52 protein-coding genes and 1 tRNA gene (1 of these 53 running past the window's edge) are annotated in these 57,671 nt (G+C 45.2%); 34 read left to right on the forward strand and 19 right to left on the reverse strand.

Translation table 11 applies throughout. The annotated features are described in order from the left end of the window. Nucleotides 1-218 precede the first annotated feature (218 nt). The 8 genes from H735_RS03010 to cobA all read left to right on the forward strand — a co-directional run bounded on the left by H735_RS03010 (nucleotide 219) and on the right by cobA (nucleotide 9,368). A tRNA-Cys gene (locus tag H735_RS03010) sits at nucleotides 219-292 on the forward strand. 427 nt (nucleotides 293-719) lie between these two features. After that, nucleotides 720-1,166, forward strand: a complete 447-nt coding sequence (locus H735_RS03015; protein WP_005440991.1) for a hypothetical protein — start codon at nucleotides 720-722, stop codon at nucleotides 1,164-1,166. Nucleotides 1,167-1,292: 126 nt separating this feature from the next. Further along, nucleotides 1,293-2,645, forward strand: coding sequence for a sensor domain-containing diguanylate cyclase (locus H735_RS03020; protein ID WP_080641609.1), 1,353 nt, complete (start codon nucleotides 1,293-1,295; stop codon nucleotides 2,643-2,645). Nucleotides 2,646-2,713: 68 nt separating this feature from the next. Next, nucleotides 2,714-4,195 carry a nucleoside hydrolase gene (locus H735_RS03025; RefSeq protein WP_020196840.1) on the forward strand — a complete coding sequence of 494 codons (1,482 nt, stop codon included), beginning with the start codon at nucleotides 2,714-2,716 and terminating at the stop codon, nucleotides 4,193-4,195. Nucleotides 4,196-4,475: 280 nt separating this feature from the next. After that, nucleotides 4,476-7,040: a nitrite reductase large subunit NirB gene (gene nirB / locus H735_RS03030; protein WP_020196841.1), complete on the forward strand. Its 2,565-nt coding sequence runs from the start codon at nucleotides 4,476-4,478 to the stop codon at nucleotides 7,038-7,040. A 13-nt stretch (nucleotides 7,041-7,053) separates the two neighbouring features. After that, the gene (gene nirD, locus H735_RS03035; RefSeq protein ID WP_005387969.1) at nucleotides 7,054-7,377 is read left to right on the forward strand and encodes a nitrite reductase small subunit NirD; all 324 of its coding nucleotides are present in this window, start codon (nucleotides 7,054-7,056) and stop codon (nucleotides 7,375-7,377) included. A 177-nt stretch (nucleotides 7,378-7,554) separates the two neighbouring features. Further along, nucleotides 7,555-8,403, forward strand: coding sequence for a formate/nitrite transporter family protein (locus H735_RS03040; protein WP_005427050.1), 849 nt, complete (start codon nucleotides 7,555-7,557; stop codon nucleotides 8,401-8,403). 206 nt (nucleotides 8,404-8,609) lie between these two features. Further along, nucleotides 8,610-9,368, forward strand: a complete 759-nt coding sequence (cobA, locus tag H735_RS03045; RefSeq protein ID WP_020196842.1) for a uroporphyrinogen-III C-methyltransferase — start codon at nucleotides 8,610-8,612, stop codon at nucleotides 9,366-9,368. Between the two features lie 21 nt (nucleotides 9,369-9,389). Here cobA and H735_RS03050 read toward each other — a convergent pair whose 3' ends face one another. Then, a complete protein-coding gene (locus H735_RS03050) occupies nucleotides 9,390-9,830 on the reverse strand; it encodes a DUF4174 domain-containing protein (protein ID WP_005440978.1) in 441 nt (146 codons plus the stop codon). Between the two features lie 120 nt (nucleotides 9,831-9,950). On the opposite strand from H735_RS03050, the gene H735_RS03055 reads away from it, so the two are divergent. Then, the gene (locus H735_RS03055) at nucleotides 9,951-10,442 is read left to right on the forward strand and encodes a LabA-like NYN domain-containing protein (RefSeq protein WP_020196843.1); all 492 of its coding nucleotides are present in this window, start codon (nucleotides 9,951-9,953) and stop codon (nucleotides 10,440-10,442) included. Between the two features lie 99 nt (nucleotides 10,443-10,541). Here the strand turns inward: H735_RS03055 and H735_RS03060 are convergent, their stop codons facing one another. Continuing rightward, on the reverse strand, nucleotides 10,542-11,873 hold the full coding sequence (locus tag H735_RS03060) for an anaerobic C4-dicarboxylate transporter (RefSeq protein ID WP_009705346.1): 1,332 nt from the start codon (nucleotides 11,871-11,873) through the stop codon (nucleotides 10,542-10,544). Between the two features lie 349 nt (nucleotides 11,874-12,222). After that, nucleotides 12,223-12,411, reverse strand: coding sequence for a DUF2986 domain-containing protein (locus tag H735_RS03065; RefSeq protein ID WP_020196844.1), 189 nt, complete (start codon nucleotides 12,409-12,411; stop codon nucleotides 12,223-12,225). A gap of 72 nt (nucleotides 12,412-12,483) precedes the next feature. Between H735_RS03065 and H735_RS03070 the strand changes: the two genes are divergently transcribed. Both H735_RS03070 and H735_RS03075 read left to right on the forward strand, forming a co-directional pair. Beyond that, a complete protein-coding gene (locus H735_RS03070) occupies nucleotides 12,484-12,993 on the forward strand; it encodes a GNAT family N-acetyltransferase (protein ID WP_020196845.1) in 510 nt (169 codons plus the stop codon). A gap of 84 nt (nucleotides 12,994-13,077) precedes the next feature. After that, complete coding sequence (locus H735_RS03075) at nucleotides 13,078-13,473, forward strand: nitrous oxide-stimulated promoter family protein (RefSeq protein WP_020196846.1); 396 nt, start codon at nucleotides 13,078-13,080, stop codon at nucleotides 13,471-13,473. Nucleotides 13,474-13,485: 12 nt separating this feature from the next. On the opposite strand, the gene H735_RS03080 is transcribed toward H735_RS03075, so the two are convergent. Further along, nucleotides 13,486-14,871 (reverse strand): MATE family efflux transporter, encoded by a 1,386-nt coding sequence (locus H735_RS03080; protein ID WP_020196847.1) that lies wholly within the window; start codon nucleotides 14,869-14,871, stop codon nucleotides 13,486-13,488. 52 nt (nucleotides 14,872-14,923) lie between these two features. Here H735_RS03080 and H735_RS03085 point away from each other — a divergent pair, with 52 nt between their 5' ends. Continuing rightward, on the forward strand, nucleotides 14,924-15,823 hold the full coding sequence (locus H735_RS03085; RefSeq protein WP_020196848.1) for a helix-turn-helix transcriptional regulator: 900 nt from the start codon (nucleotides 14,924-14,926) through the stop codon (nucleotides 15,821-15,823). 111 nt (nucleotides 15,824-15,934) lie between these two features. On the opposite strand, the gene H735_RS03090 is transcribed toward H735_RS03085, so the two are convergent. Together H735_RS03090 and trxC are read right to left on the reverse strand one after the other, a co-directional pair. Then, complete coding sequence (locus tag H735_RS03090; protein WP_009705352.1) at nucleotides 15,935-17,095, reverse strand: MFS transporter; 1,161 nt, start codon at nucleotides 17,093-17,095, stop codon at nucleotides 15,935-15,937. A 176-nt stretch (nucleotides 17,096-17,271) separates the two neighbouring features. Continuing rightward, entirely contained in the window at nucleotides 17,272-17,706 is a 435-nt protein-coding gene (gene trxC / locus H735_RS03095) for a thioredoxin TrxC (RefSeq protein ID WP_020196849.1), read from the reverse strand. Nucleotides 17,707-17,871: 165 nt separating this feature from the next. On the opposite strand from trxC, the gene H735_RS03100 reads away from it, so the two are divergent. Continuing rightward, nucleotides 17,872-18,969, forward strand: a complete 1,098-nt coding sequence (locus H735_RS03100; protein WP_020196850.1) for a ketoacyl-ACP synthase III — start codon at nucleotides 17,872-17,874, stop codon at nucleotides 18,967-18,969. Nucleotides 18,970-19,053: 84 nt separating this feature from the next. Here H735_RS03100 and H735_RS03105 read toward each other — a convergent pair whose 3' ends face one another. Next, a complete protein-coding gene (locus H735_RS03105; protein ID WP_020196851.1) occupies nucleotides 19,054-20,379 on the reverse strand; it encodes a DUF1501 domain-containing protein in 1,326 nt (441 codons plus the stop codon). A gap of 9 nt (nucleotides 20,380-20,388) precedes the next feature. Next, nucleotides 20,389-21,951: a DUF1800 domain-containing protein gene (locus H735_RS03110; protein ID WP_020196852.1), complete on the reverse strand. Its 1,563-nt coding sequence runs from the start codon at nucleotides 21,949-21,951 to the stop codon at nucleotides 20,389-20,391. A gap of 578 nt (nucleotides 21,952-22,529) precedes the next feature. Between H735_RS03110 and H735_RS03115 the strand changes: the two genes are divergently transcribed. Next, the gene (locus tag H735_RS03115; RefSeq protein WP_020196853.1) at nucleotides 22,530-24,998 is read left to right on the forward strand and encodes a hypothetical protein; all 2,469 of its coding nucleotides are present in this window, start codon (nucleotides 22,530-22,532) and stop codon (nucleotides 24,996-24,998) included. 124 nt (nucleotides 24,999-25,122) lie between these two features. Here H735_RS03115 and H735_RS03120 read toward each other — a convergent pair whose 3' ends face one another. After that, nucleotides 25,123-26,385 (reverse strand): hydroxymethylglutaryl-CoA reductase, encoded by a 1,263-nt coding sequence (locus H735_RS03120; RefSeq protein WP_020196854.1) that lies wholly within the window; start codon nucleotides 26,383-26,385, stop codon nucleotides 25,123-25,125. A 541-nt stretch (nucleotides 26,386-26,926) separates the two neighbouring features. Beyond that, nucleotides 26,927-27,940 carry a helix-turn-helix domain-containing protein gene (locus tag H735_RS03125; RefSeq protein WP_020196855.1) on the reverse strand — a complete coding sequence of 338 codons (1,014 nt, stop codon included), beginning with the start codon at nucleotides 27,938-27,940 and terminating at the stop codon, nucleotides 26,927-26,929. Between the two features lie 149 nt (nucleotides 27,941-28,089). On the opposite strand from H735_RS03125, the gene H735_RS03130 reads away from it, so the two are divergent. From H735_RS03130 to H735_RS03145, 4 genes are read left to right on the forward strand one after another with little or no spacing between them, the layout of a single operon-like run. Next, nucleotides 28,090-29,211, forward strand: coding sequence for an HlyD family secretion protein (locus tag H735_RS03130; protein ID WP_020196856.1), 1,122 nt, complete (start codon nucleotides 28,090-28,092; stop codon nucleotides 29,209-29,211). Beyond that, a complete protein-coding gene (locus H735_RS03135) occupies nucleotides 29,201-30,214 on the forward strand; it encodes a DUF2955 domain-containing protein (protein ID WP_020196857.1) in 1,014 nt (337 codons plus the stop codon). Before H735_RS03130 ends, H735_RS03135 begins: the two co-directional genes overlap by 11 nt. Before the next feature lie 29 nt (nucleotides 30,215-30,243). Beyond that, entirely contained in the window at nucleotides 30,244-31,344 is a 1,101-nt protein-coding gene (locus tag H735_RS03140) for an AI-2E family transporter (RefSeq protein ID WP_020196858.1), read from the forward strand. Nucleotides 31,345-31,354: 10 nt separating this feature from the next. Beyond that, a complete protein-coding gene (locus H735_RS03145) occupies nucleotides 31,355-32,014 on the forward strand; it encodes a potassium channel family protein (RefSeq protein WP_009705362.1) in 660 nt (219 codons plus the stop codon). Between the two features lie 67 nt (nucleotides 32,015-32,081). Here the strand turns inward: H735_RS03145 and manA are convergent, their stop codons facing one another. The 5 genes from manA to uhpT all read right to left on the reverse strand — a co-directional run bounded on the left by manA (nucleotide 32,082) and on the right by uhpT (nucleotide 38,411). Then, nucleotides 32,082-33,305 carry a mannose-6-phosphate isomerase, class I gene (gene manA / locus H735_RS03150; protein ID WP_027726759.1) on the reverse strand — a complete coding sequence of 408 codons (1,224 nt, stop codon included), beginning with the start codon at nucleotides 33,303-33,305 and terminating at the stop codon, nucleotides 32,082-32,084. Nucleotides 33,306-33,423: 118 nt separating this feature from the next. Continuing rightward, the gene (gene uhpC / locus H735_RS03155) at nucleotides 33,424-34,764 is read right to left on the reverse strand and encodes an MFS transporter (protein WP_005435249.1); all 1,341 of its coding nucleotides are present in this window, start codon (nucleotides 34,762-34,764) and stop codon (nucleotides 33,424-33,426) included. Nucleotides 34,765-34,769: 5 nt separating this feature from the next. After that, nucleotides 34,770-36,269 carry a signal transduction histidine-protein kinase/phosphatase UhpB gene (gene uhpB / locus H735_RS03160; RefSeq protein ID WP_020196860.1) on the reverse strand — a complete coding sequence of 500 codons (1,500 nt, stop codon included), beginning with the start codon at nucleotides 36,267-36,269 and terminating at the stop codon, nucleotides 34,770-34,772. After that, nucleotides 36,269-36,877 (reverse strand): response regulator transcription factor UhpA, encoded by a 609-nt coding sequence (gene uhpA / locus H735_RS03165; RefSeq protein WP_020196861.1) that lies wholly within the window; start codon nucleotides 36,875-36,877, stop codon nucleotides 36,269-36,271. The genes uhpB and uhpA overlap by 1 nt, the downstream gene beginning before the upstream one ends. A gap of 136 nt (nucleotides 36,878-37,013) precedes the next feature. Further along, a complete protein-coding gene (gene uhpT, locus H735_RS03170) occupies nucleotides 37,014-38,411 on the reverse strand; it encodes a hexose-6-phosphate:phosphate antiporter (protein ID WP_020196862.1) in 1,398 nt (465 codons plus the stop codon). Between the two features lie 647 nt (nucleotides 38,412-39,058). On the opposite strand from uhpT, the gene H735_RS03180 reads away from it, so the two are divergent. The 8 genes from H735_RS03180 (at nucleotide 39,059) to H735_RS03215 (ending at nucleotide 45,568) form a co-directional block, all read left to right on the forward strand. Next, nucleotides 39,059-39,517: a hypothetical protein gene (locus tag H735_RS03180; RefSeq protein WP_020196864.1), complete on the forward strand. Its 459-nt coding sequence runs from the start codon at nucleotides 39,059-39,061 to the stop codon at nucleotides 39,515-39,517. A 2-nt stretch (nucleotides 39,518-39,519) separates the two neighbouring features. Beyond that, complete coding sequence (locus H735_RS03185) at nucleotides 39,520-40,026, forward strand: hypothetical protein (protein WP_020196865.1); 507 nt, start codon at nucleotides 39,520-39,522, stop codon at nucleotides 40,024-40,026. A gap of 38 nt (nucleotides 40,027-40,064) precedes the next feature. Then, a complete protein-coding gene (locus H735_RS03190) occupies nucleotides 40,065-40,529 on the forward strand; it encodes a hypothetical protein (RefSeq protein ID WP_020196866.1) in 465 nt (154 codons plus the stop codon). Nucleotides 40,530-40,592: 63 nt separating this feature from the next. After that, a complete protein-coding gene (locus H735_RS03195; RefSeq protein WP_027726761.1) occupies nucleotides 40,593-41,591 on the forward strand; it encodes an AraC family transcriptional regulator in 999 nt (332 codons plus the stop codon). A gap of 277 nt (nucleotides 41,592-41,868) precedes the next feature. Beyond that, nucleotides 41,869-43,200 carry a metal-dependent hydrolase family protein gene (locus H735_RS03200; RefSeq protein WP_020196868.1) on the forward strand — a complete coding sequence of 444 codons (1,332 nt, stop codon included), beginning with the start codon at nucleotides 41,869-41,871 and terminating at the stop codon, nucleotides 43,198-43,200. A 79-nt stretch (nucleotides 43,201-43,279) separates the two neighbouring features. Further along, the gene (locus tag H735_RS03205) at nucleotides 43,280-43,912 is read left to right on the forward strand and encodes a DUF3299 domain-containing protein (protein WP_009705370.1); all 633 of its coding nucleotides are present in this window, start codon (nucleotides 43,280-43,282) and stop codon (nucleotides 43,910-43,912) included. A gap of 111 nt (nucleotides 43,913-44,023) precedes the next feature. Beyond that, the gene (locus H735_RS03210) at nucleotides 44,024-45,250 is read left to right on the forward strand and encodes a carbohydrate porin (protein ID WP_020196869.1); all 1,227 of its coding nucleotides are present in this window, start codon (nucleotides 44,024-44,026) and stop codon (nucleotides 45,248-45,250) included. 99 nt (nucleotides 45,251-45,349) lie between these two features. Beyond that, nucleotides 45,350-45,568 (forward strand): DUF6500 family protein, encoded by a 219-nt coding sequence (locus H735_RS03215; RefSeq protein ID WP_005446898.1) that lies wholly within the window; start codon nucleotides 45,350-45,352, stop codon nucleotides 45,566-45,568. Between the two features lie 66 nt (nucleotides 45,569-45,634). Here the strand turns inward: H735_RS03215 and H735_RS03220 are convergent, their stop codons facing one another. Beyond that, nucleotides 45,635-47,338 carry an FAD-dependent oxidoreductase gene (locus H735_RS03220; RefSeq protein WP_020196870.1) on the reverse strand — a complete coding sequence of 568 codons (1,704 nt, stop codon included), beginning with the start codon at nucleotides 47,336-47,338 and terminating at the stop codon, nucleotides 45,635-45,637. 151 nt (nucleotides 47,339-47,489) lie between these two features. Here H735_RS03220 and H735_RS03225 point away from each other — a divergent pair, with 151 nt between their 5' ends. Genes H735_RS03225 through H735_RS03235 form a run of 3 tightly spaced genes read left to right on the forward strand, consistent with a single transcriptional unit; the run spans nucleotide 47,490 to nucleotide 48,666 of the window. Further along, complete coding sequence (locus H735_RS03225; RefSeq protein WP_005435229.1) at nucleotides 47,490-47,783, forward strand: ArsR/SmtB family transcription factor; 294 nt, start codon at nucleotides 47,490-47,492, stop codon at nucleotides 47,781-47,783. Nucleotides 47,784-47,809: 26 nt separating this feature from the next. After that, nucleotides 47,810-48,211: a YeeE/YedE family protein gene (locus H735_RS03230; protein WP_020196871.1), complete on the forward strand. Its 402-nt coding sequence runs from the start codon at nucleotides 47,810-47,812 to the stop codon at nucleotides 48,209-48,211. A gap of 14 nt (nucleotides 48,212-48,225) precedes the next feature. Beyond that, nucleotides 48,226-48,666 carry a YeeE/YedE family protein gene (locus tag H735_RS03235; protein ID WP_020196872.1) on the forward strand — a complete coding sequence of 147 codons (441 nt, stop codon included), beginning with the start codon at nucleotides 48,226-48,228 and terminating at the stop codon, nucleotides 48,664-48,666. On the opposite strand, the gene H735_RS03240 is transcribed toward H735_RS03235, so the two are convergent. Next, nucleotides 48,663-49,529, reverse strand: a complete 867-nt coding sequence (locus H735_RS03240) for an endonuclease/exonuclease/phosphatase family protein (RefSeq protein ID WP_020196873.1) — start codon at nucleotides 49,527-49,529, stop codon at nucleotides 48,663-48,665. The genes H735_RS03235 and H735_RS03240 overlap by 4 nt on opposite strands. Nucleotides 49,530-49,837: 308 nt before the next feature. Between H735_RS03240 and nrdD the strand changes: the two genes are divergently transcribed. Both nrdD and nrdG read left to right on the forward strand, forming a co-directional pair. Next, nucleotides 49,838-51,958: an anaerobic ribonucleoside-triphosphate reductase gene (gene nrdD / locus H735_RS03245; protein ID WP_005435223.1), complete on the forward strand. Its 2,121-nt coding sequence runs from the start codon at nucleotides 49,838-49,840 to the stop codon at nucleotides 51,956-51,958. Between the two features lie 85 nt (nucleotides 51,959-52,043). Continuing rightward, nucleotides 52,044-52,514, forward strand: a complete 471-nt coding sequence (nrdG, locus tag H735_RS03250; protein WP_005435220.1) for an anaerobic ribonucleoside-triphosphate reductase-activating protein — start codon at nucleotides 52,044-52,046, stop codon at nucleotides 52,512-52,514. Nucleotides 52,515-52,660: 146 nt separating this feature from the next. On the opposite strand, the gene H735_RS03255 is transcribed toward nrdG, so the two are convergent. Next, nucleotides 52,661-54,046 carry an MATE family efflux transporter gene (locus H735_RS03255; RefSeq protein WP_020196874.1) on the reverse strand — a complete coding sequence of 462 codons (1,386 nt, stop codon included), beginning with the start codon at nucleotides 54,044-54,046 and terminating at the stop codon, nucleotides 52,661-52,663. Between the two features lie 155 nt (nucleotides 54,047-54,201). On the opposite strand from H735_RS03255, the gene H735_RS03260 reads away from it, so the two are divergent. From H735_RS03260 to H735_RS03270, 3 genes are all read left to right on the forward strand, one after another. Further along, complete coding sequence (locus H735_RS03260) at nucleotides 54,202-55,059, forward strand: AraC family transcriptional regulator (protein ID WP_020196875.1); 858 nt, start codon at nucleotides 54,202-54,204, stop codon at nucleotides 55,057-55,059. Between the two features lie 155 nt (nucleotides 55,060-55,214). Further along, nucleotides 55,215-56,402 (forward strand): amino acid aminotransferase, encoded by a 1,188-nt coding sequence (locus H735_RS03265; RefSeq protein ID WP_027726762.1) that lies wholly within the window; start codon nucleotides 55,215-55,217, stop codon nucleotides 56,400-56,402. Nucleotides 56,403-56,414: 12 nt separating this feature from the next. Then, the gene (locus H735_RS03270) at nucleotides 56,415-57,092 is read left to right on the forward strand and encodes a putative ATP-dependent zinc protease (RefSeq protein WP_009705382.1); all 678 of its coding nucleotides are present in this window, start codon (nucleotides 56,415-56,417) and stop codon (nucleotides 57,090-57,092) included. 87 nt (nucleotides 57,093-57,179) lie between these two features. On the opposite strand, the gene H735_RS03275 is transcribed toward H735_RS03270, so the two are convergent. Continuing rightward, nucleotides 57,180-57,671 carry the 3' portion of a hypothetical protein gene (locus H735_RS03275; protein ID WP_005435209.1) on the reverse strand. The gene runs 39 nt beyond the window's last position, so the window shows 492 of its 531 coding nt (coding positions 40-531); its start codon lies beyond the right edge, outside the window; it ends in the stop codon at nucleotides 57,180-57,182.

Here is a 57,671-nt window from a genome sequence, read left to right on the forward strand (position 1 = left end):
ATCCGTGGACCTCGGTTCGACTCCGGGAGGCGCCTCCATTCGATAGAGTGAGTACCATCGCATCTCATTATCGAATGTGCGATTAGGTTGGTGTGATTATTTAAATGATTTGAAGCTGATTTAGCTTCTGGCAAGTTTGAATAGAATCTTTCACAACGACCATCGAAAGGGCAATCCCTTACGAAAACCTCAATGTTTCATCTTAGAAGCAACAAAATGGCGCCTTGGCAGAGTGGCTATGCAGCGGATTGCAAATCCGTGGACCTCGGTTCGATTCCGGGAGGCGCCTCCATTATCTTTCCTCGTAACTCAAACATCTTTGTTCCTAAATCAAACCAGAAGCTTCAATTCAGACCTCTGACCATTCAAGAACTTCAGCAAAACTAACTTCTTAAAATTTCGAAAATAAGTGCATTTCATCGCTATTTACCGACGTAAGTTCGACATAAGCCTCATTTTACACTTCTCATCACTCTCGTTAGTTCCCAAAATGCACATTCAACTCTATTAACAGAACGTTGTTAATTATAAACTGAGTGCATTACTAGAATCTAATTGATAACATCATATATAACGTTTTGTTAATATATAACATTTTGATTTTAGCTCAGGATGAGCCCATTTTGTTTTAGGGAGAAGTACACGTGTTATGTCATTTAAGCAGGCGATTCGTAGCCTTATTGTTGGGTGCTACGTCATTTACTGCTTTTGCCGCATCTATGGCTAGCTATCCGGAAGGGTGGCAGGAATGGCCAGTTGTTAAAGAGTCACAAAACCTACCTGCAGACACGATTCTGCCTCCAGACACCTCATTGTTTATTCAAGAATCCGTTCGTGCTTACAGTTGGATTAATAACGGACAAGGATCACCGCTTACGATCCGTGTGAACCCGAAAAAGATTGAACAGTACAAAACCCATGGTCCATATACAGATGGTCCTACTGCTGTCGCTATTTCTGAGGTCGATGGCATTGTTTGGGTAACAGAACACATCGGTGGTATGGCGATTTATGGAAGTTACGATCGTCAAGGCAAAGATATTAGCCACACACATCCCTCATTAGAGCCTTCATTTTGCCAAAGTTGCCACACTACGTATCAAGACATTTGTATTAATGGTACGTGTGCAGAGCCAGTTTTAGGCGTTTATAAAGATAAGCAGTAGTTTATTGTGAGTAATCGAGTTTTCGGCTGGTTGACGATTAACCAGATGCTATTTGTTTCGCATTTGGTGTTGGTTCTGTCCATCATTCTAGGTCTGTCTTTCACGCGCTTTCAAAGCGAATGGAACATGCGTATTGAGCATGCCGCTACTATGGCGAAAACTCATCTCTCTTCTCAAATGACTTTCCTTTCTGGATCGATTGCGGGTCGCAATTACGCTAACTTGATGATGCCATCGACTAAGGCCAATTTGAGCGCGATAGACGATCTGCTCTTTATCGAAATTTCCGGCGTTTCCGATTACAAAACCCAGACAGTTGCGGTCCGTTACTTGGCGGAGTCCAATCAGGTGTGGCGTATCGATGTGAGCGACCTTGAAGTCAATGTCTTGAAAGACCAAAAGGGCAACTTAGTTCGAATGTTGTCCATGACGCCAGAAAAAGACGAGATCAAGCGTAATAAGCTGCAATATTTGATAAACAAGACCAACGTTGATTTAGAGGCGTTGCAAGCGAGTCAGCTACTCAATCGTAATACTGAACTGCCTTGGAATAAGGACTATCTGCGCCAAACGGATTTTTACTACGATTCGACACTGTCGGTACTTCACGTCTGTTTACCGCTACGCAATATTAATGGCGGCTACATTTGGGCAGTGCTAGACGCAAGTGACCTAGATACTATTAAGGTCACCTTGATTAAAGAGCTGATCAACGAAGCCTTGATTGCCGCGCTTATTTCAATGGTGTTGATCTACATGGTGACAATGTGGATTGTGAGTCCGCTTAAACGCTTGTCTCAATCAATGAAAAAAGACATTGAGAAGATCGATCAATCACACATCCCGGAGATCAAACGCTCGGATGAAATCGGCGAACTGGCTCGTTCATATTCAAGCTTAATTACCAAAATTAAGAACCAATTAAGGGTGCTTCGCCAGCAAACTGATACCGATACCTTGACCGGAATCGGCTCGCGCTATTTGTACAAGCGTAGTGCGCCTGTTTTTGTTCATGAAACCCTGAGTAACATGAAGTACGCCTGTTTCGTCTTGTGTGATATCGATAATTTCAAAAAGTTTAATGATACTTACGGGCACATCGAAGGGGATAACGCCTTATGTGATGTCGCGGAAGTCTTCCGTTCTCATTTAGGTAAAGACCAGCCCTCGTTTCGTTTAGGTGGCGAAGAGTTTGCTTTGCTTGTCTATGGCAATACGTTAGAGGTGTTGAACTCCAAAGTTGAACACTTAAGACAAGCGGTCGAAATCCTCGCCATACCACACATCAAAAACCTACCTTCTGAAGTCGTAACGATTTCGGTTGGAGCGGTTCCACTAACCCGCGCTATGTCTCATCCTAACTTGAACGACTGTGAGAAAGCACTTGAGCGGGCCTTTGAAGTTGCCGATAAGAACCTATACGCAGCAAAAGATAAAGGACGAAACGTTGTCATTATGGCGGAACCCATCACGCTGTAGATTTTAGTTTCATTGCATTTAATTCGGCCACTCGGCCATTTAAGACCAAAGAAGAGAAAGGAGTCTCGATGCACAACATCGGAGAGGATAAGCATACCTGTCGCCCACAAACACGCGTCTGGGTTGATACAGACATCACCATAGGTCACCACGACGGCTTTAAGCTGTGTGATGTTGACGATGGCTACGCGTTAGGGTTATTACTCAGAAGCCAAGAAGTCGACATCGTTGGCGTGAGTTCAACACTTGGTAATTGCGATGACATTAATGTTACTACGGACATCGCTCGCTCTTTTATTAGCAAATTTGGTCCAACTTACCTCAGCGTTTCTCAAGGAAGCGCCACTTACTTTGATTCTGCCAAAGATATTCCACAAGCAGTCCATGATCTGGCTGCTGAGTTAAAGCAAGAACCTCTGACTATTCTCGCTATTGGTGCACTTACCAACATCGCCTTATTGATTCGTCATTTTCCTCAACAGGCCAAAAACATAGAAAAGGTAGTTTGTGTTGCAGGCAGGCGAAGCACCGAGCAGCATTTTGTTGCTGGAAAGCGTCAGCCAAGGCCGTTTCGTGACCTGAACTTCGAAGTGGACCAAACTGCATTTCAAGTACTCCTTGATAGCGATGTTCCGGTGACTTTAGTCCCGTTTGAAGCCTGTGCTCAAGTTTGGGTCGATTTTAAAGAACTTCATAAGATGAGCCATGGCAGTAGTCTTAGTCACTTCTTAGAGTCGCATTCCATTGTATGGTGTACTGAGTGGGAAGTGGTGTTTGGTTCTAAAGATGGGTTTATTCCTTTTGATATGGTGGCCGCGGCCTATGTGGTGAATCCAGGGTGGTTTGTTTCTCACGCTTGGAAGTCCAAGGTGGAGATCGCAGCAAGTGATACGGACAAACACAAAGAGAAAGCTTATCTGGTTTGCAACGAATCAATAGAGCAGGGACGAGAAGTCGACTATGTGGTTGAAGTATCGCCAGATGCTGAACCGGAACTGCTTAAGCGTTTAGCGGAGCGTGATATTGGCGCATTTGTACTTGGTTTATCTCATATAAACGTCATTGTCGACGATGTTGATACCGCGGCTGATTACTACCAGCGAGTACTTGGTTTTGAACGCGCACTTGATGCTCAGGGGCAAAAGATGGATTACCGCGGCGTGAGTATGGCCGAGTTTAACCAAGATGCGGGTTTAGCTGGACAAGACGTTGTCGTTGACGTGCTGTTTGTGAAGCATCCTTATGCGTCGGTTTATCTGGAGCTGATGAAATACCATTCGCCTGTTGGGGCGGCGGCTATACCACCTCAACCGAGAACCTATGATCTTGGTGGTCCTCGCCATATTGCACTCGAAGTTTCCAACTGTGGTGAGGTATTTCGATACTTAAAACAGCAAGAGGGGGTCACTATGATTGATGAGTCCAAAAGTTACCACCCAGAAAAATTGAATGGCTTCCCGATCACCTTTTTCTATTGGATAGACAAATACGGTATTCAATGGGAGATGGAAGAAGGGCGTAGAGTAGGGACATCACGCGGCATTATTTAACGTGACCCTATAAAATCCACTTAAATGTGATTAAAAAGCAAGCGGTTATTCGCTTGCTTTTTCTTTGTTATGAAGAAATGTGACAAATATGTTGAGTTCATTTCGGCTGGATTACATGAATTTTGTTTAAATTACGAAAGCAAAGGTTTAAACGCTGTTTAAAAACTGCTCCTACCCCTTTAGGGTAGTTTAATTCCGTAATTGATTTACATCATGTATTAATTTTCTTTCACAATTAACAATGCGCTCAGTGATAAGAACCTAACCCTTAGGAAGTACAATGAGCAAGTTGAAGCTAGTAGTCATCGGTAACGGCATGGTAGGCCACCGTTACATTGAAGACTTAGTCGAGAAAGCTGATATGTCTAATATGGACATTACGGTTTTCTGTGAAGAACCTCGTGTCGCATACGACCGTGTGCACCTTTCCTCTTACTTTTCTCACCATACTGCAGATGAACTTTCTTTAGTGAAAGAAGGCTTCTACGAGAAACACGGTATTAACATGCTGATCGGCGAACGCGCGATTAACATCAACCGTGAAAACCGCATTGTTTACTCAAGCACTGGTCGCGAAGTTCAATACGACAAGCTGATACTTGCTACTGGCTCATTCCCATTTGTTCCACCTATCAAAGGTCACGAAAGCAAAGACTGTTTTGTTTACCGTACTATCGAAGATCTTAAAGCGATCGAAGCGTGTGCGAAGAAGAGCAAATCAGGCGTTGTTGTCGGTGGTGGTCTGCTAGGTCTTGAAGCAGCAGGCGCATTGAAAGCTCTGGGTGTAGAAACGCACGTTGTAGAGTTCGCGCCAAAGCTAATGGCTGAGCAACTTGACCTTGCTGGTGGTAACCAACTTCGTCAAAAAATCGAGCGTATGGGCGTGAACGTTCACACCAGCAAAAATACGCTTGAGATTGCGGCAGAAGGCACAAACGCACGCAACGTTATGCGTTTTGCTGACGGTTCAGAGTTAGAAACAGACTTCATCGTATTCTCTGCAGGTATTCGTCCACAAGACAAACTAGCACGCCAAATGGAGCTAGAAGTGGCACCTCGTGGCGGTGTTGCTATCAACGACCATTGTCAAACTTCTGATGAGAACATCTACGCGATTGGTGAGTGTGCGTCTTGGAACGGAATGTTCTACGGCCTTGTTGCTCCTGGCTACAAGATGGCGACAGTTGCTGTTGATCACCTACTAGGTAACACAGAAAGCAAATTCGAAGGCGCTGACATGTCTGCGAAGCTGAAACTGTTGGGCGTGAAAGTAGGTTCAATTGGTGACGCGAACGGTCGTACTGAAGGCTGTAAGAGTTACGTTTACCAAAACGAAGAGCAAGAAGTTTACAAACGTCTTATCGTTTCTGAAGACAACAAGAAACTGCTTGGCGCGGTTATGGTTGGCGATACGTCTGACTACGGCGACCTGCTTCAACTTATGTTGAACGAAATCGACCTACCAGAACACCCAGATGCGTTGATCCTTCCTGCACACGCAGGCGCTGAGAAACCAGCACTAGGTGCAGACGCTCTACCAGAAAGCGCAGTGATTTGTTCATGTTTCGACGTGACAAAAGGCAAGATCGCACAAGCGGTTGCTGATGGTCACCACACATTGGGCGACATCAAAGCAGTGACTGGCGCAGGTACAGGCTGTGGTGGTTGTATTCCTCTAGTGACGTCTGTTCTAAATGCTGAGCTTGCTAAATCGGGTATCGAAGTGAAGAACGACGTGTGTGAGCACTTTGCATACTCACGCCAAGAGTTGTTCCACCTAATCCGCATTGAAGAGATCAAAACGTTTGATGAGCTTCTAGAGAAATACGGTAAAGGTTACGGCTGTGAAGTTTGTAAACCACTGGCTGGTTCTATCCTGGCTTCTTGCTGGGGTGAGCACATTCTTAAGCCACAACTGGTTAAGCTGCACGACACGAACGATAACTTCCTAGGTAACATCCAAAAAGACGGTACTTACTCTGTTATCCCACGTATGGCGGGTGGTGAAGTAACACCTCAAGCATTGGGTGCGCTAGCGAGCGTTGCTGCAGAATACAACCTATACACCAAAGTAACCGGTGCTCAACGTATTGGTCTGTTCGGTGCTCAAAAAGACGATCTTCCAGAGATCTGGCGCAAGCTTATCGATGCTGGCTTCGAAACAGGTCAAGCGTACGCAAAAGCACTTCGTATGGCGAAGACATGTGTGGGCTCTACTTGGTGTCGTTACGGTGTTCAAGATTCTGTTGGTCTAGGCTCTTACATCGAGAACCGTTACAAAGGCATTCGTACACCTCATAAGATGAAGTTCGGTGTTTCTGGCTGTACTCGTGAGTGTGCGGAAGCACAAGGTAAAGACCTTGGCATTATCGCGACTGACGCAGGTTGGAACATGTACGTATGTGGTAACGGCGGTATGAAACCTCGTCACGCAGACCTACTTGCAAGTGACCTAGATAAAGAAACGCTGATTAAGTACATCGACCGCTTCATGATGTTCTACATCCGTACTGCTGCGCCACTACAACGCACATCAGTTTGGATGGAAAACATGGAAGGTGGCGTTGACTACCTACGCGAAGTGATTGTTAACGACAAGCTTGGCATCAACGCTCAACTAGAAGCTGACGTAGCGAAGCTTGTAGACGAGTACGAGTGTGAGTGGACTGCAACCATCAACGACGAATCACAACTGACTCGTTTCGCGCACTTCATCAACTCTGACAAGCGCGATGACAACGTTGTGTTTGTACAAGAGCGTGAACAGCACCGCCCAGCAACCTTCACGGAAAAACATCCTGAAGCGAAAGGCGACATCCTACACGTAGCGATCACTGAAGCATAAGGGAAGGTTGATTATGTCATTTGAAAAGATTTGCCAAATCAGCGACATCGTACCGGGCACGGGTGTTTGTGCACTGGTTGATGGTCAGCAAGTTGCGGTATTCCGCCCAACACAAGCAGAGGAAGTGCTGGCGATCAGCAACACTGACCCGTTCTTCCAATCAAACGTACTTTCTCGCGGTTTGATTTGTGAGCACCAAGGCGAGCTTTGGGTAGCAAGCCCACTTAAGAAGCAACGCTTTAACCTGACAACAGGTGCGTGCATGGAAGACGAGCGTTTTAGCGTGAAAGCGTACAAAACGCGCGTAACCAACGGCGAAGTAGAAATTTCTGCATAAGCTTGGTTTCCATTCCCTCCTCTAAGGGGGAGGGAATGAACCCAAATCTAGATTTAATAGGTAAAGGCTTTCCGTGGTTCATCTGCGGGGACAGGGAAGCTAGGTGTTACTCAGCGGCAAGCCTTTCTCTATTCAATCTTTAATTTTTAACTTTCACTTTTGAATAAGGACACATTCATGTCTACTGATTATAAGCCTGCAGAATTCGTTCAAACCATGATCAACGTGGGTGAAGCGAAAACCAACACTAGCACTCGCGACTTGTTACTTCGCGGTACTATGGCGGGTATCATCCTATCGCTAGCCGTTGTTGTTGCTATTACCACTATGGTTCAAACCGGTATTGGCATCGTAGGTGCGCTTGTCTTCCCAGTTGGTTTCGTGATTCTAAGTGTGATGGGGTACGACCTAGTAACCGGTGTTTTTGGTCTAGCGCCTCTAGCTAAGTTTGCAAACCGTCCTGGTATCACTTGGGGTCGTATATTCCGTTGTTGGGGTCTTGTAGGCTTGGGTAACCTTATCGGTTCTCTAATCGTCGCTTACCTTGTGGCTATCTCACTAACAGGTAACTTCTCTCTAGAACTGAACGCAGTAGCGAAGAAATTTGTCGCTGTTTCTACCGCGCGTAGCCTTGGTTTTGAAAACATGGGTATGGACGGATGGATCACGTGTTTCGTACGCGGCATCTTCTGTAACCTAATGGTATGTCTAGGCGTTATCGGCAACATGACAGCACGTTCAGTATCTGGTCGCGTAGCAATGATGTGGTTCCCAATCTTCATCTTCTTCGCACTAGTATTTGAGCACACAGTAGTAAACATGTTCCTATTCCCACTAGGTATGATTCTAGGTGCGGATTTTGGTATCGCGACTTGGTTGAACTTCAACCTTATCCCAACCATCCTAGGTAACATTGTTGGTGGTCTAGTAATGACTTGTATTCCACTGTACCTAACTCACGCTAAAACTGCGCCTTCTATCAATGCTGAAGAAGAAGTAAAAGCACAACCTGCAATGGCTAAATAACCATTAACGGGTAATTCGCTTAATATGGTCCCGCTTCTGGATGGGCGGGACTATTCTCTAACTAGATTTCAATTTTTAACTTTCACTTTCGCGACATATTTTATTGGTTTAGCTATAAAAAGTAATAACTCCTTAGAGTGGTTTTAGCCCTAAGTGCATAACGCGAGTGTTACTTTTTATATCTAAATTTTTCGATAGGCGTTGATATGACTACTGCTCACTCATCTTTAAACAGCGGCTTTGTTTCTCTTGTTGGTGCAGGTCCAGGTGATCCTGATTTGCTCACAGTAAAAGGCTTAAAAGCCATTCAAGCGGCTGAAGTTGTGGTGTACGACCGATTGGTGTCGAAAGACATTCTTGAATTGGCTCACGCATCAGCAGAGATGATCTACGTAGGTAAAAAATTGGACTTTCACTGTGTGCCTCAAGACCAAATCAACCAAATTTTGGTGCTGAAAGCACAAGAAGGTAAGCGTGTTGTACGTCTGAAGGGCGGTGACTCATTTATCTTTGGCCGTGGTGGTGAAGAGCTAGAAGAACTAGCGGAATTTGGTATCAAATACGAAGTGGTTCCGGGTATCACAGCCGCAGCGGGCGCAACGGCTTATGCTGGTATTCCATTAACACACCGCGACCATGCGCAAAGCGTTCAATTCATAACTGGTCACGTACAAAAAGATGGTCGTGAGATTGAATGGCATTCACTGGCGCAATCCAACAACACGCTTGTGTTCTACATGGGTTTAAAGCAAAGCGGCCATATTATGGATAAGCTGATCACTCACGGCTTAGACCCTGAGATGTCATGCGCCATTATTGAAAACGGTACACGCCCAGAGCAGCGCGTGTTTCAAGGAAAGTTGAACGAGCTATCCAGCATGGCAGAGCAAGCCGTGAGCCCAGCATTGATTGTGGTTGGTAGCGTTACACAGCTTCACAACAAATTAGATTGGTTCGGCAAGTAGCCGAAGACTTAATCTTAAGCATTAGATCGCGCAAGGGCTGCGTTTCTGCTGCATCTCTCTTTTACGCATTGGCATTTCATCAATTAGATTGTTGATGAATTGCCAATCGGTCTTCGCTCCCCAGCGGTGTTTCTCTTCACCATCTTTACCTAATAGAATCGCCGTGTGTTGGCCTTGTTTCACTTCGTAAAGTTTGGCCAACATTTTCAAATCAAACTCTTCTTTAAGCCATGATGGTTGCGTGTAACCGTCTTCAGCAATAACGAGCGTAATAACGTCACGGTCTTCTAGTTCACATTCATTCATCAGTGCTTCAAGCAAAAACTGCTTAACATGATCGTCATTGGCAGGGGCGAAATACAGCACGCTACGGTGCGGCCAATACTGAGAGTGCGCTGGATATCCAAATGCAGCACTTGATATGAGGCATGAAAGCAACAGGGCAATGGTCGTCTTGTTCATGGCTTCACTCCTTGAAACTCGAATATCAAGTTATACGATAAGTTTAGTGGAATTAGCTCATTGTGCTTTGAGCCAAAGTGGCATAGGGTATGCGACAAACAAATAAAGCGTATTAAGAAGATGAATTCGGATAGCAACAAACAAAAGATCGCAATCTTGGTCGATGTACAAAACGTGTACTACACCTGTCGTGAAGCGTACCGCAGCAATTTTGATTACAACCAGTTTTGGTATGTTGCGACACAAGGGAAAGAAGTGGTGAGCGCACGAGCTTATGCTATTGCGAGTAACGACCCTAAGCAGCGTCAGTTCCACCATATTCTTCGTGGTGTTGGCTTTGAGGTGATGTTGAAACCTTACATTCAACGCCGTGACGGTAGTGCGAAAGGTGACTGGGATGTGGGTATCACCCTAGATGCGATTGAGATTGCGCCGGAAGTGGATGAAGTGATTCTGGTATCCGGCGATGGTGATTTCAGTTTGTTGGTGGAACGCATTCAGCAACGCTTCAACAAGAAAGTTACTGTCTATGGCGTACCAAGGCTAACTTCCCAAACCTTGATTGATTGCGCGGACCATTTTGTTGCTGTCAATGACGACTTTCTTCTTTAAGTTTTGCTTGCGCAATAAACAGATAAAAGAAAAGGGCGAGTCACTTCAGGCTGTGCGCAAACGTACAATGACTCGCCCCTTATTTCTGATTTAGATGATTTACGAAGGAATGATCATTTGCCCTAGCAAGTAACCCAAACAACACGCACCAATCACACCGATTAAACCCACAGACATGAATGAGTGGTTGAAGTACCACTTACCAATCTTAGTTGTACCTGAGGTATCGAAGTTCACAGTCGCGATATCTGAAGGGTAGTTTGGAATAAAGAAGTAGCCGTAAACCGCTGGCATCAAGCCGATAAGCAGCGCTGGCTCCAAACCTAGACCTAAACCGACTGGCAACATCATACGCGCTGTCGCTGCTTGAGAGTTCACCACTACAGATACGATGAATAGCGCAAGCGCGAACGTCCAAGGGTAGTTGGTTACCATCTCTACGATGCCGGATTTAAATTGAGGCATAGCGTATTGGAAGTAGGTATCTGACATCCATGCAATACCGAAGATAGCAATCGCCGCCACCATACCTGATTTGAACACTACGCCATTTGGTACGTCGCGAGGATCGGTCTTAGTTGCTAGCAAAATGATACCGCCGAAGCAGAGCATCATCATTTGAATCACAACGGCCATACTGATTGGTTTTGCACCTTCAACGATGGTACGAACCTCTGGCCACATCGCAATAACGACAATCACAAGAATCGATAGAATGAACAGTAGAACGGAGTTACGCGCACTAGACGGTAGCACTTCATCCAATGATGTCGCGGTTGTGTTTAAGATCTTGTCACGCCAAACAGGATCTTTTAGGCGCTCTTGGTACTCTTCATCGTCTTCTAACTCTTTACCGCGTTTTAAGCTGTATAGAGACATCAACAAGGTACCGAACAAGGTTGCTGGCACGGTAACTAGCAAAATAGAAAGTAGGGTGATCTCGTGTTGGATATCAGACAATTGCGCAAGGTAGTAAACCACAGCTGCTGAAATTGGTGACGCAGTAATGGCGATTTGAGAAGCAACCGATGCTGCAGCCATTGGACGCTCAGGACGAATGCCGTTTTTAAGTGCAACGTCGCCAATGATTGGCATGATAGAGTAAACCGCGTGACCAGTACCTAGTAGGAAGGTCATAAAGTAAGTCACGAACGGCGCAATAAGCGTGACGCGTTTAGGATTCTTACGTAATACGCGTTCTGCCACCTGCAACATGTATTTTAAGCCACCTGCGGCTTCAAGAATGGAGGCACAAGTCACCACCGCGAGGATGATCAGCATTACGGTCACTGGTGGAGACGTTGGAGGCATCTTGAAAATGAAAACCTCAATGACTAAACCAATACCAGAAACGACACCAAGACCAATGCCGCCATACCGTGAGCCGATATACAGCATCACGAGCAAAAACAGAAACTCAAGATACAACATGTTTAATTTCCTTATTAGAAACAGGGACTTCTATTGTTTCGATATTGAAGGAAAAAATACTTAGCCTTGTTCACATTCCGTTTTATAAGAAACAGCAATGTCCAATAATTGGGAATAACTCACGCTGAGCCGTGTCAGTGTTAATAGTGGTTTGAAAGGGTGTTGAAGGAATGTTTGAATCGTCGTCAGCTAAGGTTACAGCGGTCCATTTTGGTGCAAGGATTTTCAGTGGTTTTGAGCGCTTTTTGGCCTAGATGATAATTTAAACGATAGGTGTTAGATTTTCAGGTGACTCAATGCCGAGTTAACCTTGGTTAAAATAAAAAAGCCGCGTTATGCGGCTTTTCTTTTATGCTTCGTCAGTTGTTTGAGCTTCTTCACTCACTTGCGAAGTTTGCTCAGCGGCTTTTTCTTCAGCTTCCATCTTCGCGCGCTCTGCTTTTGAGATATAGCGAGGCTTGTTGCTCTTATGAAGCTTTGCATTTTGTTTTTTCAACTTCGCTTTTAAGATCGAATTGATTTTCTTCTTGCGGTTCATGGTGTTGGTCCTTTAATTTAGCGGGGCAGGATAGTGATTTTTCCACCAAGTTACAAGCCTAATGGATCCCTTATGAAAACACTTATTACAGAACGCCTGACACTTCGTCTTGTTAGTGTAGAAGATGCGCCGTTTATTTTAGAACTCTACAATCAGCCTGACTTTTATCGCTTCGTCGGTGACAAGCAAATTCGCACCTTGGAAGAAGCAAAACGCTACATTCAAGACAACATGTTAAGGATGCAAGAACTCAAGGGCGTCAGTTTGCTGGTGGTAGAAACCAATCATGATAAACAACCTATAGGTATTTGTGGTTTGGTCAAACGCGACACATTAACGGCGTTTGATATTGGTTACGGTTATCTACCTAGCGCTTATGGCAAAGGCTACGCAAAAGAAGCAGCGAGTGTCGTGGTCGATTTTGCTCGGGACGAGATGAACATAGAAAACTTGGTCGCCATCACCAATAATGACAATAATCGTAGTATAAGTTTGCTAGAAAAATTGGGTTTTCAGTTTGAACGTGTCGAGCAGACTTACGATAATGGCCGTACATTGCAACTCTATACCATGAAGTTGTGACCCGATAAGCGGTAACTAAAGCTTTTTGGTTAGTGCCTTATTGTTAAGGTCTCTGAGCCAAAACTGCTTTAGATTGAGGAAAGAATGAGCGACATTTTATTAGGCAAACTCGCCACAGAATTTAAAACCGTTAAAGCGATGGTGGAGGTTTACTGTAAAGACCACCACGGCACCAAAGGTGAGTTGTGCGCGGAATGTCGTGAATTATTAGAGTACGCGGAAGTGCGGCTTGATCGTTGCCCTTACGGAGAAGACAAGCCGACTTGCAACAAATGTCCGATTCACTGTTACAAGCCAGAACCTAAAGAACAAATGCGTTTAGTGATGCGTTATTCAGGGCCGAGAATGTTGCTTAAGCATCCAATCTTGGCAATTCGACACTTGATGCATGAAAAGCGCGAGGTGCCTGAAAAACCTGCTGCCAATGCGTCGAATCGCCACAAACGGATGAGTGCAGAGCGCGAAGCTAAGAAATCCTAGCCAACATAAGAATTAAGAAGTTGTCACGACCGTTAAGTTCTTAATCCAATACTTTTGCGTGTACCTGCGATAACACAATGCTAGTTTCACCACTTCTTCAGCGATCATGAGCGCATAAACGTATTTAAATTCCCAACCTAATACAAACGCAGCAACCGCACACAAAGGTAGGCCTGTCATCCACATCGCGATAAAGTCCATGCGTAAGCAAAAGACGTTATCGCCACCCGCACGAATAATACCGTTGATGATGATCATGTTAAGCATGCGAAGCCAAATCGCGCTGCATAAAATCACCACCGCAGGTGCTGCAAGTGGGTAAAGCTCAGGGTTGTCTAAGTTCAAAGCAGCAATAATTAACTCTCGGTTTAGTAGCAGTAACGCACCGATCGAAATACCAAACACAAACACCGCTTTAATGAAGAAGCTTGCCATGTGCTGAGCTTGTTCAAAAGCATCACGCCCTAACGACTGCCCAATCATCACTGAACACGCGACCGATATACCAAAGAAGATTGAATAACATAGCGACTCAAACGGTCCCAACATGCTGAATACCGCAAGTTCTGTCGTGCCCATGTGACCAAAAATCATTTGATACACCATGGTGCCGATTGCCCATAGTAGCGCACCTAACGTCATTGGCAGCGCTAAGCGGCGGTAAGAAAGCCACAAAGAAGGGCGCTCAGAACCTTCTTTCACTTCCAATAACCAATGCTTACGCCAACGCATGTAGCCAACCATAGCTAGCACTTGGAACAGGCGAGAAATTGTTGTCGCCAAAGCCGCACCCGCAACCCCCATTGCAGGGACACCGAAACCACCTTTGATGAGCCAGAAGTTCAGTGCGATATTGAGAACAATCGTCACCGCGCCCATAAGTAAAGGAGTGACGGTGTCACCTGAAGAGCGCATGCTCGCTTCTAAAACAATGATGATGTGAGTGAGTAACAGAACAGGAAACGCATACCAAAGGTAGGTGGAGCCGAGTTCGATGACTTGCGTATCGTTGGTTTGTAGACGCATGATAAGTTCGCTACCGACAGTGATAATCAGGGTAACAGGAATCAAGACTTTTAAACCAAATCGAATCGCAATCCCGGTGACGGTTTTTGCGCTTACAGCGTCATCACGTCCCCAATATTGAGCCACAAGCGTACCATTTGCAGACGCTAAACCCGCCATGATCATAATCGCGACAAAATGCCATTTTGATGCAATTCCCACAGCTGCGGTTGCTTCTTTACCAAAGTCACTAACCATGAGAACATCAGCCAAGGCAAGAATAGCCACCAACGCACTCTGGATCGCGACAGGGAAACCCAAGCGGATGATCTGCTTCAGTAGCCCGTTAGATAAAGAGTTGTTGCTGTTTTTGATGCCAATGTTGTTCGTCATAGTTACTCCTCGAAATTTGTGAGGAATATAAAGCCAATAGGGACAGAAATACATGTGCGAAAAACCACAAAACCTGTGCGAATCCGTCATCGAACAATTTGCCATCAAAACAGAGTGGCACGACGATGTGCATTTAGCTCCTGCATGTAAAGAACGATTCCTGACTCTAACGGAAATCCCCGAATGGAAACGAGCTGATATCTTTATGGCGGGGCTGGCTGAACTGCGCGATGGTTACCATGTCGAGCGAGATAAAGTGGGCGTCCATACCTTGCTGTTTACTATTGAAGGCGGCGGTGTTTTGATTACACCGGATTTCGTTAAAGAAATTGAGCCCTATACGCTGACTATTTTGCCCGTAGATACGTGTTTTCGATTTGAAATGAATCCAAGCAAAGGAATCTGGAAGATGGTTTGGCTTCTGCCTCAAAATACAGAGGCTTGGCAGCATCTCTCTGACTTGGGGCAAACCGTGGTGCCGTTTAGGGGCTCTGAGCAGGTATGGTCATTGATGACCTTACTCTACAACGAAATAGGGGGACGAACGGGGTTTCGTCAGCTGTTGATCAGTGAAGTGCAACGATTGGTAAAAAGTGTTGAAACCCCAATCAGTACGTCGCTGTCGCGCGTTCAAACACTCTTTAACGAAGTTGAAGGTCAGTTACACTTGCCGTGGACCATTGCCGAAATGGCCAAGCAGTGTTTTATCAGTGAAGAACAGTTCAACCGTTTATCTAAACAGCTTTTCAATATGAGTCCGAGAAGCAAGTTAATTGAGCTTCGTATGCACAAGGCAGCGGACTTATTGCAGTATCCAGCTTGGTCAGTCGTTATGATTGCCAACCGATTAGCTTATCGCGATCCTTACAACTTCACTCATCGATTTAAAAAGTTCTACGGCACTTCGCCAACACGTTATCGCAAGAGGCTACTGGAGAATCAAAACCAATGAGTCGTTTTGATTTCTAATGATCACCTAATGATCGATAAAGTAGAGAATTCAGAGACAAAAAAACGAGGGCATTGACCCTCGTTTTTGTTTGTCTTTTTGCAGAGGTTTGAATTACAAACCCGCTGCCATTTGATGTTTTGACTTGGTCGCTGCGATTAGCATGTAGATGCAAGTTGCAAGCAATGCTGCGAACAAGTAGCCCAACAAGCCGTGCATCTGACCCATGAATTTATCAGCAACCACCGGACCTGCTACCGAGCCAACGCTGTAGCTGAACAGCATGACTTGCGTTGCAGACACGATGAAACGCTCGTCCAAACCTTCGCAACCCAAGTTAATCGCGATTGGGTATAGTGCGAATGTCGCCATGCCCAATAGGAACAATGCCGCTGCCAATACTACCGCTGACGATGAAACGAAGGTCAGACCGATAGAGAAAATACCAAGGATACAGAAAAACGCCATTAGCACTGTACGTGCCATGTACTTGTTTAAGGTTGTCACCATTGGTTGAACCAGCATGCCACCTAGGATCACAAGCGCCATTAGAGTGCCAATGTCTTGGTGGCTGATTTTGCGGTTTGCAAGCTCAACAGGCATCAAACCGTAAATCGCACCTAAAGTAAGACCAGACACTACACAACCAATGATCGCAGCGTGGCTTAGTTTAGAAATCTGTTTAAACGACAGTGCAGTCGATTCATGGCTGTTTGGTTGTTCACAATCGATGAACAGCAGCACTAGCATCGCCATTAAGATCAGTGTTGTGATGGCAATAAAAGGAACACCGCCGCTCACGCCAAGGATACCAATACCAAACTGACCCAGTGCAGAACCACCGTATAGTGACAGCATGTATAGGCTTAAACGTTTAGCGCGTGATGCTTCATCACCAGACATTAGCCATGATTCAACAATGACAAATACGCCAGCGACCGCAATACCTGCGATAAAACGTGCGACAAGCCATACCATGCCGTTAGGAATAATAGGCAGTACGATGATCGTTAGTGAAAATGCAGCTAAGCTACCTACAAACGCTTTACGGTGACCAACGTTGCGAACAATACGCTCAAAGAACATTGCACCGATCAATAGACCGCCATAGAACACACTCGCCAACCAACTCGCGTAATCAGCAGAGATGTTGTATTCACCAAGCATAAGAGGGATCAAGCTCATCAAATAGCCTGACGCCACTGCATAAAGAGACAGTGCTACGACAGGAACTGTGACTCGTGGTGATGCTGCAGGAATGGCTGTGTTTTCCAATGTTTTGCGCCTATAAGTTAAGTAAAAATCAGGGGTTATTCGGCGCGAATATGAGGCTAATTAATAGGCAAGTAAAACGATATATTTGAGTCGTTTCGACAAAAGAAATTTATCGAAATTCTATGGGGAAATGCTGCATAAAAACGCCAGCCTGTAAGCGAGGCTGGCGGAAGGATTTATTTGCTAAGTGCTTGATTTAACCATTGATCGAATTGAGTCTTCGGTAGGGCACCGTTGACCATATCCACGCGCTGGCCATTCTTAAAAACCATAATGGTTGGGATGCTACGAATACCAAATTGAGCGGCAAGCTGCTGTTGCGCTTCGGTATCAATCTTGACAAAACGAGCGTTTCCGGTCTGTTCTTGTGCCACATCCGAGAAAACAGGCGCAAAACCAACACATGGATTGCACCATGGTGCCCAAAAATCCACCACAACTGGCGTGTTACTTTCTAGCAGCGCCGAGAAGTTATCGACAGTGCCTTCTATCGGTGCGCCATCAAACAGGGCGCTTTTGCATTTACCGCAACTTGCAGTTTCTGCAACTCGCTCATTAGGGACACGATTTAAACCGCCACAAGACGGGCAACGAGTTTTAAACGATGACATGACTTCTTCCTTTATGACAACTTGATGAAAACATGACTTACCAGTCAGCCTCATAATTTGTATACTTATTTTTTAGCCTGCCGAATGATAAGACGGCAAGTCTGTATTTGGACCCGAACAGGTTCTAAGAAATTTCATTAAAATACAACAATAAATAGGTCTGCGATGACAAATTACTACGCTGAAATTACCGGTTGGGGAAAATGTCTTCCACCAGCCACGCTCTCTAACGATGACCTTAGCACTTTCCTTGAAACTTCAGATGAATGGATTCGCACCCGTACTGGTATTGAAAACCGTCGCATCAGCCACGTAAACACGTCTGACATGGCAACGGTAGCCGCGCAACACGCGATGGCTCGTGCAGGTGTAGAAGCGAGTGACATCGACCTAATCATTGTTGCGACATGCTCTCCTGACTCTCTTATTCCAAACATTGCTTCTAAGGTTCAGCAAAACCTTGGTATTCGCTCTGCTGCTGCATTCGATTTAAACGCGGCATGTACTGGCTTCGTGTACGGCCTAGAAACAGGTACACGTTTGATTCAATCGGGCAACTACCGAAACGCAATCATTATTGGTGCAGAGCGTCTTTCTTTCTACATCGACTGGGCAATGCGCGATACTGCTGTACTGTTCGGCGATGGTGCAGGGGCCGTTGTTCTGACTCGTACAGAGCAAGAAACCGGTCTACTGCAATCGCAAATTGGTTGTGATGCAAAAGGGCGCGACATCCTTTCTGTACCTAAGTTTGGTACATGCATGGATCGCTTTGCGGAAGATAACGGTTACTGGGACTTTAACTTTGTAGGTCAAGAGATCTTCAAACGTGCCGTAAAAGGCATGGGTCTAGCGGCGAAAACGGTTTTGAAAGCTTCAGAACTAACCACAGATCAAATCGACGTGGTAATCCCGCACCAAGCAAACATCCGTATCATCCAAACGCTGTGTGACCTTTCTGGTATCCCACAAGAAAAAGCGTTTGTGAACATCCAAAACTACGGCAACACTTCGGCAGCGACGGTGCCAATCGCATTGTGTGAAGCGCTAGAACAAGGCCGTGTTAAGCCAGGTGACAACATGTTATTAGCAGCGTTCGGTGCTGGCCTAACATGGGGTGCAGCTGTGTTGAAGTGGGGTGACCGCGTAACGCCAATTGCTGAAAGCGACGCTGCGCTACCTGAGAGTGACAAGTCTGCACTTGAGCTACTAGAGCGTGCTATTAAGCTTTGCAATGAACGCCCACGTGGTGAAGAAGCATAACTAGCGCGAGCGGCTAACTGGTCAAAATAAGTAATAAGTGAAAGGGAGCATAACGCTCCCTTTTTTATGCCTATCCGGTAGGTGTTAAGACATAAAACCGAGATTTGATGAAGAGAAGTTTCGGATATTGGGGAACACGTAATCCAACGCTGCGCCATCGGTAATGCCCATCCATTGAGCTAGCGTTGCACCCACTTGGTCAGTACCGATTTTCGGAATCAAACGTCCTTTCGAGTAATCATCTTCGCCATCTAATACCAATTCAGGCCATGTTCCAATTGGCTTCGACCCGTTAACCGCGCCACCCATAATAAACTGATGTCCGCCCCAACCATGGTCGGTGCCGTTACCGTTGTTTGTCATGCGGCGGCCAAAGTCAGACATGGTAAATGTAGTGACATTGTCACGCATTCCAAGTGCATCGATTGCTCGATACATGGCAAACAGGTTTGTCGCTAAGTCTCCCAACAACGCAGGGTGTTTCGACAGTTGCGAATCATGAACGTCATAACCAGTATGTTTAACGAAGAACACTTGTTGCTGTTGATTCAAGTAACTTTGGCTCGCAATCAATTTGTAGACCGTCTGCATTTGCTTACCAAGCGTTGTAGAGGAAAAGAGCGGTGCATCTTCTACATTGTGCAGTTGTTCTGCCAACACGCCACTCATGGTCATAGACTCATCAACCATCAGATTAAAGTGACCATTGAATGGATTATTAGAAGCCGTCGCCAACAGTTGATCATAGACCTCTTTGTAAAGTGGATTGCCAATCGCGCTCAGCTGTACGGCTCGGTCTTTCTTAAGCACGGTTTGTCGGTGTTCAAGTGAACGTAACCACAAGGAATCACCATGAACACTGTACAGCGGCGTAATCTCTGAGTGTGAGCTCATGACATCGAGCATTCTTCCTGCCCAACCTAGGTTTGTGAACGTGTTCATGCCGCCGCGCATTAAAGTGTTGCTTTGCGAGTTGTGAGAAAAGAGCTGATCAGGCAAAGCAACCTCACCAGATTCAATCATCTGTTTCGTCATGGGTTGCTCAAGGACACCACTGTTAAGCACGACAGTGGCATCACCGTTATCGAACATTTCAGCCAGTCGAGCTAACTTTGGATGCATACCCAAGGGTACCGTATTGCCTTGGTTGTCTGTGGCATTTAACCCAATAGGTATGATGCTGTTTTTGGCAACAGAGAGTTTGCCTCTCACGTTGGCGTATTGGTCGTAATGGAAGTCGGACAAGGGCAGGAATGTATTAATAGCATCATTACCGCCAGACAAATACACACAGATAAGCGCACGAAAATCATTGGTTTGTGAAGCCATTGCATAACCTGGTAAACCCACGGAAGCCATAGCACCCAAAGAAGCCGTACTTTTCATAAAATTGCGTCGTGAAAGTTTCATAAGTCGCTCCTAATTTTGAATGTAGAATTCGCTGCCAGAAATCGCGGTGAAAATCACTAAGGCAAGTTTGGTGGTGGGAACATAATTGGTTTTGTATTTGTTGAGTGCGTTGTGCATGATTTGTTTTAGCTGCGGAGAAGCCGTGCCCGCAAAGAAACGCACATCGATGGCCTCAATCAATGCCTCATGATCATCAAGCAACTCGTACAACTCAGTCATATCCAATGAGTAAGTCGAGCCAGAACCTTTACGAACGCTGTAAAGCATGAAGTTAACCAACTCTGTATATACCGACCAATCCAATAGTTCGTACTCAGGCGAAACCATTCCGGTAAACACAAAGTCGGCTGAAGGCTGATAATCGGGCGAATAGAAGTTAAACACAGAAGGTGACCGCAGTGGTCCTTGATTGGCGATGTTCATCAACGATACCGCGCCATCGTATCGTGCAGCGTCGAGTGTAAAACCCGCCGCGCGATGGAAATTGGTGAGCACCAAGATTGGCTCTTTTACTTTTATTGGGCGAATGGAGGTTTTCCCGCGAGCCTCGTCATCAAGTAAGATCGCTCGGATGACAGAATTCAAATCACCCTTTACATCATTGCCATTGTTATTGAACACGGTTGCGACTCTTGCAATGTATTCAGGTGTTGGATTAGAGGTCACAAAGCGTTGGATGAGCAACTTAGAGACAAACGGCCCGATATTGTCGTGACTCATCAAAATATCAATGACACGTTCCAGCTCCTCTTCGGCGGTCAGTCCCGCAGGGATCTTGCTACCGAGTACGTGTTTTTCACCAGTGTCGTGGCGGTTTTTAATCACGCGCATAGGCTTCACAAACGTGTTGTCTGACTTGTTCCAACCCGTCAGCGCGCGTGCGAGTTCTTGTATGTCTGTTTGTGTGTAGGTCGCGAGCGCATGCCCAGTTTCTAAATCGTATTTTACGCTGCCGTCTAAGTTCAATTGATACAAACCAATGGTGAACAGTTGCATCAATTCACGAGCAAAGTTTTCATCTGGCAGTGCACCTGTCGCCGCGTTTGCTTTTGCGCTTCCCATCATTGACAAATAGTTTCCCATGGCAGGGTGCATAGCGGTTTTTAGCAACAAGTCACGATAGTTGCCAAAGGCATTTTCGACCAGTAAGTCATAATAATTGACCAGACTTTCCGGCTTGCTACCTAGTAGGCCGCCATATCGGGATACGACGAGCACTTGGCTAAGAGCAAAGGCCATTCTTTGTCTGAGTTGATCTTCGGAAGTGAGGACGATTTGATACCAAGCGTTTTCTCGGTTTGCTTGTGCCCCTTTACTAAAAGGCGTGAAGTAAAGATCACTGTGATAAGTGGGAGGGAGAAGTATTTGTTCTGTAATCCAATCCTCGTAATTGGTTTGATTTATTTGGTCGATTAAAGCAGGAGTGGGACCAAATGTGGTTTGATATAGAAAGCGTGCAGTTGGTAGATCTGGGTCGTCTTCGTCCGCCGATACTGGTCCTACAAAAAACAACAGCATGGCAACAAAACCTAGCACCCAACAAGAAATCTCATTCTGTTTCTGACGTCTCATAGTTAACTCGCTTACCCAAAGGAACGACTTAAATCCATTTAACGGGAGTAAAATGAAGCTCATAGTGAGCTGTAAAATAAAGTAACGAAATCAAGCAGCTGCAGAGCGGAGTATAGACGGGAAAATTCACTAACAAAGTATGATTTCTCAGAAAATAATCTGGATTGAAAAACGTAGGCTCACGTTTTGTTTGATAAATAACTGATAGATAAGAGCCAAAACTGCCTTGTTAAACTTCAAATTAATTATGAAATATTTAAGCAAGCTTTCATGTTTTGCCCGTTTTTATCATTCGAACGCTCAATGGTTGGCTTGTTGATATATCACTTAGTTTGGTTGAAATGAGCCTTTAAAGAAATTAGATCTAAAAAAACATGCCAGAGTGATTACTTTACTGATCGATCTATTAATTAAGTTGCATAAAGCGTGAATAAGCTCACGATTGTACATAAATTGCACAAATAAATGCGATCAATAACTAACATTTACCGGGTCGATGAGTTCGACACGGTTCAATCCGCAGCTAGTAAAGAGGAGAGGTAATAGCTGCACCATAAATGTTGGATAGGAGAGCACATATGGAAGCTCGCAAAACTATGCTCGCTGTTGTTATTGCATCTACGGTCGCTGCGTGTGGCAGTGATGACAATGATGAGAGCGCCAGTCAAACGTACACACTTAATGGTACCGTCGTAGATGGCTACATCTATAACGCCTTAGTCTGGATGGACATCGATAGAGATGGTGAGCCAGACGCCGATGAACCTCAGGCAAATACTGGCCTTGATGGTACATATTCATTTCAAATCTCAGAAGCACAAAAGGACGCCTTAGTGGGTGTGCCAATTTTGGCTCAGTTAACAAACGACTCTGTCGATGTGGGGACTGAACCCCCAACCACGATGGAAGAGTTAGATCAGAAAATCGCTGCCAATGAAGCAGAGAAAGTCTTTGAAGATGCTGAAGATGGGCACGCCATTGTTCTTGGGATGCCACCTTTAACACAAGCCGACTTTGATGATCTTGAAGACGGTGAACTCGATGGTCAGGTCATCAACCCTTTTACTACCCAAGTTCATGAAGAGCTGACGTCTCGAGTAAGCGCCGTTCTGGAAGATCAAAACCTCGATGAGTTGAGTGATGAGGAAATCGCAGCGCTGCTTGTCGCGCTTGGAAGCTTAGTGAACCAAGCAATTGACGATGCAGTCGACGAGTTAAAAGAAGAGCTCGAAGACAGCACCTTGACCGATGAAGAACTTAAAGACCGTTTGATGGGTGATTTTATCGCTGAAGGCGACACAGGCGAAATTCTAGAACTAGCTGAAAGTAAAGTCGACGAGCGCGTATCGGATGAGCGAGTTGCCGAAGAGTTAGAAGATGAATATCCCGACGGTAAGGTGACCCATTACTCGTACACAGACAGTTACTATGGTACGCCGGACAATATGGACATCTCATTAGACTTCACGGTAGAGGGCAGTGAAACGGAGATCGTCGATGAAACCGCGAACACATTGACCTATCAAGCCACGGCTACAGAATATTATCAACGAGCCGGCGTAAAAACGGTGTTCAGTACATTTACAGAGGAAGCGGTGCAGAACCTCGATGACGGTACCTTCACGGTCAAGATAACGTTTAAAGCAGACTTGAACTTTGATGGCGAGTTTGATTTCACTAGCCATGTATATGATGTCGGCGTCGCAGATGAGGGCGAGACTCGCGGTCAGTGGGAATTTACCCGTTACGTTGATGAATCCAACCCTGCCGATTCTGGTGGTGACAGCGTCACTACAGATGACCCAGAACGCGAGTTAAGTTACAGCACGGTGGATTTGTTTGCAGAAGCGGTCATGGCCGGCGATATGTCTGGTGTGGACTTACTTCAAACCATGGTTGAGGTAGAAGAAACAACGGCAGATTATGATTACGAATCTCGTGAATTTAAAGAGTACGACTTAGATGCTGCAGTTCCTCTAGAAGCAGCCACCTATGCGCAAGTTCGTGAACGATGGGACTATGTGGATGGTGGTAACAAAGAAGTCATCAAGCATGATTGGGATGCAGACGGTTCAGTTAATGAAACGACAACAAGTATGAATAATGCCGATGGCTCCGAGTCATACACGAAAGCAGGCCCAGTTTGGAACTGGGATGGCTCAGTTAGCTTCGAATACCAAGTCAATTATTGGGAAGAATATACCTATACCAAGGGTGTCAACGACGACAGTCAGAAAATCGAAACGAGTGTGGGTGGCAAATATATTCTCGATGAAGCTAACGCGGTCAAAAAAGTCGATGAAAATGGCGATGGTATGAGGTTCAACCGTTGGGACGAAGTGAAAACCTATTGGTCAGAGACAGATATTCGTACTCACGTTGAATGGCAACACTTTGCAATTGAAGGGTATGACTACACTTTTAATGATGGTGGACAAAAATACAGTACTCTGATCAACGACAATTACACAGGTTATCCTGAGTACGTCGGTCCTTATATTGAAGACTTAGACGAACTGGTCGACGGTTGGCTCGAAGAAGGACTGTCTGAACAAGCGATCTGGTTGCGAGTCATTGGTGAGTCTATCCGTGGCGTGAGTCGCAGTGAGGGTTACGATTACTGCGAGGTCAATGCGACTGGTGCATCAGTCAATGCCGCGTTGTTGGCGTCGGAGCTAACAAAGTGTGGCGGACTTCAACCATTAACGGCGGATGACGTTGTCGATTCAAGACTGACGAGACGCAAAGGAAACGGCGTCGAAGTCCGTTTCTGGGACATCTATGAAGGCGGTATGGCGGATCGCGAGACTTGGAAAGCCGAAGGCAATACAGAAAACCTCGGTTGGGATTGGAGTATCACCTCAGAAGGTTACTTAAGGTTAAGCAAAGGAGACGATTTTGTTCGTTTGATTGCGCCTTACTTCAAAGGTGAATATGGCGCTGCAGTTATTATCTTTGACGAGTACTCAGATACAAGTATGAACGAGATGTGGAGTACGTATTTTGTCGATACTGTGGATTTATACATACCACCACAACCTGAGTAAAAAAGCCAAGTTGCTCGTAGCATCGATAACGAATTAAGCACAAGAGCTTAAACTAAAAAGCCGCTCGCTCATTGTATTAACTCGAGTGCGCGGCTTTTTGTTTTAACGAATTAGGCTCAACAGCTTATTTTCTCGCTAGCTTGTGATGCGCTCTTGAAAAATGATCGGCACAGAATGCACCAACAATGGAAAGTTCACCTGCCAAGCATAAACCGGCAGCGACTTCTGCTAACGCTTTTGCTTTGCCATTGCCGTGCAAGCCAAGTATATCCAAACACGCTTTTTGAGTTGGTAGGCCAGTACCGCCACCAACGGTGCCAACCATGATGTTTGGCAAAGTGACAGAGGTATACAGGTTGCCGTGAGAATCCACATCCATTCTCGTAATACCAACCGCAGATTCTGCAACGCACGCTGCATCTTGTCCGCAGGCGATGTACAGAGCGGTGAGGGCATTGGCGTAGTGCGCATTGATACCGATAGTGCCGCTTAGTAATCCACCTACAGTATTCATTTTGCCAAACTTCACCATCGCCTCTGGTGTGGTGTGCAGGTATTTCTCGACCAAAGCTGCAGGAATCGTCACTTCAGCTGAGACTTTTTTACCGCGAACAGAGCGTAAAGTGTGGGCGTTGGCTTTCTTATCTCCAGATAAGTTACCGTCAAGATAAGCATCAACCGGCGCGACTGGACTGTGTTCAAGAATGTAATGGAAGACTTTGTGTGTCGCGATGGTCACCATGTTCTGACCCGACGCGTCGCCCGTCACGTATTCAAACACCAAGTAAACATGATTGCCTTCGATGTTGACGTTGATGTCTTTAAGCTTGCCGTGCGTGGTGGTGGATTCTGCTTCTTTACGGAAGATATCGTATTGAGTGACCACCCAACTGACGAACTGCGCGGCTTCTGCAAGTGATTGGAAACCAAACACGGGAGTACGACTCACGCCTTCGCTGATCAAAAGCGTACTTGCGCCACCAGCTGCGGTAATCAAGTTCGCGCCGCGGTTATAAGAGGCAACGAGAGCAGCTTCTGTCGTTGCGAGTGGTACTAGGTAGTCGTCATTCGCGAACAAGCCGTTAATACGTAGAGGTCCAGCAACACCGACAGGGACGTTAACGGTACCAATAAAGTGTTCAATGTTGTTGGCGTATTGGTCGTAATGCGATTGTGTGAAAGGATCCAGAAGAAGATCTTTGTCCGTCATGGATTCGAGTACTTTCCAACGGCGTTCAATGTGCTTTTCCGTCAGACTCGCACTGAGGCAAAGTTTCTTTTCTGGCTTGTGGTATTTCGGTTCTAATGCCGATTGTACTTTTTCGCAGGTTTCATTATCAGAGAGTGCAGAGCTATTCCTTGCGCTGTCTAAATTTAATTTCGGCATACAAACGTTTCTTTATTCATTTGGTTTGGAATTGTAGTGATACAAAACGTGATTACAATCCCGCGTATACGTTTTGCAACAAAAGGCTGCTCAGCTTCAAACTGATGAACATTCGGCTTGACCAATAGATAGAGCGTTATCCATTGGCTGACAAAAACGACATTTGGGCTAACCAATACAGTAGGTTATTGAAAATTCGACAAAAGCTAATATGGAAGCGGGACTGAGAAGTAAAACGCAATGAACAAACCACCGAATTTCTTCTTATTGTAAAAATTGTGCAAAGTGGGCGAACTACTCTAATTTGAGACTTCAAATAATGAGATTGGAATGTGGTTGTGTGGCGTAAAATGGTAAATAACTTGGTTCGCGCCACGGCATAATAGCCCCACGTTTTCAATTGAGGGTAACGTATGATTGTTTACTTTCGAGTTCAGGACGTAGAAGTGCTGTGTGATGAAATAGACCTCGCAACACTGATGCAAGCCAAGCTCAAACAATTACCAAGTACCAAGCCTCAAATGGACTGAGCAGTATAACGTCACGAAGTGCTGGATGCGTTCAGCGCAATAGATTGTTTATACACTTTAGGAGATAACCCGGACACTCTTTTAAAGGCGCGCGAAAAGTGCGAAATACTGGTGTAACCAAGTTGATTGGATATATAAGTGAGAGAGTGTCCTTCTTCCATCAATTCGCAAGAAACAGAGAACATCAATGACTCTTTAATATGCCGAAAAGAAGTGCCTTCATTCTTTAACTTTCTTTGAAAGGTTCGAACAGAATAGCTCAGCAACTGAGCCGCTTCTTCTATCGACAAATTACGCTCTCGCACATAAGGGCGCAGGAGTTCAAACACGCTATCGGTAAAACTTGTATGCCACTGGATCTGACTCGGTTCAGCGCCTAACTGTGAGTCCGATATTTGGATTGGTACGTTAAGAATGTCCGCGGGAATGTAAACACCGGTCTTCTCTTGACCCACAAATATCTGGCACTGGCTAGGAACAACACTTTTTACGATATCGCTGTTGCTGCCTTGCAGGCGTACCTTGCTTGGATACCAAGCGGTTTTGGTCAAAATGCTAATGAGCTCAATGATATAAATCACAGCAAATGCTTCAGACCAGTTAGCGATTTGAGTGTCTTTCTGTTCCGAATATCGACAGAACCAAGCGTGGCCATGATGGGTTTCGAAAGAAACGTTACTGCCAGGCGAGTCTAAACTGAAGATTTCATCAATGTGCTGCATTGAATCGCCGATGGTTTTAAATGGCACAAACTGATGCAAGACATTAGGTATAACGCGGCGACGAAAGACTAACACCAATAAGTCGGTGAATTTCGTTACGCCAAGTTGGGAAGAAGTGAGATGAATTAAACGTTTTATCGATTCAGACGGAATGTAGTCGCTCTCGGTTTGGAATAAGTCCGCAGGTAAGCCAGCGTCACTAAGGAGTTTATGCTTGTCTAAGCCATAGTCAGCAAAGACTTCGACGAGAATTCGAGCATAGTTAGTCTGAATGACAGGTAGATGAAACGTTTGATTTGGCATTTTGGCGGATACTCCTTTATCACTGTTTTATCTTAGCGCATAACGCACGGTTTTAGATATAGCTCGCTATTTATTATTCAATTAATTGAAGGTTGAGCAGGACGGTATATTCTTAAAATGTTCAATCTATTCAATGGCAAGGGGATAACATGTCCGAGAACGAAAACGAGAAACAGCCAACGGAAGTGGCGGAAAACAAAGAAACGAATAAAAAAGATAAAGTAAAGACAGTCACCAACTATCTGCTTGTGTTTATTGTCGTCATGCTTGGGTTCAGCATTGTGTCAGACCGTATTATTCCAGTGACCGACAATGCACGCGTCAAAGGCTATATCGTGCCGATAAAACCCCAGGTTTCTGGCAACGTTTTAGATATTAAGGTTCGCCCGAACCAACTTGTTGCAGAGGGTGATGAGCTCGCCGTTCTCGACAAATCAGATTATGAAATTGCCGTGAAGCAAGCTGAAGAGAATCTGGAAATTTCTGGGCAGAACGTTGGTGCGCAAACCGCGTCAATCGCTTCGGCTCAAGCGAGATTAACTTCTGCGATTGTGGAACGCCAAAACACTGAAGCGCAAGCCAACCGTGTTCTTGCCATGGCAGAGAAAGGCGTAGTGTCGAAATCGGATGCAGATAAAGCACGAGCATCATTGGCAACCGCGAGAGCGAACGTAGTAAATGCAGAAGCTGATCTTGAAAAAGCGAAACAACAACTTGGCGCAGAAGGTGAAGAAAACAGTCAAGTCAAAGCAGCATTACTGGCACTTGAGCAAGCTCAACTGAACTTAGAACGTACTGTGATTCGTGCGCCAACTCAAGGTGGTGTTTCGAACTTCAGTTTGACCGAAGGCTTCTACGCTTCTGCAGGTCAGCCAATCATGACGTTTGTGTCGACAGAAGACATCTGGATTGAAGCGTACTTCCGTGAAAACAGTTTAGGCAACGTCAGCATTGGTGACGAAGTAGAAATCGCCCTCGATTTTGTTCCTGGCAAAGTCATCAAAGGCAAAGTCAGCAGCATCGACTGGGGTGTCGATTGGGGACAAAACCAACAAGCGGGCAAGCTCGCGCAAGCCAACCAACAAACAGGCTGGTTACGCCAAACGCAAATGTTACCAATCGCTATCGAGTTTGATCGTGAAGAGGTAACAGGAATGCTACGTGTTGGCGGGCAAGCAGACGTGATTGTCTACAGCGGTGACAACTTCGTGTTCAACACCCTTGGCAAACTTTGGATTCGTCTACTGAGCGTACTGTCTTATGTCCGATAATCTGAGCATTGATAACGCAACTCAACGCCGGATTCTGCGCTTCACCATTGGTGTAGGTCTGGCGGTGTTTCTCGCTGCTTGGATTAATTGGCAACTGGCGTTTGTCGCGCCGGTATTTACCGCGAAGTTCTTGGTCGATAAGCCAAACCTTAATAGAGAAACGATTTACGAGTTGCTGCTGGCGTTGATTGCCACCATGGGATTGGGGCTACTTCTTTCAGGAGGCATTACTCAGTACCCAATTGTTCTACTGATTGCCGTCGGTTTGATGATGGCATGGGGTTACTACTTGTTTACTGACCCCAAATGGAATCTGTTCGCGACCATTTTGTTGATTGCGGTGTTGATGTTGCCGTTTATGGCAATAAATAACCCAGCAATTTCTGTTGTGCTCGCGAGCGGTTTGGCAATTTCCGGTGCGGTATCGGTGGCGATTTTTGCTCTGGTTCATATTTATCTACCAGAGCCAGACAGTGAGTTCGCTGGTTATGCGGCTCCACCAATTGGTAAAGAACAACGTTGGCATGCGTCATTTCGAGCCATGTTGATTTCGTTTCCTGTGGTGTGCTTCTTCTTTGTCTTTCAGATTTCAGAAGCGCTGCTCACCATGATGTTTGTCGCTTTGCTGTCTTTGATGATTACGTCAGAGAAGTCAGTCAAATTAAGCGCGTTCTTAATCATCAGTAACGGTATCGGCGGGATACTTGCCATCTTGGCATTCTCAATTCTTGCCATTGTGCCAAGCATATTCTTTTACACCGCCTTTATTGCGTTATTGGCGGTATTGATAGGGAAGAAAATTTACACCGTGCCAGAGAAGGCGCCGATATTCGCCACGGCGTTCAGTACCTTGCTTGTCTTAATCGGCAGCACGCTAATGAGCTCTGGCGATATCGACAGCAATACATTTATCCGAATCTTCCAATTAGTGTTGGTCGGGACGTACATGATCCTCGCATCACTCTTTTTGGAAACCCGACAATGGAAGTTTTTGCAAACATAACACTTAACAGACAGTGAAAAGGTAACGCTATGAAAGCTTCAAATGATTTCTCTAAACAGGCGATAGACGCCGCTATCAAGATCGGAGCCGTAGCGTTACTGATCTGGTGGTGTTTCTCTATCCTCAGTCCATTCATCATGTTGGTTGTGTGGGGCGGCATTATTGCCATCGCTTTGTACCCAGTCATGATGTCCCTTCACAATCGCTTAGGCATCTCGAAAGGTAAGGCGAGTGCGCTCCTCAGCACTATTGGTGTGCTGCTACTTTTAATCCCACTTATCGCGCTCTCATCTGGCCTTTATACCAGTGGCACCGAGGTCGTCACTGGGTTGCAAGATGGCACTTTAGTTGTACCTAAGCCACAAGAAAGCTTGAAAGAGATCCCTGTCGTGGGTGACAAGCTGTTCGCTGCGATTAACTATGCATCGACCAACATGGAAGGCTTCTTAGTCAAGTATGGCGAGCAAGTGAAAGGCTTCCTTTCTCAAGCCGCATCTATTGTTGGCTCGGTAAGTGGTGGTTTCATCCAGTTCATTATTTCTACCATGATTGCTGGTGCGTTCATGAGCAATGCTGAAGTTTGCCAGAAAGGTTTTACCAAGTTAGCAGATCGCCTTACCAACAAGAAAGGCGAAGCGTTGATTGATCTTTCAAAATCGACCGTTCGCAGCGTGGTTCAAGGTGTGATTGGCGTTGCACTGATTCAATCTGTCATGGCGGGTGTTGGTATGGTCGCGGTTGGCGTTCCTGCTGCTGCGTTTTGGATGGTTGCCGTGATTCTGATTGCGATTGTTCAGCTGCCTCCGATTCTGGCATTGATTCCTGCGATTATTTACGTGTTTAGCGTCGAATCAACACTGGTTGCTGGCATCTTCTTAGTTTGGTGTATTTTGGTGAGCGCGAGTGATGCGGTACTGAAACCAGTACTTCTAAGCCGTGGTTCTGACACACCGATGCTTGTGACATTATTAGGTGCTCTGGGCGGTATGGCAATGTCTGGTATCGTAGGTCTGTTTGTTGGTGCCGTGGTTCTGAGTCTGACTTATCAGTTGATGGTGAACTGGTTAGATGAAGATGACACTGAAGCGAACAAAGCATTGAGCAAAAAGCGAAGGAGGAAGACAAAGTAGAGGTGGCATCATGAAACCGATGACCAGGGAAGACAACTTCTACTTTTTGTTTTTCGCACTCATTGCGCTGTTTTTCGGCTGTGCTGTGATGCATCAGTTTTATCCAGATGGGCAGGAGTTTGTTCTTGCTCTTTTGGTGGTGACACTAGGTGCTTCGATTGCTGGTATCAACAAGAAGAACAAAACCAACCGAACATGGTATGGCGTGCTACTGATTGTGGCCGTCATCTCCTATGGGATGTCGTTCTTAGAGCATTTAGATCTGTCTATTTTGACGCTAGGTGCGTTATTGGTGTTCTTGTTTTCGCACATATACTCGGCGCTAAAGCAGGTAGTATTAACCAAGTCGGTAACGACAAACCACATCATCGGTTCGATTTGTATCTATCTATTATTGGGGCTTGCGTGGGCGGTGATCTACTTGTTGGTGTTGGAGTTCTTCCCGAGCTCTTTCACAGGATTAGAAGCAAAACCTTGGCTGTCGAACTTGTTTAATGCCTTGTACTTCAGCTTTATCACGTTGACGACGGTGGGCTATGGCGACATTTCACCAACGGTTCCAGTGGCTCAGTTCTTCGTTTTCTTTGAAGCGATAGTCGGGAGCTTTTACTTAGCCATCATGGTAGCAAGTTTGGTTAGTATTCGTTTGGCTCAAGCACAGAGTGAGTAAACAAATGAATGGTTTGAATGGCGGAGCTGAAAAGTCTCCGCCATTTTTGTTTTAAGAGGATATGAACTTAGCCATTAAATGCACGAGCTACGCGACCTTCACAGCTGAGCGTGTAGTTCCCTACATAAGCAGGGATGAAAGCCGATTGCCCTTTGCCAAGCACCAATGTTTCGCCGCTTTCTGCAAGCAGCGTTACGTCCGCATCGATTGGCATTAAGATTTCTGCACTGGTCATCTCGACTTGTTGATCTTTTGGCTCTTGGAACACAGAGAACTTGAAGTCTTGTACAGGGACAGGGAAGTTGTGCTCACAGTCTTTGATTTCTGCTTTGGTTAGCAGCGTGTTCATTGGCTTTGGAATGAAGTCGGTACACTTAACCAGTTCCTCCACATCCATGTGTTTTGGTGTTAAGCCAGCGCGAAGTACGTTGTCTGAGTTCGCCATGATTTCCAGACCAGTGCCTTTAATGTAAGCATGAGGTGTTCTTGCGCTCAGGAACATGGCTTCACCGGGTTTAAGCGTAATAACATTCAGCAGTAATGGGGCAAACAAACCCACGTCATTCGGGTACTGAGCAGCAAGGTCTAAAATCAATTCGCACACAGGGCGTACTTGGTTGGCTGCTGCGTAACTTAATAAGTGATCCACGGCGTTATTCTTGCGCGCTTCTTCCATAGAAAGAATCTCTACGAAGAACTGACACAAGCCGTCTTGGTTAGGGTTGCGCTCAAATTGATCTAGGTAGCCGTTGATTTCAGGAATGTCACACAGGCGGAACTCAGCGATGATTTCATCAAACGGGCGAAAGCCGTTCATTGCTTGATATTCCGTTAGGGCGTAAACCAGCTCTGGCTTGTGGTTAGCATCTTTGTAATTACGATTGAATGCACTCAGCGGTACACCTAGCTGTTGTTCTTTTGCATAACCGACCTCCGCATCATGCTTGTTTGGGTGCACTTGAATAGACAAGGCTTTATCTGCTGCAAGAATCTTGAAGAGGAAAGGTAGGTCACCAAATACTTCAGCCGTGTTTTGGGATAGGAACTCTGACGGATCTTGTTTGATCAATTCTGATAGCGAAACAGTTGTACTTGAAGCGTCAGTGTTTCCTTGTGTAACGATAGAGCAACCGTTCGGATGCGTGCCCATCCAAACCTCGGCTTGAGGTTGTTGATCTTCGTTAGCAAAGCCAAACAAATCGTGGATAGCCGTGCGGCTTCCCCAGTCGTAGTTTTGGATCTTATTGTCCATTTTGAAGAAGCATTTTGATGAAATAGTATTCGAATTCATGAATTTTACCCGTAGAAAACCCTCCGAACTGAATCGGAAGCAAAAAATAGTGGAGATTGGGCGGGTGAGCGGTTAACTCACCCTAAGAGGTGTAGAAGTCGCTTCTACAATCAGATGTCTACAACCTAAGCTTGGGAGCCAGCGGCTTTCTTGAAGGTTGAGCCTGTAAGAATGGCAATAACAACAAGCCAATAACGGCTGCGCATACCGAGATGGTGATAAAGAATCCAGTCCAGCTGTATTCTTCAAGAATCAATGCCAATGGATAGCCAGAAAGAGCAGCCCCCATATAAGCAAACAAACCAACAAAGCCCGTTGCAGCACCAGCGGAGTCTTTGTGTGAACATTCCGCTGCTGCCATACCGATCAACATTTGTGGGCCAAACACAAAGAAGCCAATAGAAAACAGTCCCGCAGCTTGGAACGCGAAGTTGGTTAATGGCATCAACCACAGTGCAGCAACAGATAGGAATATACCTGCGGCAAACAATAGGTTCATCGGGCCTCGGTTACCACCGAACAGTTTATCCGAGCCCCAACCAGCCACCAGAGAACCAACAAAGCCACCGATTTCAAACATCGACAATGCTGCGTTGGCATTGATTAGGCTGTAGTGGTGTTGTTCTGTCAGGTACAAGTTACCCCAGTCATTGATGGCGGTGCGCACGATGTAAACCAATACGTAACTGAACGCGAGCAACCAAATGTACTTGTTGTTGAACACGTATTGTTTGAGGATTTCTTTATAACTCAGACCTTGTCCGTGATTTTCTTGCGCCAGCTCTAATTTGTCATCACGCCATTGACCAACCGTTGGCAGTCCTTGAGTGGTCGGTTTATCACGCAAACGCCAACAAACAATGACACCAAGAATCACACCGATTACGCCCGGTACAATAAAGCCTTCTCGCCAGCTGTAATGGAATGTGAGAAACCCAACGAGTAGGGGAATCAAAGCGCCGCCCACGTTATGAGCCGTGTTCCAAATTGCCCACAAAAAGCCACGTTCTGAGCGCGAATACCAAGTGGTAAGTAACTTTGAGCACGAAGGCCAGCCCCAACCTTGGAACCAAGCGTTCATCACCCAAAGAGCAGCGAGTGCAACCAAAGAACTAGAGAAGCCAAACGCGATATTGATAAGGCCCGTCGCGATTAAACCGACACCCATGAAAAAGCGAGGGTTAGAACGGTCAGAAATGGTGCCCGAGATAAACTTCGATAAACCATAGGTGATGTAGAAAAGCGTACCTATCATACCGATATCGGCTTTATCTAAACCTAAATCAGCAATCATCGCGGGTGCAGCGTAGTTGAATGTTTTACGAGTGAAGTAAAAGCCCGCATAACCAAGATACATACCCAGCATGATGTGCAGACGCCAATAGCGGTAGCGTTCGTCCACTTGGTCTTTGCTAAGGGGAGCTTGGTTATAGCTCGGAGACTGAAATAATCCAAACATGCTCGTTACACCTTAGGTAATGTGATGGCGATTTGCGTGCCATCCACATGATCGTTCAGAGAGTAGATATACATTTTGCCGCCAAGTGCTTGCACGCGTTCTTGCATGCCGCGAACGCCCATGCCTTTCATGCAGTCTTCGGTTTTGCAACCAATGCCGTTGTCTGCGATGTTCAACGAAATGTTCTCGTCAATAGACAGCTCGATAACGATTGACGTCGCACACGCATATTTGGCTGCGTTGTTTAACGCTTCTTGACACAAACGGAATAGGGTGACTTTTAGCGTGTCGCCTAAAGACTCATAGTCACCTTGCCAATCAAGCACAACGCGAGTGCCATGATTGTCGAACTCCATTTCACGGGTTAACTGGTGAACGGAGTCTTTTAAATCCAGATCGTCGAGCATTTTCGGGCGCAGTTTGCTCAGCAGATGCTTGGTTGTGTCATAAACATTAAGTGATAGGTTCTCTATCATGTCGGCACAGCGTGTGTTCATTTCTGCGTTATCAACACGCTTAATGATGCTCGCTTGTGTACGGATCGCTGTGATGTTCTGACCAATTTCATCGTGCAGTTCTCTCGCCACGTCACGACGCACCGACTCTTCCGCTTGAATGAGTTGTCGGGACAAGGTTTGGTTTCTCGACAATTCGCCACGCAGCTTTTGGTTAAGATCTTTTTGTTTCTGCACCGCTAAACCGAGCATAATTCCAGTTAAGGTTTGTGCCGAAAGGGACAGCAGTAGGTCAGTGATTTCCAGATTCGAAACACCACTTCGCGCAGCGATCAAGGCAATACTGTTTAACATGGTCGCAAGAAGAGCGCCTTGCCAACCATAGCGTAGCGCCAGCACAATGATTGGGATTGCCATACAGAAAGGCGCGAAGCGTTTTAACTCATCTGGCAAACTGGTTTGAACTAAAATGCTGGCAATCAATAGCACGCTATAAAGCAGAATATGACGAACTTTGAACTGAACTTCGTTGGCTAACAAATTCGAGGTCAGCGGTGACCAAGGGCTTTGGAAGAGGTAGTTCCAGAGTAGGTAACACATTGGCAGCACCAACAAACCGCCCGCAATGCTCGCTAACCACGCCATGTAGACAGATTGAACGTGATAACCAACCGCAAGTACGTTAATGCAAGACGTCACGAGCAACACGACCGCCATCACCGCTAAGTGCTGGTTCTGATCGCCTTTGTAATAACGTTTAGCAAGGTAAACAACCGGAATGCTCAATACGCTGGCCACCAACACCATCAACCATTGTGGTTGTTCAAGAAGTAGAGCAAGAGCAACGGTCAATCCCCATTCAGCGAGATAAATCGTTGCCCAATACTTTGTACGCGTGTGCAGTGTTAACCCCAAACGCAACGCGAAGGGGAATAACAAGATCGCAAGCTCTGCATCGTTCACAAAGTAATAGGCGATAACCCACAGACAGAACCACGAGCATCCTGTCATGAATAAACCGCAAATGGAGGTGATGGTGTAGCTACGCATTAAAACGACTCTTGCGAGAACAGTTTGACGAGCTCAACATTGTTCTTCACGCCAAGCTTATCCATGGCGTTTGCACGGTGAACGTGTACGGTTTTATGGCTTAAGCCAAGCTCAGTGGCGATAGACTTCACGTCTAAACCACGAGCCAGCAATTGGCACACTTCGTTTTCTCGGCGAGTCAATTGAGTCAGCGTTGCCGCTTTGTCACTTGGTGTGGCGAGCTTCAACGCAATATCGGGCGTTAGGTAACAACCGCCTGAAGCACTGGTTCTGACTGCTTGAATCAACTCGTCAGGACTGCAACGTTTACTTAGGTAACCTTTTGCACCGAGTTTTAGTGACTTTTCAACCATTGCGGGAGAGTCATGCACGCTAAGCATGACACAAGCAATGCCTGAAGGGATTTCGGAGAGTAGGGTAAGCCCACTTTCGTCTGCCATCGAGATATCTAGGATAACCACATCTGGCTTGCACGCAGGTAATCCCACTCGAGCTTCTGCTACCGAGCTAAATTCACCTACAACATTCATGTCTGTTTCGAGGCTCAGCAATTGAGCAAATCCAGAACGAACAATGACATGGTCATCAACAAGCGCTACGTTAATCATCTTAAATACCAAACTTCAGCAATACACAAACGAAAATGAGCTCTCAAAGAGCTCAATAAAAACCTACTATGATACTAAATTGACCAAGTTTATTTAATGATCTAGCGCGCTTTGACTGGCAAAGCGCGCTGTTTGATTAAGCTTGGTTTTCTGCGAGTTCAAGCTTCTTCTTGTTTTGACGAATCTTTTTCTCTTCTGCGATAGCAACGAAAGCAAGCAAAATAATACAAATCATTGCTGAGGTATCTAGGGCAGCGAACGTACCTTTCCAACCCGTAAGACCAAAGATTGGTGTACCGTCTGCAATCATACCTAGACCCAGTTTCGCGAAGCTGTCACCAATTAGGTAAGCGAATGTGCCTTTTACGCCGTCTGCCACACTGATTGCTTTCTTAGGAACAAAGCCAACCGCGGCAACACCGATAAGCAGTTGAGGACCAAATACTAGGAAGCCAAGAACAAATAGCGACGCTAGGTACATGAACTCACTGGTTGCGTGTTGGTAGAACTCAAGTGATACGATGATCAAACCCAAAGAAACACAAGCCACTAGCGCACGGCGACCATTTGCAAGGTCAGATAGGTAACCCCACATCAAAGTACCCACAAGCGCACCCACTTCGAATAGGGTAAAGCCAGAGATTGCTGCTTCTTTTGATAGACCAAGTTCTTGGTATGCGTAAACCGTTGACCATTGGTCGATACCGATACGCACGATGTAAAGGAAGATGTTTGCGAAGCAAAGTAGCCAGATCACTTTGTTTTTCAGAACGTACTCAACAAAGATCTCTTTCTTAGTCATTTGATTGCCTTCAGCCGCTTCGTCTTCTTCGCTGACTGCTTCATCAAATAGCTCTTCTACTTTACCTAGACCGTAGGCTTCAGGAGAGTCGTTACCATAGCGCATACCGATGAAACCAACGATGATTGCAATGATAGAAGGGAACACGAACATGCCGATTACGTGACCGTCGAACAAGTAGTTAGCACCAAACAGAGCCACACCAGCAGCACCCGCGCCACCTACGTTGTGAGACATGTTCCAAAGACCTAGGTAAGAACCACGCTTGTTACGCGGTGTCCACTTAGTGATGGTCGAGTAACTAGAAGGACCACCAGTACTTTGGAAGAAACCACTTAGTGCGTAGAACGCCACCATCAAGAACAAGCTCGCGCTGCCGCCGCCCATGCTGAAACTGAAACCAAGCATTGCCAGACCAGAAAGGATAAGCATGAAAGGAAGGAACTGCTTGGTGTTTTTACCATCGGCGTAGTAGGAAACTACGGTCTTACCGATGCCGTAAGTAATCGAGAAACCCAGACCAATCAAGCCTAGATCGGTCATCGACAAACCGTAAGTTGAAATCATGTCGTTTTGCGCGACGTTGAAGTTTTTACGGATCAGGTACATGGTCAAATAGCCAATAAAAACCACTAGGTAAGATTGGATAAATGGTTTGAACCACATTTTTCTACGTACTTCGACAGGAAGATCGAGGGTAGGCTTCCGGACTTGTTCAAGGAATTTTAACATCGTGAACTCTCTTGTATTAGTGTGATGCACTTGCGTGCTCGCTTTCTTTTAGCTGTCGGGGATTGTAGAGAGTCCTCTTTTGAACCACATGAGAGGAGGGCTTAGATCGACTAGGAAAAATTCCTAGAAAACGATTGCTGATTATGAAAGCGTGAAAATCATCACATTCTGTGCGGGATAGCCTTAATTCGAGCGATAAGCATCCAGTTACCTAGTTAGTTTCTTCCTTGGCGTAAAATGGTAAGGATTAAAAACTGCACAAAATAAAATCACCGTCTGATTTCTTCTCAAGGTAATAAGCCATGATACGAAAGGTGATTATATTAACGATGCTAATCTCTGGCAGTGCATCGGCAAATTTACATATTTGGAAAGAGAGAGAGTTCACCGCATATACCGATATGACGGAAGTTCAATTTCTTTTAAAGAATAAGTACAACAAAAAAGCGGATTATTATCTCAGAATCGATGATAAGACGTTCAACAGTAAAATAACACTCGATCCTCAACAAGAAGTGTCATTAAACGTTCGAGTCAAAACACCTGCGGGCCAAATAAGCAAAAAGAAAATTTGTACTCGAATGGTGAATAACACACCAAATAGCTACGAAGTGTGTTCTAACATCCGGTTAAAAAGGTATTAAAGCATGATCACGATTGCTAGCAAGCGTGTTCTGTATTGTGGCTTGCCTTTGTTAATGCTGAGTTTTGGTGTTATCGCAAATCCTATTCCCAGTGTTTCAAACCCATCGGGTACAGACAGAATCAGAACGTCTGAAGGTGCAACCTGTGAGCAAGCCGTGTCAACTGGTAAAACCTTTCAGGTCGGTACGTATGGTGCAACGGGTCAAGAAGACAGTGATAACTACTACAACAACTATTACCAGCAAAACCAAGATGAGGCGGGCGTATACGCGTCACTGACTTTTCAATTCGGTGGTGAGGAACGAGTCGATTGTACTCGTCTTTATGAATTCGAATTGCGAGAGAGAAAACGGCAGGAAGAACTCGCTCAGGCAGAGCACGAGCTGAAGCTTCTGCAAATTCAAGCAGAAACACAAAGGCTCAAGAGAATGAAGCAAACTCAAACCACTTTTTCGGAGTAAACATGAAACTCAAGAAACGACCGGTCCGCATTGCATTGTTAGCAACACTCATTGCAGCGACAGGTGTACAGGCTCAAGCGCTTAAAGATAAGGACGAAGCCACAAGTGACGACGTCACGTTTAGTGCAACTATTCAAGAACAATGCGGCATTGATGTCACCATCGCGAACGCTGATCTTGCTTTTGGTGAGCAATACAACGATTCCAAAGCACAAGTTAAGTTGATTAATAACGAAGACGACGGAAAAATTGAACTCAGCCTTGAGCCATTAAAAGAGCATGAACTCGGTAACCACATTGATAAAGAAGATGTGTGGTTCAAATCAGGCGGTGTCCATGAAGCAAATATGAATGCTAAAGATTGGGAGGAAGGTATTGAATATTCCCGTTCTGACATCCGAAATAATAATCTTGTTGACTTGTCCGCTCGAATTAATGTCGATGAAAGCAACTTGGATGCTGACCAATATACATTAGTCACTAATTGGGTCATCGAATGTGATGATTAATAAATTAATGAAAGCCCTTTAATAGGGCTTATTTTCTTATGAAGCAATTTCTAATTTCATTATTAGCAGTCGCGCTGCTAAGCCTGAGTTCGCTTTCTCGTGCGGCACAAGTTCATTTTCATAAACATATCGATGAATCTTGTGGTATTGAAGTGATCAAAGAGCGTGGCGAAATTCATTTCGGTCGAAGATTTGGCAGCGATTCATTAACGCTCAAACTACTTGCGAATAACCGAGATAAACGTCTCCATTTTCGTTTGTCCTATTTCAATATCGATATGGGCGCAGAGACTATCAGCTCAGAACGTATTCACTTTAAAGTGGAAACACCCGAACGTTTTGTCGGTAATCTTGACTACTGGCGGCAAGGCATTGAGCTAAACCTTGAGCAATTAGATTCCAGTAAAGAAGTCCGAATCAGCGCCAGAGTTGATATGAACGAGTATCAGATGCCTGCAGGTGAGTTCTCTCTCAATATGGAATGGCACTTAGATTGCTATTAATGACAGCTCGGAAGTTTGTGCATAAACTAGAATAATCCTTGGTATTTTAAGATGATAGCTTGCATGCCCAATACAGATATTCCTTTGGTTCACTCGGAAGAAGTAAAGCTTTTTGCCACTATGCTCAATGAGCTTGATGGAGATATTCACTCGTTACTTGAATCCGCCCGAATGCCACAGGATATCTTGTCTAACCAATCCCTTGACGCGTTTGTTCCCGAGAGCGCGCTAAAAGCCGTCTTCCAAACGTTAGGTGAACGCGCATCACCAGAGAAGTTTGCCTTGCTTACTTGGACGCTTTGTCACGACATTTACGTACCTAGATTTGCGAATCAAATAACTCAAACTCACTCGCTAAAAGCAGCCCTAGAAGATGTATCCCAACTGCTTAAACAAATCTCCGATAATGTCAGTATTTCTGTTCAATCACGCGGCGGGAAATGGTGGCTGGTCAGAGAAAAACAGAACGCAGAAAGAGAATGGTTCCGCTACGCAGAAATGTTCTCCGCGATGTTCATGAATGAGTTGCTCAAAAAGCTTGTTGGCCCCCAATGGCGATTGGCAGAAGTCGGGATTCAAGATGTAGAAGCCGAGCCTTTCAATCTGTTGCCGGGTATGAAGAGCGCACAGTTCTTTACAGGTAGACCAGTTACTGCAATCTCAATCCCTAATGAATGGATTAATCAGCCGATTGCTTTCACGCCATCCCAAACATCGCCAAGTACAAGTTTTCGGGGTGAGGATGATAAGTTCAGTGACGCATTAGCAAGGGCGCTGACGCCTTATCTCTCGATGGGTAAGATCTCTATCCAGTTTGCTGGCGAACTGATTGACATGAATGCTCGCACCATACAAAGGCGGCTAGCAAATGAGGATACGACGTATAGAGAAGTGATCGAAGGCTTGGTGCTTAAACAAACGTTAGACCTACTAGCTGACCGAGACCTAAGTATCACGCATATTGCGCTCAAAACAGGTTACTCCGATTCTGCTCATTTCACCCGTGCGTTTAAGCGAATGATGAACATGACACCTAAAGCGTACCGTCAGTCTTTGTCATAATGAGTTACACATAAAACCTCTGAATAATCGGAGGTTTTCGTCTCAACTCACATTTCTATAACAATATCCGCATGTTGTCGTGTAAAGGCAATTAAACCACCTTGAAAGTCGTCATTATGACTTCTATGTTTTTAACGTAAGTCGTCTGTTTTATATGTATTTTTATCTGATCAGTTGTTTTTGGTGATCACTGAAATAGACGCCCTCATAACGCCGCTGTTTAAACAGGGAGGTTATAGGAAATGGACCCCAACTATCCAAAAACATAGGTGTAATAATGACAATTTCTAAGAAGAACCTTTCTTTAGTTGCGCTATCTTGTGCGTTCGCCCTCAATGCCAATGCAGCCTCAACGCTGTTTACCAACGTCGATGTTTTTAATGGCACGGATGAAAAGCTACTGCAAAACCAGAACGTATTGGTTGTCGATAACTTAATCAAAGAGATTTCGGCTAAACCGATAAAAACCGACAAGCAAACCACGACGATTAACGGTGAAGGCTTAACCATGATTCCTGGTTTGATCGACATGCATTCCCACATGTGTATTCAGGAAGGCATGTTGGTAGGTCGAGATGGTTACGATCAAATGGCAATGGGGGCTCGTGCCCACGTTTCCATGATGCAGTACCTCGACCAAGGTTTTACCACAGCTCGTGACGCTGGCTGTAACATTCTTGGTATGGCAAAAGCCATCAACAATGGTTTGCTAGAAGGCCCGCGACTATTCCCTGCGGGCGGTTTCTTGAGTCAAACCGGTGGTCACGCAGATACCGGCAGCTTCAATGATGTACCAGGACGCGTTGACGATCTCGAACGTCACGGCTTTGGCTATATCGTCGATGGTGAAACAGAGGCTCGTCGTGCTGCGCGTCAGAACCTACGTTCTGGGGCAACTCAAATCAAGATCATGGCTGGCGGCGGTGTTGCAAGTGAGTTTGACCCAATCCATATGACGCAATTCTCCAAAGAAGAAATGGAAGCGATTGTGGGTGTAGCGGAAGATTATGGCACTTATGTCATGGCACACGCCTATCATGACCGTTCGGTTAATCGTGCCATTGATGCTGGAGTGAAAGTTATCGAGCATAACTTCCTTATCTCTGAGGAAACCATCAAGCGAATGAAAGAGAAGGGTGTGGCACTTTCTGCGCAAGCGGTGATGTCTCTCGAAGCCTTTGCAGAACCAGAAAAGATCACCTTCTTTAGTCCAGATCAAAAAGCCAAAGCGACCAAAGTAAACGAAGGCGCAAAACAGATGTTTGAGTGGGCGCGTAAATACGACCTGTTGATTGTGACCGGCGGCGATATGTTTGGTCCGGCTTACAATACACGCCAAGCAGACAATATGGTTTGGATGGAGAAAGTCGGATTTACCCCGTATCAAATCATGAAGATGGGTACATCAAACGCAGCAGAAGTGCTTAGTTGGTCGGGTGGTATGAATCCATATAAATACGGCAAATTGGGTGTCGTAGAGCCTGGCGCGTATGCTGATGTGGTGCTGGTGGACGGAAATCCTCTGGAGGACATCACAGTTCTTAACGATTACCAAGATAAATTCAAAGTAATTATGAAAGACGGCAAGATCCACAAGAACACCTTGTAGTAAACTCTGCAATCAGTTTGGGGACATACGTTGTCCCCAAATTTTTCTCTAAAAGACAAAGAACTATTCAAGGGAACGTATGAAGAAGTACCTATTGGCTGGCTTAGTTTTGCTGGCTTCATCAAATGTATCCGCCGATCAATTAAGCTGGGAGCAATTGCTGCCGGTGAATGTTCCTCAGATTGAAGACCCATTTGTAAAACTCACAGACCAACAACTTTTTGAACTGGGCTCTCTTGCAAGATATCGCGATTCTCAAAATCTTAATGAGCAGCAAAAGCAAACCATGAAAGAATTGGAAGACAGTTTAAAAGCTGACGACTTAGACATTGAGTGGTTGTTCAAAAAGCGCAACGAAATTACTGAACATCGTCGTATGTTGGCATCAATGCCAAACACAACGCTAACAGAGGAAACTTATGAAATTCCTGGCTTTGTTACGCCAGTAGAATTTAACAATGACGTTGTCACAAAATTCTTCCTTGTTCCAACCATGGGCGCATGTATCCATACACCTCCGCCACCTGCAAACCAGATTGTATTGGTTGATTATCCAAAAGGTTTGAAACTGACTTCTCTTTACGAACCAATTTGGGTGAAAGGGGATCTGCATGTGAAAAAGACCAAAGCAGACGTTTCATACTCTGATGGTGCTGCGAACGTAGAAACTATCTACCAAATGGATGAGGTTTCTATCCGACCTTATCGATAAGAGTACATATCGAAAATACATAAAAGCAGTGAGCTGTCGCTTAATGGCAATTTTCAAAACTCTGAATCATTAAAATCTCTTTCTAGAAATCAATTTAATGAGAACCCAGACATGAAAGTAACTGTTCCAAAGCTTAGTTTTATCGCTCTTTCACTTGTAATGGCATCATCGGTTAACGCGGCGAACTTTGGTAGCCCTGATACGGTGGACAATACTATTGCAGAAAATGCTCGAGAAAAACGCTCATGGCGTGAGTCATTAGCTGAGGAACACAATGTTACTTTCGGTCTGGACTATCAATTCCTTGGTCTAACTGCCTCAGACCCTCAAAGTGGTGGTGAAGATACAGCAAGCGCTGGTGTTGCTCGCTTTTATGGTAGTTGGAATCTTGTTGGGCTTGAATCTGGCAATACGGGCGGATTGGTTTGGAAAGTCGAACACCGACATGCTTATAGCGATTTGTCACCGAAAGAATTTAGCTTTATCGGTAATGGGTTAGGTTACGCAGGGATGATTGGTCCAGCATACAGTGATCAAGGGGCTCGTCTAACCAACCTATATTGGAAGCAAAAGCTCAACGGTGGCAAAACTTCCTTCATGGTGGGTTTCCTAGATACTACTGACTACGTCGATGCCTATGCATTAGCAAGCCCTTGGACCGGATTTACTAACCTTGCATTCAGCACTGGTGGAGGCTCGATTGGTCTACCGGATGATGGGATTCTAGGCTTAGCCGTCGGTCACATGCTGACTGATAACTTTTATATGGTTGCAGGCGTCGCAGATGGTAAAGGGCGTTCAGATGAGCCATTTGATGGCTTCGATACCTTATTCAACGATCATAAACTGTTTACTACGTTCGAGTTGGGTTGGACGGCCTCACAAGACCAAATCTATACCGATAATGTTCACCTAACCGCTTGGCATTTGGATGGCGACACGCAACACAACCTAACGAATAAAGACAGCGGGCAGGGTATTAACTTTTCAGCAAGTTATTTTGCTACAGAGCAATTGATGCCATTTGTTCGCGGCGGCTTTTCGGAAGGTGATGTCGCGCTTTATGATCGCTCCCTAACGGTGGGGATTGGTTACTTTGGTTTAGGTAAGCCAACCAACAACCTAGGCTTCGCAGTTAACTGGAGCCATGTTAACGATAACCTAGAGCACGCTTATGGTGTAGATGACTCTGAACAGTTCACTGCCGAGCTTTACTACAACATGCAGTTGAATGATTACATTCAAATCACACCGGATATTCAGTACATCAAAGACCCAGCATTTTCGAACAAAAGCAGCACTTGGGTATTAGGTCTTCGTGCGAGAATATTCATCTAGATGATTATGTTTATTTGCCTTACCAAGAATAACTGTATATAAATACAGTTATTCTTGTTTTGGGTTAATTTTGCTATCGCAAAGAGAAAGGGAAAGGCAATGAACATCGCGTTAAGAGACAAAATCATTCAGGTGTGTAAGAAGAAAATAGAGCAGAAAGGCGACAATGTTGGCGTGTCCTTTTATGCCTTTTTCGCTAATAAGAATGATAATCCTGAGTTATTGATGGAAGCGGCGACTTGGTGGATTCAAACTCATCAACTCGATCACTTCGAAAAAGCGACCAAGATTATTCAATTAGTTGAATCCGAAATGTAGAAAGGGGCACATTACGTGCCCCTTTTTTATTTTCAGCCCTAAACCTTAGATTTTTAGAATCAGAGATTAAGCTTTTGCGAACTTGTAAGTACGGTAACCGCCAAGCAGGTTACGCGCTTTAAACCCTGAGTTGACCAGTTGACGATAGGCGACATTACCGCGCAAACCGACCTGACAGTAAATCACGATCTCTTTGTCTTTCGGCAGTTCATTCATACGTTGGCGAAGTTGGTCTACAGGAATATTGATCGCGCCTTCAATGAAGCCTACAGATTCCAATTCTCCCGGATTACGAACATCGAGCAGAACTTGGTTTTCTGAAAGGTTGTCAATCTCATCAAAATGAATTGCTGTTGCGTCGCCTTTAATGATGTTGTTCGCAACGAACGCCGCTTGGTTAATCACATCTTTCGCTGAGCCATACGGTGGCGCGTAAGTGAGTTCAAGGTGTTGCAGTTGTTCTACCGTCATACTTGCACGCTGAGCAACTGCCATTACGTCGATGCGTTTATCAACGCCATCTTTACCTACTGCTTGTGCACCTAAAATCTTTCCGGTTGCTGGATCAAACAACATTTTGAACGACACAGTTTCTGCGCCAGGGTAGTAGCTCGCGTGGCTTGCTGTGTGGACATACACTTTTTCATAAGCGATGTTTTCACGTTTAAGCTGCTTCTCGTTTTTACCAGTAGAAGCGACGGCTAAATCAAAGATCTTACAGATCGCCGTACCTTGTGTACCTTGATAAGTTTCTTGGCGACCAAGCATGTTGTCTGCTGCCATACGACCTTGACGGTTTGCCGGACCTGCCAACGGAACAAGTGTTTGTTCGCCAGTGACAAAGTCTTTCTCTTCAACCGCATCACCAACGGCATAAATAGAAGGATCGCTGCTCTGCATGTACTCGTTGGTGTAAATACCGCCTAGAGCACCAATTTGAAGACCGGCTTCTTGTGCGAGTTTTGTCTCAGGGCGAACACCGATCGCCATGATCAGGATATCGGTATCAAGTTGATCACCATTGTTTAGAGACAGTGTCAGCTTTCCTTGAAGGTGTTGGTGCGTGTCATCTTCACCCGCTTCAGTGTTCGCGATAGATTGGTTCGCCACATATTCAACAGAAGATAGAGCAACGCCTAAACGTAGGTCGATACCTTTCTCTCGGATTTCAGCATGAGCAAAACCAGCCATTTCTCGGTCAACGGGCGTCATCACTTGATCCGCCATTTCAACCAATGTGGTTTTTACGCCAAGCTGGTGGAAGGCTTCCATCATTTCCAAACCGATAAAACCACCGCCAACGACCGTAGCGTGTTCAACTTTGTTGGTTTCGATCGTCTTAATGATGCGATCCATATCTGGAATATTGCGCAGCGAGTGCGTTAACGGGTTATCAATACCCGGAATAGGCGGCACTACTGGACCTGCACCAGGGCTAAGTAGAAGAAAGTCGTAGCTCTCTTGGTATTCAGAGCCATCAAGTAGATTCTTAACCGTAACCGTTTTATCTTGGCGGTTAATTGAAACCACTTCGTTCATCACACGAACATCAACATTGAAACGCGCTAAGAAGCTCTCAGGCGTTTGAAGAAGCAGTTTGCTGCGTTCTTGGATATCGCCACCAATGTGGTACGGCAAGCCACAGTTTGCAAATGACACAAATGGACCGCGTTCAAACATAATGATTTCTGCGTCTTCACTAAGACGACGAGCGCGAGCTGCTGCAGATGCACCGCCAGCAACACCACCAATAATCACGATTTTGCTCATGGATTTCTCCTACTGAATGATCGAAAACGCCTACACCTTACTCAAATAAATTAGCCATGTCTAATGTTAATTTAACTACATTAGCATTGACTTAATAATATTAATTAGTAATATCTAATAAAACTTAACGTATTGATGAAGGGGCATAAGAATGGGCGACAGTATGCTACAAAGCGCGACCGAAGCGAGTGAGCTACTTAAAATTATGGCTCATCCGGAGCGCTTAATCGTGATGTGCAAGCTAATTGAAGGTGAAAAAGGGGTCGGTGAACTGTTTGAAGGCTCAACATTAAGCCAATCAGCCTTTTCACAACACCTCACCGTATTGAGAAAACACGACATCATCAAAGCTCGAAAGGTGTCTCAGCAGGTGTTTTATTCGATTTCTGATGGGAGAGTCGCTCCGCTGATCGAAGCGTTTAACCAAGTTTTCTGTAAGCAATAATTCAAAACTTTATACGGGTGATTGTTATGTTTGAAGTTCCTTGGATGTCGCTTTTGGGCGGCGTAATGGTTGGCGCATCAGCGGTAACATTGATGCTCTTCACTGGTAAGACAGCGGGAATCAGCGGGATATTAAATGGCGCTGTTGAGAATACAGATCGCGTTTGGCGAATTGTGTTCTTAATTGCGATGGCATTAGGCGGTGTGTTTGCTGTTTATGCCCTTGGCGGACACGTACCAACTGAGTACAGCGGTTCTCTTGGTTTGGTTGTCGTCGCTGGTTTGCTTGTCGGAGTCGGTACACGTATTGGTAATGGTTGTACAAGTGGTCATGGTATTTGCGGAATGGGGCGTTTCTCTGTCCGTTCTGTTGTCGCGACGTGTACTTTTATGGCAACAGCCATGTTAACCGTCTTGCTAGTCTCGTAAGGAATAGTGTCGTAATGAAAACCCACGTAATGAAAAGTATTAAGCAAATTTCCATCGTTGCATTTTCTGGTGTGCTTTTTGGTATTGGTATGGTGATTTCCGGTATGGCTGATCCGGCCAAAGTTATCGGCTTTCTCGATATTACCGGTTCATGGGACCCAAGCTTAGCCTTCGTTATGGGCGGAGCACTTGCGGTGTTCATTCCTGCTTATCTTTTATTAATAAAGCCAAGAAGCAAATCTGTGTTTGGTGATGAGATTGTCTGTCCGACTTCTAACACGATAGACAAAAAGCTAGTTGGTGGTGCAGCACTGTTTGGTATTGGTTGGGGCTTATTGGGTGTGTGTCCTGGTCCTGCGGTTGCCAGCCTTTTTACTGGCAACGTACAAGTTCTGCTCTTTATAGCGGCAATGTTGGTTGGGTCATTCACCGCTAAAAGAGTGGTTCGTGGCTAATAAAAAGAGAGCATCGTAGATACCGGGCAATGATCACTCAGTTTGTAGTCGAGCACATCTTGTGTTTTGAAAATGGTTTGAACACCAGACGACGCCTTTAAATCACCACTCACAATAATGTGGTCTATCACCGAGCGGAATTGGTGGGTTTTATTCGGATTACGATTAGAACGCACTTTACATTCCGCGTTGGTATTTTTGGTCACTAACTTAGCATCGGTATTGTCCGATAGCACTTCCCATAACCAATCTCCTCGATACCCCAAATTGTGATTAAAGTCGCCAAGCACCACATATTGTTGTTTGTTGTCTTCGCGCGCTTTTATCCACTTAGCTAGTGCCTGTCCTTGTTGTTTCAATATCTTACAGTCTCGGTTATTGCGATATGCGCCACTGCAACCCGCTTTTAGATGCACAGAGAGTAGGTGAGTCTCGTTGTCTTGGTTTGGATTCAAAACAAGGTAGCTGGCGAAGCGGAGCTTGCTGCTGCCTCGTGTGATAGAAAAGTCTGGTTTGTCTAATACGTTTACGCCATTACGCACCGCGAAACCTGTGTATTGATTGGTATCGTTGAACTGAAGATGTCGATTAGAAGCGTCCGCACGATCAGACAGATAAATAGTGAAGTCATTGCCAACGGCTTTTTGGATGGCAGCAGCACTTTCGACTTCTTGAAAAGCAAGAATGTCGGCTTGTGTTTTATCCACATAGTGGGTCAGTTTTTCAAAATCTTGTGGTGTTCTCGAAACTTTTCCACCATCTATAGATAACCATTCAATATTCCAACTGGTTAAGTTGATGGAATTTTGAGCGAATGAAAGAGAACTAAAAAGTAATATCGTCGTAACAAAAAGTGATCGCATTTTGGTCTGTTGCACTCCTATTATTTAGCGCATTCCTTTCCATCCTTTATCCTATAAGACCTCGAAAAAAAGCAAGTGGATTTCGCTCCAATTTTGCAATTTTCACAGTTTTCTTCGCAACTGAGATCAACGCCAATAAGATCGATTTGTTCTTGTTCGCTACCCATTTTTTATTGATCAAAATCAATGTTTTCAATTGGTGCTTCTCGTTAAATACGCCACAATATATTGTGTCATCAGAATAAGAAATAACCCCATATAGTGTATTTGTGGATAAGTCTGTGAGTATTTTGGGGTAAGGAGAAAAAGTGAAACCAATCGTAATCAAGCGTGACGGCTCAAGAGCTCCGTTCAACAGGGATCGTATTCAAGCAGCAGTAGAAGCAGCAGCGGAAAACAAGGACAAAGATGTCGCCATTTATGCACTAAATGTTGCTCTGGCAGTTGAGTTACAGCTTCAGGATCACGATGAAGTTCACATCCATGAGATTCAAGACTTAGTCGAGAATGAACTCATGCAAGGTCCTTACAAAGCCCTAGCACGTTCTTACATCGAATACCGCCACGATCGCGACATCGCTCGTGAAAAGCAAAGCGCACTAACTCGCGAAATCGAAGGTCTGATTGAAGAAAGCAACCTAGACCTAATCAACGAGAACGCGAACAAAGACGGTAAAGTAATCCCGACTCAACGTGACTTGTTGGCTGGTATCGTAGCGAAACACTACGCGAAGACACACATCCTTCCTCGCGATGTGGTTCAAGCGCACGAAGTAGGTGACATTCACTACCACGATTTGGATTACGCTCCGTTCTTCCCAATGTTTAACTGTATGCTTATCGATCTTAAAGGCATGCTAACGCACGGCTTTAAAATGGGTAACGCTGAGATTGATACGCCTAAATCAATTTCGACGGCAACTGCAGTAACGGCACAGATCATTGCTCAGGTAGCGAGCCACATTTACGGCGGCACAACCATCAACCGTATTGATGAAGTTCTAGAACCGTACGTAATCACAAGCTACGAGAAACACCTAGAGATCGCAAAAGAGTGGAACATTGCTGAGCCAGAAGAGTTCGCAAAAGCACGCACAGAGAAAGAGTGTTACGACGCGTTCCAATCTCTAGAATACGAAGTAAACACGCTACACACGGCGAACGGTCAAACACCATTCGTTACGTTTGGTTTTGGTCTTGGTACTAGCTGGGCATCACGCCTTATCCAGAAATCGATTCTGAAGAACCGAATTGCAGGTCTAGGTAAGAACCGTAAAACGGCGGTATTCCCTAAACTGGTATTCGGTATCAAAGATGGTCTGAACCACAAATCAGAAGATCCAAACTACGACATCAAGCAACTTGCGCTTGAGTGTGCGTCTAAGCGTATGTACCCAGACATTCTTAACTACGACAAAGTAGTAGAAGTAACGGGTTCATTCAAAACGCCAATGGGCTGTCGTAGCTTCCTTGGTACTTACGAAGAAAACGGCGAGTTGATTCACGAAGGTCGTAACAACCTTGGCGTAGTGAGCTTGAACCTTCCTCGTATCGCTATCCGTGCAAACGGCAGTGAAGAGAAATTCTACGAGCTTCTAAACGACCGTCTACGTCTTGCTCGTAAAGCGCTAGAAACACGTATCACTCGTCTAGAAAACGTGAAAGCACGCGTTGCTCCGATCCTTTACATGGAAGGTGCGTGTGGTGTTCGCCTGAAAGCTGACGACTCAATCGCAGATATCTTCAAGAACGGTCGTGCGTCTATTTCTCTTGGTTACATCGGTGTACACGAGACAATCAATGCGCTATTCGGTACAGAAGCGCACGTTTATGATGATGCTGTTCTGCGTGAAAAAGCAGTAGCAATCATCAAGCACTTGAAAGACACAGTAAACGGTTGGGCAGAAGATACCGGTTACGGTTTCAGCCTATACGCAACGCCGAGTGAAAACCTATGTAGCCGCTTCTGCCGTATCGACGCGAAAGAGTTCGGCGTTATTGAAGGCGTAACAGACAAAGGTTACTACACCAACAGCTTCCACTTAGATGTTGAGAAGAAGGTGAACCCATACGACAAGATTGACTTCGAGATGCCTTACCCAGAAATCTCAAGCGGCGGCTTTATCTGTTACGGCGAGTTCCCGAACATGCAACGTAACGTTGAAGCACTAGAAAACGTGTGGGACTACAGTTACACCCGCGTACCTTACTACGGTACAAACACGCCAATTGATGAGTGTTACGAGTGTGGCTACAACGGTGAATTTGACTGTACAAGTAAAGGCTTCACTTGCCCAAGCTGTGGCAACCATGACTCAACCAAAGTGTCAGTGACACGTCGTGTTTGTGGCTACCTAGGCAGTCCAGATGCACGTCCGTTTAACTTCGGTAAGCAAGAAGAAGTGAAGCGTCGAGTTAAGCACCTGTAAGGTTCACTTAAGCTCAAACCCAATAATGAGAATCAACCTGTCGTGGGTTGATTTTCTTTTCTAGCCAGCAAAACAAGGCACGATTATGAACTACCACCAATACTATCCAATTGACGTTGTTAACGGACCAGGTACACGCTGCACGCTGTTTGTGTCGGGCTGTGTACACCAGTGCCGCGGCTGTTATAACCAGTCGACGCAACGCTTGGATTCTGGTGTGTTTTTCACGCAAGAAGCAGAAGACAAAATCATTGCAGACCTAAACGACACGCGTATCAAACGCCGTGGTTTATCTCTGTCTGGTGGTGATCCTTTGCATCCAGCTAACGTGCCGCACATTCTTAAGCTTGTAAAACGCGTAAGAGAAGAGTGCCCAGGCAAAGATATTTGGGTTTGGACAGGTTACACGCTTGAAGAGCTCGACGATGCGCAGCGTGAAGTGACGCAATACATCGACACATTAATCGATGGTAAATACGAGCAAGATAAACGAGACCTCAACCTTGAATGGCGAGGCAGCTCGAATCAAATTATCCATCGATTCACTGAGCTTTAAGCGTTCCAACTCAAGAAAAGCCAATATAAAAAGGGCACATTCGGATATTTCGAATGTGCCCTTTTGGTGTGAGTTCTTTTAAAGCTTTGATTGATGAAATCGTTCGGTGTGAGGCTTGACTCAACAACTATAGCACAACGTTATAGTTACGCTGTCACACTAGAGTCATCATCAACCATGTTATTAATCCATCGCTTAGACTGAATTCGGTGAGTCGTTAGAATGCCTTTTACTAATTCTTCGACCAGTAGAGACATCAACACCCAATGCAGTGGTAAACCTAACACCATTCCAGTGTAGTAGGTAAGCGGTATACCAATCGCCCATTGACCAAACGTGTCGATGAAAATGCTATAGCGAATATCAGCGCCACTCTTTAATACACCCCCAATACCAACCATATTAAACACGCGCAGTATCATGCCTAATGCGAGTACCAAACATACATTTAACGCCATTTGTTTGTCTGTGAGCGGGCTCATCTCTAACAAATTCAAAATCAAAGGCGAGCAAATCCATACGACAAAGAACAAAATGGTTGCCAATACTGCGCTCGTTAATACATACCACCACGCAGTTTTCTCTACACGGTCATATTGTTGGGCTCCAATGTCATTCCCAAGCAGTACAGAAGCGGCAACAGCGAATCCCATAAAGGTTGAAATCAATACACCTTCAATTGGTGATAGGAACGAGATAATTGCCAGTTCTGTTACGCCCAATTGGCCGTAAATGATGCTGTAGACAATCAAGCCGCCAGTCCACAACGCATCGTGGATCAGCATTGGCATAGAAACTTTGAAATATTTGTTTCGATACTTCTTCACTGTGCCTTCACGCCAATCTGAAAGAGTAGGGAGCAAATGTGAATACCGACGGCAAAAGAAGTAAACCAGCACCGTAGTTTGGAAAAAGCGCGAAATAAAAGTACCGACTGCAGCCCCAAATACACCCCATTGCGGAAAACCGAGTAAGCCAAAGATCAAAACCGCATTGAGGAAAACGTTCACGACGATAGCGGCAATACTGACGTAAGTCGGCATCTTTGCCTCACCGACGGATCTCAACACCGACTCAATAGGAACGACAACTGCTGTGCCTATCAAACTCAAACCTGTGACGACTAAGTATTCTCTCGCATAGCCAACATACTCAGGATCGTCCGCCATAAAAGAGACGATTTCTTTGTCATAAACCACATACAGCCAGATGAATGGCAAAGTCACTACCAGCGAAATAAACCAAGATTGCGCTAACGTTCTGCGTATGCCAGAGAGGTTTCCAGAGCCATAATATTGAGAGGCTAAAACTGTTACTGCACCACACAACCCAAACACCACGGCGAGATTAAAGAAAAAGATTCGGTTACCAACGCCAACCGCTGCTGTCGCAGACTCACCTAACTGACTCACCATAAAAATATCGATGGCACCGAGTAACGAAAACAGCATGGATTGCAGTGACACAGGTACACCGATCGCAATCAGTTTTTTCCAAAATGCTTTGTCTATGTATTGACGTGTTAAGAGCATCGCATTTCTCCTCTAAGAACAATGCGAGTAGTTTATCCGTATGATTTGGCGGTGTATTTTTCAAAGACATCCAAAAGTTTTGTCAAACTATCCAGTCTTTATCGATGCTTTGATAAAACGCGTTTGCCTTGAGTGCATTTGTGAGTTGTCGTCCCATGGAAGAAAAACAAGAACGCTACGCTATTTCAGATAAGACCTATCAAGAATTTGTCGATCACACTCGAGTACTTGCCCTCGAAGAAAGAGGGATCGTCCAATGCGGCATAGCGACTTGCCGAGATTTCTTTTCGGTTTATCGCAAAAACCAGAAGAAACACATGTTGCTGTATACGGTTCGTGGAAAAGGCTGGTTAGAGAGCGGAGCTTGTCGTTATGAACTTGAGCCAGGGTCGTTAGTGATCGTGCCAGCAGGCATTGAAAATGGCTTTGGGATGGAAGACGAAACATGGCAAATCGCATGGGTGTTTCTTTCCCAATATAAAGAGTGGGAAATGGTGAATGACGATATCGACTATCAACTAACCCCTGCGCCAGAGGTGATGTATTCGTGTATTCAAACCCTATTACGCAGTATCAATTTGCCTATAGATTATGGTGGTGAAGTAGGGGCGCATAGCGTTGCTCAGCTAGAGCTTATGTTAAACATGCCGAACTCTGACGCCCTTTCGAGAAACCAATTAAAACTGCGTCGTGTATTCGATTTGGTTCAACGACAGCTCCATAAAGATTGGACAGTAGAGCAACTTGCCGCACTTTATCCTTGTTCGGAGCCTCACTTACATCGCCTGACGCAACAGCAGTTTGGTCGAAGCCCAATGGCACACTTAACTCGTATGCGAATGGAATACGCAGCCCGTTTACTGAGGTCGACTGAGTGGTCCATTCAACATATTGGTGAAATAGTTGGTTATCCAACTGGGGCAAACTTTAGTACTCGGTTCAAGGCATGGTCGTCAATGACCCCTCGTGAGTTCAGAAAAAATGGCAAACTCGATATCAATTACGATGAGTGAATCGTTCTTTTTGTGACCGATTGAGTTCATAAAATTCCGCAGTCACCAGAATTTTGTACTCTAATTGGCGAAATGAGTAAAAAATCATTTCGCCATTGTTAGCGAAAGTGTTACCGTGAGGTTCGATACTTGAATTTCAAAGGGTTATGACTTTCATGTTTTCTAATCTACCAACTCCCGTATTAGATCCCATTTTGTCTCTTTCCGTCGCATATCGCGGCGACGAACGTCCAAACAAGGTTGACCTTGGTATTGGCGTATACAAAAACAGCGCTGGTGAAACGCCAATCATGAAAGCCATTCAAATGGCACAAGAAGTGGTTGTCGAAAACCAGAAGACCAAGTCTTACGTTGGCCTTGCTGGCTGTGAAGAATTCAACCAAAGCATGATCGATTTGCTTCTGACTGGCACGTCAGCAACAGATCGCGTGGCTGCGATTCAAACGCCTGGTGCGAGTGGTGCGTTGCGTATGCTGGGTGACCTAATGAAGGTTGCACAACCAGATACAACGGTTTGGATTTCAAACCCAAGCTACGTAAACCACAAGCCAGTGATGGAAGCGGCTGGGCTTAAAGTAAAGTTCTACCATTACTTCTCTCCAGAAACCAAGCAAGTTGATACTGCAAAAATGCTAGAAGACCTTTCTAAAGCTGGTCCTTCTGACGTGGTTCTTCTTCATGGTTGCTGCCACAACCCAACGGGTGCAGACATCGACTTCTCTGCATGGCAAGCGATTACAGAGCTTTCGCAAAAGAACGGTTTTACTCCGTTTGTAGATATTGCTTACCAAGGTTTTGGTGACGGTCTAGAAGAAGACGCAAAAGGTCTTCGTTTTATGGCCGACAATGTTGAAGAGATGCTTATCACAACTTCATGTTCGAAGAACTTTGGCCTGTACCGAGAGCGTACTGGTGCAGCGATTGTAATCGGTAAAAATGCAAAAGATGTGGCGAATGCGAAAGGCAAACTGCTTACGTTAGCGCGTTCAACATACACTATGCCGCCAGATCACGGTGCAGCATTAGTGAAAACCATTCTTCAAGATGCAAATCTTACTTCCGTTTGGAAACAAGAATTGAACGAAATGCAGCAACGCTTGCTAAACCTTCGTCAAACTTTGTGTAACGAATTGAGAAACAACCATAATACAGATCAATTTGATTTCATTGAGAGCCACAAAGGCATGTTTACTGTGCTAGGCTTTAGTGAAAACCAAATGGCGCAACTGCGTGAAGATTATGGCATTTATGGTGTCGGTGATGGTCGTATCAACATCGCTGGTTTAACCGAGACTCATATTCCTTACGTTGCTGACGCTATCCAAAAAGTATCTCAACGTTAATTGGGAGAGTTAATGAAGAACTGGAAACTGATTCTGCCGCTAATGATGAGCGGCGGTCTTATCGCTTGTACGTCGACACCGACGACCACTGAGCCCGTTGAGCCAGAAACACCAGTCGTTGAGCAACCGGTTGAAACACCGGATGTGAAACCTGAAGTAGAACCGAAACCTGAGGTTAAGCCGGAACAAAAACCGGAAACTAAGCCTGAGAAGAAACCAGAACCAAAGCCAGAAAAGCCAGCTAAGGTACAAAAAACACCTGATGGTATGTTGATTCTGGGTGCTGAAGAGTGGGTCCACATTCCAGCTATCAACCAGACGTTCAAAGGTCGTGTTGATACCGGCGCAACGACATCATCGATCAGTGCGACTGAAGTGGTTCCATTTGAGCGTGATGGCAAAGACTGGGTTCAGTTCAAAATCGACATCAATGGTAAGGCGAGCAAAGAGTTCAAACTGCCTGTTGAGCGTTGGGCCAAGATTCGTCAATCTTCATCTGAAGACGTAGATAAGCGTCCCGTCGTTTTAGCTTACATCCAAGTAGGTGACTTGAAAGAGCAAACCGAGTTTACGTTAACAGAACGTGGTCACATGAAGTTCCCAATTTTGTTAGGTCGTAGCTTCTTCCGTGATGTAGCCGTTGTGGATGTATCTAAGAAATACGTTCAGAACAAACCAAGCGGCAAATAACTCACTGTTAAGCGCTCGCTTAGCGTAATAACAAAAAAGCCTCTCAATCGAGAGGCTTTTTAATTTCAAATCAGTTACTTATTGGTATTAATAAGCAAAGCGCGCAGAGAGAACAAGCTGTTGACCATACGTGCCATTGTCTTTTAAATCTGCACCCAACGACAGTTGCTGTGTTGAATGGAAGCGAGCACCAAGGTTGTAGATGGTTTTAGAATCATCGTTGTCGATCAACTGGCCAATACGACCGTGCAATTCAACATTCTGCATAAACCAAATACGTGTGCCAATGTTAACTTCGGTTTTCCATTCGTCGCCATCACCATTGTCTTTTTTAATGTTGTGGACCAACATTTGGCCGAAGATATCCGCGAACTGACCAGCAGGACCATTAAAACCAATACCACCTGCAATGTCCCAATCGCCGCTGAACTCACTATCGGCACGGCCTACAAAGTGCGTGTTTTCGGTGAAGTAGGTTGTTACCTCTCCACCAAACGTACCTGGGCTAGTACCCATGCGGAATTCCATCGTGTTGTAGTTGAAGTTGTTTGCATGTGCAGATAGCGGCAAAACAGCGCA

It is taken from the genome of Vibrio owensii CAIM 1854 = LMG 25443 (assembly GCF_000817815.1).
Lineage (GTDB): Bacteria > Pseudomonadota > Gammaproteobacteria > Enterobacterales > Vibrionaceae > Vibrio > Vibrio owensii.

Coding starts and splice junctions, on each gene's coding strand:
- H735_RS03015 (WP_005440991.1), top strand. CDS start 720: ATGGCTAGCTATCCGGAAGGGTGGCAGGAATGGCCAGTTGTTAAAGAG.
- H735_RS03020 (WP_080641609.1), top strand. CDS start 1,293: ATGCGTATTGAGCATGCCGCTACTATGGCGAAAACTCATCTCTCTTCT.
- H735_RS03025 (WP_020196840.1), top strand. CDS start 2,714: ATGCACAACATCGGAGAGGATAAGCATACCTGTCGCCCACAAACACGC.
- nirB (WP_020196841.1), top strand. CDS start 4,476: ATGAGCAAGTTGAAGCTAGTAGTCATCGGTAACGGCATGGTAGGCCAC.
- nirD (WP_005387969.1), top strand. CDS start 7,054: ATGTCATTTGAAAAGATTTGCCAAATCAGCGACATCGTACCGGGCACG.
- H735_RS03040 (WP_005427050.1), top strand. CDS start 7,555: ATGTCTACTGATTATAAGCCTGCAGAATTCGTTCAAACCATGATCAAC.
- cobA (WP_020196842.1), top strand. CDS start 8,610: ATGACTACTGCTCACTCATCTTTAAACAGCGGCTTTGTTTCTCTTGTT.
- H735_RS03050 (WP_005440978.1), bottom strand. CDS start 9,830: ATGAACAAGACGACCATTGCCCTGTTGCTTTCATGCCTCATATCAAGT.
- H735_RS03055 (WP_020196843.1), top strand. CDS start 9,951: ATGAATTCGGATAGCAACAAACAAAAGATCGCAATCTTGGTCGATGTA.
- H735_RS03060 (WP_009705346.1), bottom strand. CDS start 11,873: ATGTTGTATCTTGAGTTTCTGTTTTTGCTCGTGATGCTGTATATCGGC.
- H735_RS03065 (WP_020196844.1), bottom strand. CDS start 12,411: ATGAACCGCAAGAAGAAAATCAATTCGATCTTAAAAGCGAAGTTGAAA.
- H735_RS03070 (WP_020196845.1), top strand. CDS start 12,484: ATGAAAACACTTATTACAGAACGCCTGACACTTCGTCTTGTTAGTGTA.
- H735_RS03075 (WP_020196846.1), top strand. CDS start 13,078: ATGAGCGACATTTTATTAGGCAAACTCGCCACAGAATTTAAAACCGTT.
- H735_RS03080 (WP_020196847.1), bottom strand. CDS start 14,871: ATGACGAACAACATTGGCATCAAAAACAGCAACAACTCTTTATCTAAC.
- H735_RS03085 (WP_020196848.1), top strand. CDS start 14,924: ATGTGCGAAAAACCACAAAACCTGTGCGAATCCGTCATCGAACAATTT.
- trxC (WP_020196849.1), bottom strand. CDS start 17,706: ATGTCATCGTTTAAAACTCGTTGCCCGTCTTGTGGCGGTTTAAATCGT.
- H735_RS03100 (WP_020196850.1), top strand. CDS start 17,872: ATGACAAATTACTACGCTGAAATTACCGGTTGGGGAAAATGTCTTCCA.
- H735_RS03105 (WP_020196851.1), bottom strand. CDS start 20,379: ATGAAACTTTCACGACGCAATTTTATGAAAAGTACGGCTTCTTTGGGT.
- H735_RS03110 (WP_020196852.1), bottom strand. CDS start 21,951: ATGAGACGTCAGAAACAGAATGAGATTTCTTGTTGGGTGCTAGGTTTT.
- H735_RS03115 (WP_020196853.1), top strand. CDS start 22,530: ATGGAAGCTCGCAAAACTATGCTCGCTGTTGTTATTGCATCTACGGTC.
- H735_RS03120 (WP_020196854.1), bottom strand. CDS start 26,385: ATGCCGAAATTAAATTTAGACAGCGCAAGGAATAGCTCTGCACTCTCT.
- H735_RS03125 (WP_020196855.1), bottom strand. CDS start 27,940: ATGCCAAATCAAACGTTTCATCTACCTGTCATTCAGACTAACTATGCT.
- H735_RS03130 (WP_020196856.1), top strand. CDS start 28,090: ATGTCCGAGAACGAAAACGAGAAACAGCCAACGGAAGTGGCGGAAAAC.
- H735_RS03135 (WP_020196857.1), top strand. CDS start 29,201: ATGTCCGATAATCTGAGCATTGATAACGCAACTCAACGCCGGATTCTG.
- H735_RS03140 (WP_020196858.1), top strand. CDS start 30,244: ATGAAAGCTTCAAATGATTTCTCTAAACAGGCGATAGACGCCGCTATC.
- H735_RS03145 (WP_009705362.1), top strand. CDS start 31,355: ATGAAACCGATGACCAGGGAAGACAACTTCTACTTTTTGTTTTTCGCA.
- manA (WP_027726759.1), bottom strand. CDS start 33,305: ATGAATTCGAATACTATTTCATCAAAATGCTTCTTCAAAATGGACAAT.
- uhpC (WP_005435249.1), bottom strand. CDS start 34,764: ATGTTTGGATTATTTCAGTCTCCGAGCTATAACCAAGCTCCCCTTAGC.
- uhpB (WP_020196860.1), bottom strand. CDS start 36,269: ATGCGTAGCTACACCATCACCTCCATTTGCGGTTTATTCATGACAGGA.
- uhpA (WP_020196861.1), bottom strand. CDS start 36,877: ATGATTAACGTAGCGCTTGTTGATGACCATGTCATTGTTCGTTCTGGA.
- uhpT (WP_020196862.1), bottom strand. CDS start 38,411: ATGTTAAAATTCCTTGAACAAGTCCGGAAGCCTACCCTCGATCTTCCT.
- H735_RS03180 (WP_020196864.1), top strand. CDS start 39,059: ATGATCACGATTGCTAGCAAGCGTGTTCTGTATTGTGGCTTGCCTTTG.
- H735_RS03185 (WP_020196865.1), top strand. CDS start 39,520: ATGAAACTCAAGAAACGACCGGTCCGCATTGCATTGTTAGCAACACTC.
- H735_RS03190 (WP_020196866.1), top strand. CDS start 40,065: ATGAAGCAATTTCTAATTTCATTATTAGCAGTCGCGCTGCTAAGCCTG.
- H735_RS03195 (WP_027726761.1), top strand. CDS start 40,593: ATGCCCAATACAGATATTCCTTTGGTTCACTCGGAAGAAGTAAAGCTT.
- H735_RS03200 (WP_020196868.1), top strand. CDS start 41,869: ATGACAATTTCTAAGAAGAACCTTTCTTTAGTTGCGCTATCTTGTGCG.
- H735_RS03205 (WP_009705370.1), top strand. CDS start 43,280: ATGAAGAAGTACCTATTGGCTGGCTTAGTTTTGCTGGCTTCATCAAAT.
- H735_RS03210 (WP_020196869.1), top strand. CDS start 44,024: ATGAAAGTAACTGTTCCAAAGCTTAGTTTTATCGCTCTTTCACTTGTA.
- H735_RS03215 (WP_005446898.1), top strand. CDS start 45,350: ATGAACATCGCGTTAAGAGACAAAATCATTCAGGTGTGTAAGAAGAAA.
- H735_RS03220 (WP_020196870.1), bottom strand. CDS start 47,338: ATGAGCAAAATCGTGATTATTGGTGGTGTTGCTGGCGGTGCATCTGCA.
- H735_RS03225 (WP_005435229.1), top strand. CDS start 47,490: ATGGGCGACAGTATGCTACAAAGCGCGACCGAAGCGAGTGAGCTACTT.
- H735_RS03230 (WP_020196871.1), top strand. CDS start 47,810: ATGTTTGAAGTTCCTTGGATGTCGCTTTTGGGCGGCGTAATGGTTGGC.
- H735_RS03235 (WP_020196872.1), top strand. CDS start 48,226: ATGAAAACCCACGTAATGAAAAGTATTAAGCAAATTTCCATCGTTGCA.
- H735_RS03240 (WP_020196873.1), bottom strand. CDS start 49,529: ATGCGATCACTTTTTGTTACGACGATATTACTTTTTAGTTCTCTTTCA.
- nrdG (WP_005435220.1), top strand. CDS start 52,044: ATGAACTACCACCAATACTATCCAATTGACGTTGTTAACGGACCAGGT.
- H735_RS03255 (WP_020196874.1), bottom strand. CDS start 54,046: ATGCTCTTAACACGTCAATACATAGACAAAGCATTTTGGAAAAAACTG.
- H735_RS03260 (WP_020196875.1), top strand. CDS start 54,202: ATGGAAGAAAAACAAGAACGCTACGCTATTTCAGATAAGACCTATCAA.
- H735_RS03265 (WP_027726762.1), top strand. CDS start 55,215: ATGTTTTCTAATCTACCAACTCCCGTATTAGATCCCATTTTGTCTCTT.
- H735_RS03270 (WP_009705382.1), top strand. CDS start 56,415: ATGAAGAACTGGAAACTGATTCTGCCGCTAATGATGAGCGGCGGTCTT.